Source organism: Pseudomonas soli (assembly GCF_900110655.1).
In the GTDB taxonomy this organism is placed as follows: Bacteria; Pseudomonadota; Gammaproteobacteria; order Pseudomonadales; family Pseudomonadaceae; genus Aquipseudomonas; species Aquipseudomonas soli.
This window is the reverse complement of sequence record NZ_FOEQ01000001.1, coordinates 285152-341597: the sequence shown is the minus strand read 5'-3', so window position 1 is coordinate 341597 and position 56446 is coordinate 285152. Positions and strand designations below refer to the sequence as shown.

At 61.1% G+C, this 56446-nt stretch carries 51 protein-coding genes and 1 tRNA gene (1 of these 52 only partly in view); 25 read left to right on the top strand and 27 right to left on the bottom strand.

Annotated features, from left to right (window positions below; translation table 11 throughout):
- Positions 1-224: the 3' end of an AI-2E family transporter gene (locus tag BMY03_RS01555; protein ID WP_023630921.1), read on the top strand. It extends 847 nt beyond the left edge of the window; only the last 224 of its 1071 coding nucleotides appear in the window; the start codon falls outside the window, past its left edge; its stop codon occupies positions 222-224.
- A 45-nt stretch (positions 225-269) separates the two neighbouring features.
- Here BMY03_RS01555 and BMY03_RS01550 read toward each other — a convergent pair whose 3' ends face one another.
- Positions 270-743: a peroxiredoxin gene (locus BMY03_RS01550; RefSeq protein WP_023630922.1), complete on the bottom strand. Its 474-nt coding sequence runs from the start codon at positions 741-743 to the stop codon at positions 270-272.
- Positions 744-753: 10 nt separating this feature from the next.
- Positions 754-1314, bottom strand: coding sequence for a glycine cleavage system transcriptional repressor (locus BMY03_RS01545; RefSeq protein WP_038705592.1), 561 nt, complete (start codon positions 1312-1314; stop codon positions 754-756).
- A 260-nt stretch (positions 1315-1574) separates the two neighbouring features.
- Here BMY03_RS01545 and dapA point away from each other — a divergent pair, with 260 nt between their 5' ends.
- From dapA to BMY03_RS26275, 8 genes are all read left to right on the top strand, one after another.
- Positions 1575-2462 (top strand): 4-hydroxy-tetrahydrodipicolinate synthase, encoded by an 888-nt coding sequence (gene dapA / locus BMY03_RS01540; protein ID WP_094010077.1) that lies wholly within the window; start codon positions 1575-1577, stop codon positions 2460-2462.
- Positions 2463-2479: 17 nt separating this feature from the next.
- Positions 2480-3595 (top strand): outer membrane protein assembly factor BamC, encoded by a 1116-nt coding sequence (gene bamC, locus BMY03_RS01535; RefSeq protein WP_028692996.1) that lies wholly within the window; start codon positions 2480-2482, stop codon positions 3593-3595.
- Positions 3596-4354, top strand: coding sequence for an MBL fold metallo-hydrolase (locus BMY03_RS01530; protein ID WP_023630556.1), 759 nt, complete (start codon positions 3596-3598; stop codon positions 4352-4354).
- A 29-nt stretch (positions 4355-4383) separates the two neighbouring features.
- A complete protein-coding gene (gene purC, locus BMY03_RS01525; RefSeq protein WP_004375217.1) occupies positions 4384-5094 on the top strand; it encodes a phosphoribosylaminoimidazolesuccinocarboxamide synthase in 711 nt (236 codons plus the stop codon).
- Positions 5095-5185: 91 nt separating this feature from the next.
- A tRNA-Ser gene (locus BMY03_RS01520) sits at positions 5186-5275 on the top strand.
- 110 nt (positions 5276-5385) lie between these two features.
- Complete coding sequence (locus BMY03_RS01515; protein WP_094010076.1) at positions 5386-6363, top strand: site-specific integrase; 978 nt, start codon at positions 5386-5388, stop codon at positions 6361-6363.
- Positions 6364-6420: 57 nt separating this feature from the next.
- Positions 6421-6840, top strand: coding sequence for a hypothetical protein (locus BMY03_RS01510; RefSeq protein ID WP_143067511.1), 420 nt, complete (start codon positions 6421-6423; stop codon positions 6838-6840).
- A 123-nt stretch (positions 6841-6963) separates the two neighbouring features.
- Positions 6964-7902 (top strand): DUF6414 family protein, encoded by a 939-nt coding sequence (locus BMY03_RS26275; protein WP_160291287.1) that lies wholly within the window; start codon positions 6964-6966, stop codon positions 7900-7902.
- A gap of 430 nt (positions 7903-8332) precedes the next feature.
- Here the strand turns inward: BMY03_RS26275 and BMY03_RS01500 are convergent, their stop codons facing one another.
- The 11 genes from BMY03_RS01500 to BMY03_RS01450 all read right to left on the bottom strand — a co-directional run bounded on the left by BMY03_RS01500 (position 8333) and on the right by BMY03_RS01450 (position 25730).
- Positions 8333-9829, bottom strand: a complete 1497-nt coding sequence (locus BMY03_RS01500) for an ImmA/IrrE family metallo-endopeptidase (RefSeq protein WP_094010074.1) — start codon at positions 9827-9829, stop codon at positions 8333-8335.
- The gene (locus tag BMY03_RS26030; protein WP_143067510.1) at positions 9829-10248 is read right to left on the bottom strand and encodes a hypothetical protein; all 420 of its coding nucleotides are present in this window, start codon (positions 10246-10248) and stop codon (positions 9829-9831) included. Before BMY03_RS26030 ends, BMY03_RS01500 begins: the two co-directional genes overlap by 1 nt.
- 1495 nt (positions 10249-11743) lie before the next feature.
- Positions 11744-14293, bottom strand: a complete 2550-nt coding sequence (locus tag BMY03_RS01490) for a fimbria/pilus outer membrane usher protein (RefSeq protein ID WP_094010072.1) — start codon at positions 14291-14293, stop codon at positions 11744-11746.
- An 87-nt stretch (positions 14294-14380) separates the two neighbouring features.
- Positions 14381-15133 carry a fimbrial biogenesis chaperone gene (locus tag BMY03_RS01485; RefSeq protein WP_094010071.1) on the bottom strand — a complete coding sequence of 251 codons (753 nt, stop codon included), beginning with the start codon at positions 15131-15133 and terminating at the stop codon, positions 14381-14383.
- Between the two features lie 72 nt (positions 15134-15205).
- Positions 15206-15805: a fimbrial protein gene (locus BMY03_RS01480; RefSeq protein ID WP_094010070.1), complete on the bottom strand. Its 600-nt coding sequence runs from the start codon at positions 15803-15805 to the stop codon at positions 15206-15208.
- Positions 15806-15920: 115 nt separating this feature from the next.
- Positions 15921-16568, bottom strand: a complete 648-nt coding sequence (locus tag BMY03_RS01475; protein WP_094010069.1) for a response regulator — start codon at positions 16566-16568, stop codon at positions 15921-15923.
- A gap of 68 nt (positions 16569-16636) precedes the next feature.
- Positions 16637-19852 (bottom strand): hybrid sensor histidine kinase/response regulator, encoded by a 3216-nt coding sequence (locus BMY03_RS01470; protein ID WP_094010068.1) that lies wholly within the window; start codon positions 19850-19852, stop codon positions 16637-16639.
- A gap of 88 nt (positions 19853-19940) precedes the next feature.
- Positions 19941-21134, bottom strand: a complete 1194-nt coding sequence (gene pvrR / locus BMY03_RS01465; protein WP_094010067.1) for a response regulator cyclic di-GMP phosphodiesterase PvrR — start codon at positions 21132-21134, stop codon at positions 19941-19943.
- A complete protein-coding gene (locus BMY03_RS01460; RefSeq protein ID WP_094010066.1) occupies positions 21121-23949 on the bottom strand; it encodes an ATP-binding protein in 2829 nt (942 codons plus the stop codon). Before BMY03_RS01460 ends, pvrR begins: the two co-directional genes overlap by 14 nt.
- Positions 23950-24006: 57 nt before the next feature.
- The gene (locus BMY03_RS01455) at positions 24007-24996 is read right to left on the bottom strand and encodes a fimbrial protein (RefSeq protein ID WP_094010065.1); all 990 of its coding nucleotides are present in this window, start codon (positions 24994-24996) and stop codon (positions 24007-24009) included.
- A 23-nt stretch (positions 24997-25019) separates the two neighbouring features.
- A complete protein-coding gene (locus BMY03_RS01450) occupies positions 25020-25730 on the bottom strand; it encodes a fimbrial biogenesis chaperone (RefSeq protein WP_232888272.1) in 711 nt (236 codons plus the stop codon).
- A gap of 206 nt (positions 25731-25936) precedes the next feature.
- On the opposite strand from BMY03_RS01450, the gene BMY03_RS26025 reads away from it, so the two are divergent.
- Positions 25937-26281 carry a hypothetical protein gene (locus tag BMY03_RS26025; RefSeq protein ID WP_143067509.1) on the top strand — a complete coding sequence of 115 codons (345 nt, stop codon included), beginning with the start codon at positions 25937-25939 and terminating at the stop codon, positions 26279-26281.
- Between the two features lie 221 nt (positions 26282-26502).
- On the opposite strand, the gene BMY03_RS01445 is transcribed toward BMY03_RS26025, so the two are convergent.
- Positions 26503-26727: a hypothetical protein gene (locus BMY03_RS01445; RefSeq protein WP_094010063.1), complete on the bottom strand. Its 225-nt coding sequence runs from the start codon at positions 26725-26727 to the stop codon at positions 26503-26505.
- Positions 26728-27657: 930 nt separating this feature from the next.
- Between BMY03_RS01445 and BMY03_RS01440 the strand changes: the two genes are divergently transcribed.
- From BMY03_RS01440 to mqo, 3 genes are all read left to right on the top strand, one after another.
- Entirely contained in the window at positions 27658-28167 is a 510-nt protein-coding gene (locus BMY03_RS01440; protein ID WP_094010062.1) for an acyloxyacyl hydrolase, read from the top strand.
- Between the two features lie 456 nt (positions 28168-28623).
- Complete coding sequence (locus BMY03_RS01435; protein WP_023630554.1) at positions 28624-28815, top strand: DUF4223 family protein; 192 nt, start codon at positions 28624-28626, stop codon at positions 28813-28815.
- A gap of 327 nt (positions 28816-29142) precedes the next feature.
- A complete protein-coding gene (gene mqo / locus BMY03_RS01430) occupies positions 29143-30780 on the top strand; it encodes a malate dehydrogenase (quinone) (protein WP_094010061.1) in 1638 nt (545 codons plus the stop codon).
- A 120-nt stretch (positions 30781-30900) separates the two neighbouring features.
- On the opposite strand, the gene BMY03_RS01425 is transcribed toward mqo, so the two are convergent.
- Positions 30901-31236 carry an ArsR/SmtB family transcription factor gene (locus BMY03_RS01425; RefSeq protein ID WP_046856709.1) on the bottom strand — a complete coding sequence of 112 codons (336 nt, stop codon included), beginning with the start codon at positions 31234-31236 and terminating at the stop codon, positions 30901-30903.
- A gap of 52 nt (positions 31237-31288) precedes the next feature.
- Between BMY03_RS01425 and BMY03_RS01420 the strand changes: the two genes are divergently transcribed.
- A complete protein-coding gene (locus BMY03_RS01420) occupies positions 31289-32380 on the top strand; it encodes an NADH:flavin oxidoreductase/NADH oxidase (RefSeq protein ID WP_094010060.1) in 1092 nt (363 codons plus the stop codon).
- Between the two features lie 31 nt (positions 32381-32411).
- Here BMY03_RS01420 and BMY03_RS01415 read toward each other — a convergent pair whose 3' ends face one another.
- The 5 genes from BMY03_RS01415 to BMY03_RS01395 form a co-directional block, all read right to left on the bottom strand.
- Positions 32412-33656, bottom strand: a complete 1245-nt coding sequence (locus BMY03_RS01415) for an NAD(P)/FAD-dependent oxidoreductase (protein ID WP_094010059.1) — start codon at positions 33654-33656, stop codon at positions 32412-32414.
- A 3-nt stretch (positions 33657-33659) separates the two neighbouring features.
- Entirely contained in the window at positions 33660-35237 is a 1578-nt protein-coding gene (locus tag BMY03_RS01410; protein WP_094010058.1) for an aldehyde dehydrogenase (NADP(+)), read from the bottom strand.
- Positions 35238-35373: 136 nt separating this feature from the next.
- The gene (locus BMY03_RS01405) at positions 35374-36321 is read right to left on the bottom strand and encodes a dihydrodipicolinate synthase family protein (RefSeq protein WP_038705598.1); all 948 of its coding nucleotides are present in this window, start codon (positions 36319-36321) and stop codon (positions 35374-35376) included.
- A 41-nt stretch (positions 36322-36362) separates the two neighbouring features.
- Positions 36363-37289, bottom strand: coding sequence for a 4-hydroxyproline epimerase (locus tag BMY03_RS01400; protein ID WP_038705599.1), 927 nt, complete (start codon positions 37287-37289; stop codon positions 36363-36365).
- A 23-nt stretch (positions 37290-37312) separates the two neighbouring features.
- Positions 37313-38929 (bottom strand): APC family permease, encoded by a 1617-nt coding sequence (locus BMY03_RS01395; protein ID WP_094010057.1) that lies wholly within the window; start codon positions 38927-38929, stop codon positions 37313-37315.
- A gap of 244 nt (positions 38930-39173) precedes the next feature.
- Here BMY03_RS01395 and BMY03_RS01390 point away from each other — a divergent pair, with 244 nt between their 5' ends.
- On the top strand, positions 39174-39953 hold the full coding sequence (locus tag BMY03_RS01390) for an AraC family transcriptional regulator (protein ID WP_094010056.1): 780 nt from the start codon (positions 39174-39176) through the stop codon (positions 39951-39953).
- Here BMY03_RS01390 and BMY03_RS01385 read toward each other — a convergent pair.
- Complete coding sequence (locus tag BMY03_RS01385) at positions 39941-40828, bottom strand: LysR family transcriptional regulator (RefSeq protein WP_038705600.1); 888 nt, start codon at positions 40826-40828, stop codon at positions 39941-39943. The genes BMY03_RS01390 and BMY03_RS01385 overlap by 13 nt on opposite strands.
- A 192-nt stretch (positions 40829-41020) precedes the next feature.
- On the opposite strand from BMY03_RS01385, the gene moaB reads away from it, so the two are divergent.
- Positions 41021-41560, top strand: coding sequence for a molybdenum cofactor biosynthesis protein B (gene moaB / locus BMY03_RS01380; RefSeq protein ID WP_023632839.1), 540 nt, complete (start codon positions 41021-41023; stop codon positions 41558-41560).
- A gap of 95 nt (positions 41561-41655) precedes the next feature.
- Here moaB and BMY03_RS01375 read toward each other — a convergent pair whose 3' ends face one another.
- Positions 41656-42555 carry a bestrophin family protein gene (locus BMY03_RS01375; protein WP_023632838.1) on the bottom strand — a complete coding sequence of 300 codons (900 nt, stop codon included), beginning with the start codon at positions 42553-42555 and terminating at the stop codon, positions 41656-41658.
- 21 nt (positions 42556-42576) lie between these two features.
- A complete protein-coding gene (moaA, locus tag BMY03_RS01370) occupies positions 42577-43581 on the bottom strand; it encodes a GTP 3',8-cyclase MoaA (RefSeq protein WP_094010054.1) in 1005 nt (334 codons plus the stop codon).
- Between the two features lie 254 nt (positions 43582-43835).
- Between moaA and BMY03_RS01365 the strand changes: the two genes are divergently transcribed.
- Positions 43836-46163 (top strand): FdhF/YdeP family oxidoreductase, encoded by a 2328-nt coding sequence (locus tag BMY03_RS01365; protein WP_023630455.1) that lies wholly within the window; start codon positions 43836-43838, stop codon positions 46161-46163.
- Between the two features lie 118 nt (positions 46164-46281).
- On the opposite strand, the gene BMY03_RS01360 is transcribed toward BMY03_RS01365, so the two are convergent.
- The gene (locus BMY03_RS01360) at positions 46282-46740 is read right to left on the bottom strand and encodes an Lrp/AsnC family transcriptional regulator (RefSeq protein ID WP_023630456.1); all 459 of its coding nucleotides are present in this window, start codon (positions 46738-46740) and stop codon (positions 46282-46284) included.
- 152 nt (positions 46741-46892) lie between these two features.
- Between BMY03_RS01360 and BMY03_RS01355 the strand changes: the two genes are divergently transcribed.
- Entirely contained in the window at positions 46893-48068 is a 1176-nt protein-coding gene (locus tag BMY03_RS01355) for a trans-sulfuration enzyme family protein (protein ID WP_094010053.1), read from the top strand.
- A gap of 112 nt (positions 48069-48180) precedes the next feature.
- Here the strand turns inward: BMY03_RS01355 and BMY03_RS01350 are convergent, their stop codons facing one another.
- On the bottom strand, positions 48181-48417 hold the full coding sequence (locus BMY03_RS01350) for an HP1242/YdcH family protein (protein ID WP_023630458.1): 237 nt from the start codon (positions 48415-48417) through the stop codon (positions 48181-48183).
- A gap of 116 nt (positions 48418-48533) precedes the next feature.
- On the opposite strand from BMY03_RS01350, the gene BMY03_RS01345 reads away from it, so the two are divergent.
- The 5 genes from BMY03_RS01345 (at position 48534) to BMY03_RS01325 (ending at position 53234) form a co-directional block, all read left to right on the top strand.
- Entirely contained in the window at positions 48534-48899 is a 366-nt protein-coding gene (locus BMY03_RS01345) for a 5-carboxymethyl-2-hydroxymuconate Delta-isomerase (protein ID WP_023630459.1), read from the top strand.
- 165 nt (positions 48900-49064) lie between these two features.
- Positions 49065-50702: a phosphoethanolamine transferase gene (locus BMY03_RS01340; RefSeq protein ID WP_094010052.1), complete on the top strand. Its 1638-nt coding sequence runs from the start codon at positions 49065-49067 to the stop codon at positions 50700-50702.
- A 100-nt stretch (positions 50703-50802) separates the two neighbouring features.
- Complete coding sequence (gene rnd / locus BMY03_RS01335) at positions 50803-51936, top strand: ribonuclease D (RefSeq protein ID WP_094010051.1); 1134 nt, start codon at positions 50803-50805, stop codon at positions 51934-51936.
- On the top strand, positions 51933-52226 hold the full coding sequence (locus BMY03_RS01330; protein ID WP_023630461.1) for a YcgL domain-containing protein: 294 nt from the start codon (positions 51933-51935) through the stop codon (positions 52224-52226). Before rnd ends, BMY03_RS01330 begins: the two co-directional genes overlap by 4 nt.
- 75 nt (positions 52227-52301) lie before the next feature.
- On the top strand, positions 52302-53234 hold the full coding sequence (locus BMY03_RS01325) for a D-2-hydroxyacid dehydrogenase (RefSeq protein WP_094010050.1): 933 nt from the start codon (positions 52302-52304) through the stop codon (positions 53232-53234).
- Between the two features lie 85 nt (positions 53235-53319).
- Here the strand turns inward: BMY03_RS01325 and BMY03_RS01320 are convergent, their stop codons facing one another.
- The gene (locus BMY03_RS01320; protein ID WP_023631624.1) at positions 53320-53913 is read right to left on the bottom strand and encodes a nitroreductase family protein; all 594 of its coding nucleotides are present in this window, start codon (positions 53911-53913) and stop codon (positions 53320-53322) included.
- Between the two features lie 145 nt (positions 53914-54058).
- Between BMY03_RS01320 and BMY03_RS01315 the strand changes: the two genes are divergently transcribed.
- Together BMY03_RS01315 and BMY03_RS01310 are read left to right on the top strand one after the other, a co-directional pair.
- Positions 54059-54508: a YcgN family cysteine cluster protein gene (locus BMY03_RS01315; RefSeq protein WP_023631623.1), complete on the top strand. Its 450-nt coding sequence runs from the start codon at positions 54059-54061 to the stop codon at positions 54506-54508.
- A gap of 26 nt (positions 54509-54534) precedes the next feature.
- Positions 54535-55743 carry a hypothetical protein gene (locus BMY03_RS01310; RefSeq protein WP_094010049.1) on the top strand — a complete coding sequence of 403 codons (1209 nt, stop codon included), beginning with the start codon at positions 54535-54537 and terminating at the stop codon, positions 55741-55743.
- A gap of 95 nt (positions 55744-55838) precedes the next feature.
- On the opposite strand, the gene BMY03_RS01305 is transcribed toward BMY03_RS01310, so the two are convergent.
- On the bottom strand, positions 55839-56162 hold the full coding sequence (locus BMY03_RS01305; protein ID WP_094010048.1) for a YgaP-like transmembrane domain: 324 nt from the start codon (positions 56160-56162) through the stop codon (positions 55839-55841).
- Positions 56163-56446 lie beyond the last annotated feature (284 nt).

The following is a 56446-nucleotide window of genomic DNA, read 5'->3' as shown; positions in this document are numbered from 1 at the left end:
CGGTGTACGCGATCATCCAGGCGCTCGATGGCAACGTGCTGGTGCCGCTACTGTTTTCCGAGGCGGTGAGCTTGCACCCGGTGGCGATCATCTGCGCGGTGCTGCTGTTCGGCGGGCTGTGGGGGTTCTGGGGGATCTTCTTCGCGATCCCGCTGGCGACGCTGTTCAAGGCGGTGCTGGATGCCTGGCCGCGGCAGGAAACGTCTGTGGCGCCGATGCTTTAGGGCTACTCGTGGGAGCGGGCTTGCCCGCTCCCACGGTATCCGGTATCAGGCCTTGTTCAAGGCCTCGGCCGCAGCCAGTACCGCATCCACATGCCCGGGCACCTTCACCCCACGCCATTCCTGGCGCAGAACACCGTCCTTGTCGATCAGGAAGGTGCTGCGGTCCACGCCCAGGTACTCCTTGCCATACAGCTTCTTCAGCTTGATCACGTCGAACAGCTGGCACAGCGCCTCGTCCTTGTCGCTGATCAGCTCGAAGGGGAAGGCCTGCTTGGCCTTGAAGTTCTCATGCGACTTGATGCCATCGCGCGAAACGCCGAACACCACGGTGTTGGCGGCCTGGAATGCCGCATGCTGGTCGCGGAAACCCTGGCCCTCGGTGGTGCAGCCCGGAGTGCTGTCCTTGGGGTAGAAGTACAGCACCACTTGCTGGCCTTTCAGCTCAGCCAGGCTGACGGTCTGGCCGCTGGTGGCCTGGACCTGGAAATCGGCGACGGGTTGGTCGATTGCTACGGCCATGGGAGCTTCCTTAGACAGGGTTCTGTGGGCGCCACGGTTCGATCAGCGCGTCCAGGTTCAGGGCGTCGGCGAAGTCGAGGAACTGGTCGCGCAGCCAGCTGATCTGGGTGCCGGCTGGCAGGATCACGGTGAACTGGGCGTTGAGCATGCTGCTGCCGGTCTGCGGGGCGAGGTAGGTGTCGCAGGTCATGGCTTCCAGTTCGACGCGGTGGTCGAGGAAGAACTGGCACAGCTCGTTGATGATGTCGGGGCGATAGGCGGCGCTGACGTAGGCCACGTAAGGCAGGGCCTGCGGGCGCACCTCCTGGTCGGCGCTGCGGACCACGTCCAGCGTCAGGCCGTGCTTCTTGCCCAGGCCCGGCAGGGTGGCCTCAAGGCGGGCCAGGGCATCCCAGCTGCCGCCGACCTGCAGCACCAGGGCGCTGGTTTCGCCGTGGCGCGACAGGCGCGAGGTGACCACCGCGCAGCGATTGTCGAAGGCCGCGCGGCTGAGGACGTTGGCCAGCTCCATGGGGTTGGGGCCCAGGGCGCTGATGACGAGGAATTGTTCGCGAACGGTGGGGGTGGACATGCAGCATTCCTAAAGCGATGAGCGGTCGGTACAGGACGGGGGCAAGCCTCCTTTTCCAGCAGGGCCCCGGCCGGTTTAGGCGGCGGTGGACGCAGGCGAGGAGCACTGTCGACGGCCCGACGGGCCGCGCTGTATCGATCAAAGGATCAAGGGTAGCGAAAAGCGGCGCGAAGGGGAATGCTCCGCCCGCCTGCTTCGCTTGTGCAAGGCCGATGGCGCCAGTACCATTACCGCTCTCTTTTTCCGGCAGGAGCAATTACATGATTGCGGGCAGTATGGTGGCGTTGGTCACACCCATGGATGCACAAGGGCGTCTGGACTGGGTAAGCCTCGACAAACTTGTAGACTTCCACCTGGAAAACGGCACCCACGCGATCGTAGCTGTCGGCACCACCGGCGAGTCCGCCACCCTGGATGTCGAAGAACACATCCTGGTCATCAAGCACGTGGTTGAGCGGGTCAAGCACAGCAAGAAGCCGATCCCGGTGATCGCCGGTACCGGTGCCAACTCCACCGCCGAAGCCGTGCACCTGACCCAGAACGCCAAGAATGCTGGCGCCGACGCCTGCCTGCTGGTAGTCCCGTACTACAACAAGCCGACCCAGGAAGGCCTGTTCCAGCATTTCAAGCACATCGCCGAAGCCGTCGACATCCCGCAGATCCTGTACAACGTGCCCGGCCGCACCTCCTGCGACATGCAGGCCGAGACCGTGATCCGGCTGTCGAAAGTCAAGAACATCATCGGCATCAAGGAAGCCACTGGCGACCTGGCCCGTGCCAAACAGATCCTGGACGGCGTCGACAAGGACTTCATCGTCCTGTCTGGCGACGATCCGACCGCCGTCGAGCTGATCCTGATGGGCGGCAAGGGCAACATCTCCGTCACCGCCAACGTCGCCCCGCGCGAAATGGCCGACCTGTGCGAGGCCGCCCTTGCGGGCAATGCCGAGAAGGCCCGCGCAATCAACGAAAAACTCATGCCGCTGCACAAGGACCTGTTCTGCGAAGCCAACCCGATCCCGGTGAAATGGGCGCTGGTTGAAATGGGTCTGATGCAACAAGGTATCCGCCTGCCGCTGACCTGGCTGAGCGAAGGCTGTCACGAAAAAGTCCGTACTGCCTTGCGCCAGTCCGGCGTACTGGTTTAATCGAGGAAGTACACCGCATGAAGCGACTGGCTGGTCTTTCCGCTCTCGCCCTGATCATTTCCAGCACCAGCGGGTGCGGCTGGCTGTGGGGCGAGGATGGCTATTTCCGCGACCGTGGCAGCGACTACCTGCAGGCGCAGCCAACCGCGCCGATGCAGCTGCCGCCGGACGCCAGCAACGTCAAGCGCCTGGATCCGCTGCTGCCGATCCCGCGCAACGTGGCCGACGATCGCGCCACTGGCGAGTTCGAGGTACCCCGTCCACAGCCGCTGTCGGCCACCGCCGACATCAGCGATTTCAGCCTGCAGCGCAGCGGCAACAGCCGTTGGGTGCTGGCCCAGCGCTCGCCCGCCGAAGTCTGGCCGGTGACTCGCCAGTTCTTTGAGGACAACGGTTTCCGCATCGCTGAAGAGCGCCCGCAGACCGGCGAATTCAACACCACCTGGCAGCGTTTCGACGAGCTGTCGGCCTCCCTCGGCCAGCGCCTGGCCAGCACCTCCAGCAGCCCGGACAGCGAAGTCCGCGTGCGGGTACGCATGGAGCCCGGCGTGCAGCGCAACACTTCCGAGGTGTACGTGGTCAGCGTCGAGCGCCCAGCCGGCAGCACTGCCGAGCCTGACTTCCCCTCCGCCTCCAGCAATACCGGCACCGACGCCCTGCTGGTCGACGAAATGCTCGCCAGCATGAACCGCAGCGCCGAGAAGGGCGGGTCGGTCTCGCTGCTGGCCGCGCGCGACTTCGATGCCCCGAGCCAGGTCAGCCTGAGCGAGGACGGCAGCGGCAACCCGGTGCTGTTCCTGGGGTCCGACCTGGACCGCGCCTGGTCCGGCGTCGGTCGCGCCCTGGAACAGGGCGAGTGGCGTGTCGAAGACATCAACCGCAGCCTGGGTCTGTACTACATCAACCTGTCCGAAAAACCCGACGACAAGCAAAAGGAGCCAGGCTTCTTCAGCCGCCTGTTCGGCAGCGAGCCGAGCAAGGAAGAGCGTGAAGCCCGCGCCGAGCGCTATCAGGTACGCCTGAGCAAGGTGGGTGAGAACGTCCAGGTGACCGTCGAGAAGAACATCAACACCGTGGCACCGGCCGATGTCGCCCGCCGCGTGCTGAGCGCGATCCAGGACCACCTGGGCTAAGTGCGCTTCGCGGTTCTGGGAAGCGGTAGCCAGGGAAACGGCACGCTTATCGCCAGTGGTGACACGGTCATCCTGGTCGATTGCGGCTTTTCCCTGCGCGAGACCGAGCGGCGCCTGTCGCTGCTCGGGGTGTCGGCCACGCAGCTGAGCGCGGTGCTGGTGACCCATGAACATGCCGACCACGTGCATGGCGTGGGGTTGCTGTCACGGCGCTACAATGTACCGGTCTACCTCAGCCAGGGCACCTTGCGCGGCATGCGCAAGCCGGTGGAGGTGGCCGGTTTTCTCGGTTGCGGCGATGTCGTGCAGATCGGCGATCTGCAGGTCAGCGCGGCACGGGTCGAGCATGATGCCTACGAGCCGTTGCAGTACGTGATCAGCGACGGTCGCCGCCGCTTCGGTATGCTCACCGACCTGGGCAGTTACGACGCGCAGTTGTTGGAGCGCTATCAGGGGCTCGATGCCCTGCTGATCGAAGCCAACCATTGCCGCGACCTGCTGGCTCGTGGGCATTACCCGCGCTTTCTCAAGCTGCGGGTCGGCGGCAGCCAGGGACATTTGAACAACCACCAGGCCGCGAGCCTGGTGGCCGAGTTGGGCTGGCAAAACCTGCAGCACCTGGTGCTGGCCCACCTCAGCAGCAAGAACAACCTGCCACATCTGGCCCGCCAGTGCTTCGTCGACGCCCTCGGGTGCGACCCGGACTGGCTCCAGGTGGCGAATCAGGATCAAGGGCTCGACTGGCGCCAAATCGCCTAGCCCACCTACTCAAGCAAGCGGAGCCCATCATGGAAAAACGCGACGAACTCTACCGCGGCAAGGCCAAATCGGTTTACAAGACCGACGACGCCGACCGCTTGATCCTGCTGTTCCGTAACGACACCTCGGCGTTCGACGGCAAGCGCATCGAACAACTCGATCGCAAGGGCATGGTGAACAACAAGTTCAATGCCTTCATCATGCAGAAGCTCGAAGAAGCCGGCGTGCCGACCCAGTTCGACAAGCTGCTGGGCGACAACGAATGCCTGGTTAAGAAGCTCGACATGATCCCGGTCGAGTGCGTGGTACGCAACTACGCCGCCGGCAGCCTGGTCAAGCGTCTGGGCGTGGAAGAGGGCATCAAGCTGGAGCCGTCCACCTTCGAGCTGTTCTTGAAGAACGACGAGAAGGGTGATCCCTTCATCAACGAATCCCACGTTGTTGCCTTCGGCTGGGGCACTGCCGAGCAGCTGGCAGAGATGAAGAAACTGTCGCTGAAGGTCAACGAAGTGCTGAGCAAGCTGTTCGACGACGCAGGCCTGCTGCTGGTCGACTTCAAGCTGGAGTTCGGTGTGTTCCACGGCCAGATCGTCCTCGGCGACGAGTTCAGCCCGGACGGCTGCCGCCTGTGGGACAAAGAGACCCGCAAGAAGATGGACAAGGACCGCTTCCGCCAGGGCCTGGGCGACGTGATCGAAGCCTATGAAGAAGTGGCCAAGCGCCTGGGCGTGCCGCTGTAAGCGGCGCGTTCACGCAAGCGCCTGATACCACGCGAATTTTTTTCAAAAAAGATTTGCCAGAAACGAAATCGCTGGTATGATGCGCGCCATTGGAGAGATGCCGGAGTGGTCGAACGGGACGGATTCGAAATCCGTTGTACTGGCAACAGTACCTAGGGTTCAAATCCCTATCTCTCCGCCATATTAAAGGCCCCGAGCGCTGTATAGCCCTCGGGGCTTTTTTCGTTTGGGGGAATTTTGGGGGAATTGGGGGAGGGTGATATTCCCCCAAACGTTCGATATCATTCCGCCATGGCCTACTACGAGAAGCGCGGCGAGGCCTGGCGTGCCCAGATCCGTCGCAAAGGATACCCAACCCTTTCCGCCACCTTCGACACCAAGGCAGAAGCACAACGATGGGCTGCCGAGGTCGAGGGCGATATGTCGCGTGCGCGCTTCGTCGATATGCGCGAGGCCGAGAGCACAACGCTCTCCGAGGCCCTGGACCGGTATATGTCCGAGGTGACCTCGACCAAGAAAGGCGCCAAACAGGAAGAGGTCCGCATCAGGAAGTGGAAGGAGCACAAGCTGGCCAGCAAGGGCCTGGCCGCCATTCGCTCCAGCGATATGGCCGCGTATCGAGATGCTGAGCTCGAGGAGGGGAAGTCGACTGCTACTGTTCGCCTTAACTTGGCGGTGATTAGTCACCTGTATACGGTGGCCACCAAGGAGTGGGGTATTGAAGGTCTGACCAACCCGTGCCGGGCTATCCGGATGCCGAGGGGCAGCAAGGAGAGGGATAGGCGGCCGACACCGGCGGAGCTCCAGGCTCTCTACAAAACTGCAGGTCAGATGAATGCGCAGCTCCCGGTATTCATTGAGCTGGCTGTTGAGACGGCCATGCGCAGATCGGAATTGCTGCTGCTGCGCCGCGACCAGGTGCGCGGCAAGGTGGCCTACCTTGAGGACACGAAGAATGGTGAGCGTCGTGCTGTTCCGCTGTCTTCCCGGGCGATCGCGCTACTTGAGGGGCTGCCCACGCCGATCAGTGGTGGCCGGTACTTCAGCCTAGCTCTCAATACGATCAGCAACTACTTCCCCCGAGCCTGCGAAGCTGCTGGGATTGAAGGTCTGCGCCTTCACGATCTTCGCCATGAGGCTACAAGTCGTTTTTTTGAGCGCGGTTTCACCATGATGGAGGTCGCGAGTATCACTGGCCACAAGACCCTTGCTATGCTCAAGCGTTATACGCACCTTTCACCGCACGATCTGGCCGAAAAATTAGGATAGTTTATTAGTATTTTCGATACGTGAGGGCAGATTCGAAATTAGGGAGGGTTAAGGTAATTGTTTAGCGAAAAGAAAGTGCTATGGCTAATTTATACCGTTCTGTTTGGCATGGTGCCGATATTTATGCGGCTGCTCGCATCCGGGCTTGTTAATGGTGGAAAAATCCCGTGGATCACGGCTTCGGATGTCATATCGCTAGGGATAGTTTTGCATATCTCGCTTCTGGCAGAAATCAGGTATAACGACACTGAAGAGGCAGTGTGGAAAAAGCAGGTCGTTGGCCTTTCTGTATTGGCGGTTGTTTTTTATGCAGTAATGTACGTTTTTTCTTTACTTGCCGAAGTATATAAAGATATTGACTCTTTGTTTGTTTTGTTAACTTCAATAGGTATGGTTGTTGGCTCCTTCGCGATGTGCTGGGCGGTGTATGATCGGTTGACTTATGCTCCTGGCCAAAAGGATGAGGTGGCGGCATGATCAACTTGGTTGTAATTGTGATTGGGGTTTTCTTTATAGTTATCTCGTCCATCTTTGTGTTTTTGACCGCAAGAAATACACGAAATAGGCACTATGAGAATTTTATGAGAAGGAAGGCAGAGCGTGAAAAGCTTCGTGTACCTAGATGAAAATAAGATGTACTCGCTGTCTTCTCAATTAATGGAGGGTGTAACTGACTTCGTGGTTAAAGAGCACTCTTCAAGAGATTCTGAGCAAGAGGCACAGGCTGGTAAGTTTAGCAGTGGCCAGAAATTGGCTAGTATTATAGAAACTACATCCGGTAATGTGGAGAAAAAGTTTCTGCACGATTATGCTTATACCATTTTTGAAGATAGACTGCAGGAGAGTGGCAAGATAATATCTCTCACCTCGGATAGTTTATTCGCCGAGGTATCAAACGTTTCGGATGGACGGAGGTTTATCCGACTCAAAGCGAAGGCGACTTTCCTTGATGCGATAGAGATTTTGAATAATCTGGAAGCCTTGGTTGACATGCAAGAAGCGATCTCGATAGTTGCCGTCAATGATTTTCGTGAAGCTTTGCTCAATGAGATCGAAAACCTGGCAGATAATTCGAGCAAAAAAGTAAGGCTGGCCCAACTAAAGTCGGAGCTTGAAAGGTTTTCTAAATCTCAGATTCCGAAAGATAAGGCGTCCAATGATCGTCTTCAGTATAAGAATATTGCGGCGGTGCTTGAGCATGGTTTCAAGAGACGTTTAGATCTTTCTATGGATATGCGGGATTGCCGAGTAAATGCTGATCTCAAGCGGGACTGCTTGAAGGATTCTGAAGATTTTGTTTTTAAAACTTATTCTCGTATGGCTGAAGTGGAGTTGGTTCTCCTCGGTATGGTTACTCAGTGCCGAGCGTATGACGAGAATGCGAAAGGGGCTGATGATTTCCCGATTTTTGGCGGAGGTCCAATGAGTGAAATGATTCGTCATACGACGATGGCGCTGCAGGGGCTGGAGGCACATTTTCATCGCCCTCCCGTAAATCAAATTATCGTGCATCCTATTGCGCTCTACTTGGAGCTCTAAAAGCGAGAAGCCCTGAGCTACCCGAAGCGATGGTGGATCTTTTCGCTTTTTCTGGTGTTCCCCTTCTCGAAGTTCGGGCAGAAACGTGCGCACATCCTCTTTCTGCTAGTAGTGTCGGCTGTCCGATTTGAATCTCTTGGGCGGCCACGACACTCCGCGGCGGATCCTTTCCCTGATTGACGCCTCGAGCCCAGCAGCTTGATCATGGCTGTGAGGTAGAATTCGACAGTATAATAACTCCAGGCGTTGATACTGGGCCTGCCGTGGCACCGCGTCAGCCTGATGAGCGTGCTGTAAACGCCGGCCCTTTGGCCGGTACCATGGAATATGGTGCTGCGTCATTTGATGCTCGTGAATGACAACAAAAAAGGCCCCAAGCTCATAGAGCTTTAGGCCTTCTCTGTGACACTACGAATCAGAAATTAGTAAATCAAGCCAAGCGCGTCTCACGCGCATAGTGAACATGTAGGCCTTTAATTTTTTTACGAACTTCTGTGCTGAATTCCGCGCTTCTATAGTTATACAGCTGATGGATAATCAAGCTCGTACTAACATCAAAGTGAGATGAAGCATTTTCAATGGCAGTATCAACTGCATCCAGTTGAGAAGAAATATCAGTAAGCATTAAGTGTGTCAACAAGTAGGCATTTATTAGGTCGCGCGGCAATAGCAATTCAGCGGCAAACGCCCTGGCTCTTTTTTCCACCCACTCAGGCGTATTACCGCCTATGGCATCGGCAAAAGGAAGCGAGCCTTTTCGATCCAATAGCAAATGGCAGATTTCGTGAGCAAGTGTAGTACGATTGCCCGAGGTCTTCGAGTTGATGACGCCATTCTTGTTGATCAGAATTGCTGGTCCATGCTTGCGCCCCCAGAATGCCAAAGCCTCCAACTCTTCATCGGTCTCGATATAGTCAAGGCTTACACCCCAAGTCTCAAGCCAGTATTTGGGATCAAAAGTTTCATTTTGTTTGATACCCAATTTTTCCCTGAGCCATAGCGCAGCAGCGTATCCACCAATAAACGGACGCTCACCATGATAAGCAGGAATAGTCGCCAAGCATTCATCAGAAAGCTTATCGAGAATAGGTGTAGACCTAAATGGAACAGCCTTGACGCGCTGGAGAATATATTTTTTATCAGAAACACCCATGCTGCCAGGGCTTAGGCGAGCCGCGGCGAGAATCTCACTATCGTCATGACCTGCCACTTCCCAGAAGTCGTTGTCATTTGCAGCGAACTGTTCAATCGCTTTGAGTTCGGCATTACTAAGCCCGCTACGAATGGAGATTAGCTTTCTAGAAGTGCTCTCCAATGCTTGTTGCCAAGAATTCACTGCTTTGATAGCGCTTGGGTGCGTGGAGTTTGCAAGATGATAAGCGATTTGGTTCCCGACTCGAAGAAGCTCCTCCTTAATCATCTCAAATTTGAAGCGATGCTTACATGGTGTCTCATTGCCATGGTCGTCCTTCACGCAAACCCATGCCAGATGACCTTCTCTCACAATATATACAGATGGAAGGTAAAGACCTTTCAGTCCAGAAGAAAGGTTATGCCGCTTCTCGAAAGCACAAACTTCATCGTCTTCGTCAAATATTTGGTCTTCATCAAGAGAGGCATCGCGCCAGCGCGCCTCAGCAATACGCCGCAGCTCAAGCGGTGTCTCAGGATGTAGGTCTAATGGGTAAAGTTCTTCAAACAATAAGTAAGACCAGTTCTTGGCCAGGTATGCGAGAAGATCTACCCAGGTCCAATTCACGACGCTTTTAATTTCATTGCCACGAGCTGGATCGGCTTCTTCTTCTTGCTGACACCAGATCAGATCACCATTGATATGAAGAAGAAGGTCACCCCGTGCAAGGTTTTCCGCTTGATTGCGAACTTTATCAAAGCTCAGCTCAAAGGAAAAATTGGTAGAGATGTCCATCACTTAATGTACTCCTTCACCCATTTTTTAAATTTCGCAGCGCAGTCAGCTTCTTCAGCCTTCGCCTGCAGCTTCTTTACAAGGCGCTTATTTAGCGTCCCCTTGTAAGGGTATCCGTGGTAGCTGATGCCTGCTCGGGTGGGCACAGCTACATATATAGCTCCATCATAGACGGCATAAACCTCTTCTGGATAAAAGGTCTCGTCATCCCCTTCAGTGAGCGAGTCCTCAACGTAGAGCTGGTCTCGCATTGCACCTTGAAGCAACTCCGTAGCAATAGCATCCGTGATTTGATTGGAGCATTTCCCTACCTGCCCCCAATGCCGTGGCGCGAAGTCTGCATACGGCTGATTCCAGCAGTGCTTCCGACGGTGATCTGCTCGGTCGTACATCCATTCACTTGGATCTTTCACTTCCATTACTACGCAACCCGGAAAAAATTTAGACGTATATACTTAACAGTATACCAGTGGCAGATAGCCATCTCCATAACCTTTACACAGATGGCCTTTTGGTGGCCTAAATGGTCACTGTTTCGTCTCCACTGACATTTAGGCCTACAAGGCCCGTTTAATGGGGATGGCGGTTACTACATCCACATCCTTCCAACGATTCACTCAGTGAAGCTAGGAGGGGATGACCAGCTAAATCGGGCCCATTACCGTAGGCGTAGGCTGCGTCGCGCTGGATTTCCGCTTCGAGAAGGAGGAGGGGGATTCCTCCGGACGATCGCCTTGATGCAACTCGTCAGTGCGTTCACTGGTGCCAGGTAAGGACGTGGGAGCTGGGCGCCTTTGGTAGTGAGCGACCTGGCGGATCGCATTACGGTGCAGTCTCCAGCTGCCCCGTCGCACTTTGAGTGCCGCGAGTGAGCCTCCCGGTTTCCAACAAGATCTGCGAGGCGACCCGCTACTGCTGCAAAGCCTTGCGCCTGTGATGGTGGCAGGGTTCACTGAATGACGAGCCAAAGGACATACATCACGTCCTCAAATGCGATGTGATCCAAAGGGGCGTCTGTTCGGCGTCCTTGCAGCCGCACCTTTCAAAGACCGCTATGGTTCGATATTGGTAATTCGGGGCCGGCTGCTTTCGAATTGACTTGACTTCTCGCTAGGCCAAGGAGTGGGTGCGGAGTGCCATCAGGCAATAATGGCTATGCCCGGCCCCGCTCAATGAGACGATCCCCTGGTATAGGGCTTCCTGCGGGGACTCCATTCCTCATTCATGCCGCGCTCATCAGGGTTGGCGGCTCTTTCCGCTTTCGCCCCGACTTTGGCTTAGGGTGCTTTGCCGCGCTGCACGCCGAGACATAGCCGAGACAGGAAACCCCGCCATCGCCCGCCGAGGCCAGTGCCGACGCGGGCTGTGGCGGTTTCCAGGATCCATCCCAAGGGAGGATGCAAATTCGAAAATCAGGTCACTGGAACAACTTTCCGAACTTACGCTGTAGCTCTTTCGAGGCCTGGCCCCCAACAGCTTTCATGAGCTTCCCATAGGTCTCGACCGTGCCGCACATTCCGCAGGTGATCTTCTAGCTATCGTTCGGCGGAGCAAGCACCAAGAGGCGAAGGAAAACGGCTTACCCCCGGCAGAAATCGACCATATATCACCGGAAATTTAGGGCGAAACGGGCGATTTCTAGCCTCGTCAGCACGTAAATACTGACAACTTTCTCCCGCAAATCGAGCGAGAGGCCCGACCATCCTCGATCAAAGTTTGTCGCGATCAAGCGCGGAAAATCGGCCAAAAAACGGCGAGAAGGGGGGGTAGGGTAAATCTCTACAGCTTTTGCCTTCCTCCACCGATCGCCCAGCCGTTTTTACACACCCGCGAAATTAAAAAAAATCGCATTTTGTGAGTCAGGGTAGAGTTGCGCTCCACTGCTGACCGGCGCGGTGGCCAGGGACTTGGCGATCATGGCTGGCATACCAGGCGCTGGCGTTCATAGTTCACCGCCTTGTCGCGCGCCGGCAACTGGTAGGGCGCCGTGCACTGGTTCTCGCCCCACTTTATGATCAGATTGCCCTGATCCTGCTCCACCAGCACCAACGCTTTGCCGCTCGGGTCGGCAATTGCCAGTTGTTTGCCCTCGGCATCCTCCACCGAAGCACCAAACGGCATTCGTTGGCCGCCACTGTCGAATAACTCGAACTGAACGCGGCGCCCGCTTTTACCGGTATAGCGGGCAATCACCACGGCGCCGCGGCGCGGTACTAGCTGCTGGGTCGCGTTGTCGATCTCGATGTCGCCGCCAAGATCGCGGGTGTCTAGGCTTATCCAGTTGACCCGGTACGGCTGTGCATTGGGGAGCACCGCATAGCCGTTGCGCCCGGTTTCAACACCGCTGTAGCTGCTGACTTTTGCGCCCGTCACCCCGGGGACTTCTACCAAGGCGAATGTCTCGCTTACGGTCTGGCCGAGGTTTATGCCGCCTCGGTGGGCCACCACCGCACCGGCGAGGTTCAGGTTCTGCGAATCGTAACCGCGTCCTTGGCTGTAGCCCAGGCTGATATCGGCCACCGAGGTGCGAGTATTCAGGTTGGCCGAGGCGGAGCTACCGCTGGTGCGGCTGTGGCCTCCCTGGATCGAGTAGAAAGTGTCGCTGTTTTCAGATAGATAGCCATTGATGCCCGCCTGGGTGGTGGAGTTAGCCTTCTGAGTGCTTGTGGTGACGAACGCACGCGGTGCTCGCACTCGATTGCCCAACGGGAACGACACCGAAAGGTTGAACTGGGTGTCGTCGCTTGATGGACCGGAGGGGCCCAGGTCCTTGGTCCGGCTGACGTCGATGTTGTATGTCACATCTCCCCAGTTGTTGCTGTAGCCGGCCGAAAGGCTTTGCGAGCCGCCTCGGTTCCAGTAGCGCTGATCGATAGCGGTCAGGTATAGGCTGCCGAACTCGCGATTGCGCCCCAGGCTCTGGTTGACGGTCAGGTCGGTGCGGGTTTTGGAGTTGCCGCTGCGCTTGCGCACATCTGTGCTGATGTCCTCGATGTGATTGGTAATGCTGCGAAAACCTTCGGTGGAGTAGCGATAGGCGGCCAGGGTGAAGTTGGTGTCGGTACCAGTGAAGGTCTTGGCGTAGAGCGCCCGCAGGCTGTTACCTTGGGTGGTCTCACCCTGGGCTTTGCTCGAGGAATGGGTGATGTCTAGGGAAAACGCGCCCAGCAGGGTGTTCAGGCCGCTGCCTACGGCCAGTGCCTTATAGTCATCGGTGGCTTGCAGGCCGATGACGCCGGTTAAGGTGTTGGACAGACCGTAGGCCAGCGTAGTGCTGAGCATCTGCGGTGTGGCCAAGCCTTCGCTGTTGCTGTTGTAGCGCCCTGCGGACAGGCTGTACTTGACCTGGCCGCTGCGCACCATCAGAGGCAGGCTGGAGAACGCCTGCACGCTGGTCCGCCGACGGCCATCGGCCTCGATGATGGTGATTTCGAGGTCACCGTTGGAGCCGCTGGGGTAGATGTCGCTGATTTCGAACGGCCCGGGTGGCACGCTGGTGGTATACAGCACGTAGTTGTTCTGGCGGATCTCGACCGTGGCGCTGGTCTGTGCCACGCCGCGTACCACTGGTGCATAACCGCGTTCACTATCGGCACGCATGCCTTCGTCCGAGGCCAGTTTCAGGCCTCGGTAACGCACACTGTCGAACAGGTCGGAGTCGGTGAATATTTCGCCGGCGCTGAACTGGCCCTTCAGTGCGGTCACGTCGTGTTGCAGGTAACTGCGGTTGCTTTTGAACGTATCCGGACGGCCGGTGCCGCTGCTGAAGTTCGACTCGTTTCGCAGCCGCCATCCGCCCAGGTTGAGGCCATTGCGCAGGCTCAGGTTGTTGGCGGTGCGGGTCTTGTCGTCGCTGGCGCTGCGGCTGGTGTTGAATTGGTAGTTTACGAACGCTGCGGACACTCCGGCATCCCACAGTTGCGGGTCGACGTAGCCGCGCAGACCGCGCTTCATCGCAACTTGCGGGATGCTCGCGGCCAGGCGCAGGCGGTTTGAGTCGTAGCTCAGGCTGGCTTGGTCGATGAGTGTCGGCAGGTCATGGCAGCCTTGCTCGGTGTCCAGGCGCCCTTGTGCCTTAAGCTTGTCCATGTCGATACCCAGTTGTTCAAGCAGCTCAAGGGTCAGGCAAGGCTCAACGCGCCCCGTCTGCTCATTGCGTTTGAACTCGATGTCACGTCGGCCCACCAGCACCTCGTTGCTGTACAAGTCCACCCGATAGCTGCCCGGCAGTACGCTGTTGGCCGACAACAGTAGTTGCAGATCGACAGCGGATTGTGCGCCCTGCAGGAAGGTGGTGTTGAAACCCTGAATTTGCGTGTCGGCGGCAGCCAGTCCAGGCAGGGCGGTGCATATGACCAGTGACAGGGCGTTGCGCTGCCAGGTCGGGCGAGGTGTGCTGCGATTGAACGCGCGCGCGCCTGCGTCGGCGCCGCGTACGGGGCGAGCTGCGATGGACAGAGACATACGAGGAACCTATTTCATGTCCCGGCACGGAGTGGGCACAGGGAGGCCGCACGCAAACCGGCGGTACGAGGTAGGGCGCGATGATTTTCAGAAGGCGATAGTGGTTTCTGCGGGTTTGGCGTTAGCGGGTTGGGTAGTGTTCAGTTGCACCGAATATTTATGTTGGGCGCCATAGTCGTTAATGTTCTTGAATGTGAGTGTCATCGTAGTCTGCGCGGGCGTAAGTGCGGATGTGAAAGTTTTCTGAACGCCGGGCGCAATCATTGTCGAGTCAGCGGAGAAGAGAATTTTTTTACCTGACTTAACCTCGATATCTGCCATGGATACATGGTAGAGGCTGGGGTTTTTAACTGTCAGTTGTGCTTTATCCCCGTTCGGGGTTATCTGCCAGACCAATTGTTCCGGCGCCAAGAGGGCATTGCCGGGCAAGTTGGCGGGACGGAAAAAAATCTTGATCCGCTGGCGCACGGCTAGTTGCAGGGTGTTGGCCTGGCCACTGGCTTGTGGAATTTCCTGGACGTTCAGCCAGACCACCGATTCGCGGTCGGTAGGCAGGCCTTGGCCTTCATAAAGAATGCGAAGGAGTTGCTCTTGCTTAGGCAACACCCTGGCCAGCGGCGGGGTAATGGCGAACGGCACTTGTGCCAGCTCGCTTTCGCCGCTATCCACCCAGGATTGGACCAGGACTTCCTGGTTGCCATTGCGCACGGTGACGTTTGCTTCTTTATGCGCACCGTCGAACACGACGCGAGTGGCGCTCAGGGAAATGCTTGCAGTTGCCTGGGCGGCGATGAGCATGCCCAGCAATCCGAGGACGGAATACATAGAACGAGGCAACATGGTGGGGCACCTTGCGGTATGAAGAAATGGCGAGGCCTGTTCGGCCTCGCGCATGGAACACCTGCTAGGTGATTACTCGTATTGCAGGATGAAGGGCAGGGTGGCATCACCACGACCGGCGGTGGCAGTGCCGGCGGCGCCGGTGGTCACGTAGGCTGCGGAGAAGCTCAGAGTTGCGTCACCACCCTGTGCGCCGGTACCGTGCACGTCGCTCTGGATTTTCGCGGTGGCGGCCGAGCTCAGGTCGATCAGGTTGCCGGCGGGGTCGAGCAGGGCGATGCCGACGTTGGCGGCCGTACCGGTACCCTTGGTCAGAGCCAGGACCTTTTTACCGGTTACCAGGCCCGAACCGCCGCTGTTGGCGTCGAAGACCATGGATACCTTGGTGCCCACGTTGCAGTTGACGTTGAGGTTGAAGTCCTTGCCAGTGACGCGGCCCGATGCCGGGTTTTCGGCGGTGCCCATGTCCTTGATCGAGACGGTGCCCATATCCACCGCGATTACGCGGTCAGCATTGGCGCCATCGACCGAACAAGCGTCATTGTTGATTACGCCGGTGAAGGAGATCTTGCCGCTACCACCTTTGACCGGGCCTGCAGGTTCTGCGGCAAAGGCGCCGGCGGAGGCGGTGATCAGCGACAGGGTCAATGCGGCCAAGGAAAACTTTTTCATGTTGATGTCCATGCGATTATGAGTAAGTGCTGCATGTAAAATGCACGCTTACGATAGGTCGCATGGCGTTACGGGGACATCAGACGAATCTTAATGATAGCCTGATGCCACTTGTTCAATTAAAAATATTACTGGCTAGGCAATAGGCTAATAGTTCCTGATCGCTGGTAACGTCCAGTTTACGCATGGCGGAGACTTTTTGCGCGCTGATGGTCTTGGTGCTGCGGTTTTGACTACGGGCAATTTCACTCACACTTTGCCCGGCGACGAACAGACGCAATATTTCGAATTCTTTCGGGGACAGGCTCCCCACCCGTTGATCGATCGCGGTAGTACAGGCTATGACCGAGTTTCTCGTGGGCTCCTGTGAGCGATACGTATTATTACGCGCGATTGCGTTAAGAGCTTTTTCTATTTCAGTGTGCAACTGGCTCTTTTGGATGACACCCTCGACCCCGAGTTCATGCAGTCGTGTCAGAATCAGCGGGTTGGAAATCATGGTCAGTACCAGGATGCGTAACGCTGGGTAGTGGCGCTTGAGGTAGTCGATCAGTTTCAGGCCGTCACCGTATGGCGAGTCGGCCGGCATGTTGTAGTCGGAAATGACTACGTCCACCGCCTGGCGTTCGAGCAGTTCGATAAGCCCTTGCGAGCCAACCGCTTCACCGACCACGCAGAAACGCGGGTCACGCTCGACCAGTTCGCGCACGCCGAGCAGCACGATGGGATGATCGTCAGCGATGATGACCTTGAGTTTTTCCATTAAAAACGACCCGTTAGCCGGTGCGAATGGGAGGGGTATTCCATTTGTGTTCGGTGCCAAGGTGGATTCTATTCGAGTGAGGCGAGGATTGCTGTCAACCTGGTCAAGACCTCGTCCACGCGCTCGACCAGAGAGGCATCTATCGGGGCGCTGAGCAGTGCGTTCTCCAAGGCACAGCACTGTTCGGCAAGGGCTCGGGCTTGAACTGCGCCCAGTGCGCCTGAAATGCTGTGCAAGCGTTCGATGAGGCGCTGGCTGTTGCGCTGCTCCAGGGCTTGGAGCAGGAGATTCATGTCCTCCTGCATGGTGCTGATGAATAGCGTGCGCATTGCCGGAGATAGTTGCACGGTGTCGGCAGGCGCGGGGGCGCCAAGGGGGTTGTGCTCGTCACTGACGTTGACACTGACGTTCAACGAGTTCGGTCGGCACACTTGTGCTAGGTGGGTGCGCAGTGCATGCAGGCTCAACGGCTTGACCATCCAAGCATTCATGCCCATTTCGAGACAGCGTTGGCCTTCTTCGCGTAGCGCATTGGCGGTAACACCGATGATCGATATATGTGTGTCGAGTTGACGCAATGTCCTGGCTAGTTCGTAGCCGTTCATCAAGGGCATGTTCACGTCGGTCAACACCACATCAAACAGGCCAGGTTGCCACTGCTGCATGGCTTGCTCGCCGTTGGCAGCAACGACCGCGCTGCAGCCCAGTGCTTCAAGCTGTTCTTTCAGGATCGCTTGGTTGATCGGGTTGTCCTCTGCCACGAGCACATGCAAGTTTAGGGCGTTACGTTGTGGCTGCACTATCACATGGTTTTCTGCCGTATCGCCGCGGCGAACCTGGTCTATGACTCGGGCGATTGCGCGAACGTCGTGCATGTTCACATGCCAGCGGCCGTTCTTGAATTCGGCGGGCACGGGGCCGTCGCTACTGGCGCAGATCCGCTGGCCTTGCCAAGGTTCACTGTTCGTGCAGTCGAGCATGTCTACCACCAAGGCCTGGACGTTGTCCTGCTCCTGTGAGGGGATCGTCAGGGTCGCGGCGATGCCCAGCCGCTGGAGCCAGTCGACGCAATGCTGTGCCAACTCGGGTATTGGCGCACGGACATACACTGGGGTCGGCTCGGACACCAGCGACGGGCAGTCGCCCAGTACACCCTGTGCCAATGGCAAGCTCACCTTCAGTGAAAAGCTACTGCCCAGGCCCGGTTCGCTCACCACCTTGATTTGTCCACCCATCATGTCCGCCAGCCAGCCACAGATAGGCAGGCCTAGGCCAGCTCCACCTTCGCTGGTTGCATCCATGACTTGGTAGAACAACTCAAAGAGGCGGGCTTGTTGGGCTTCGGAGATACCGATACCGCTGTCTGTCACCTGCCATTCTAGGCTGACCTGGGCGGCATCGATCGCCAGTACGCGAGTACGTAGCACTACCCGACCAGTATCAGTGAACTTGATAGCGTTGCTCAGCAGGTTGTTGAGAATCTGCCGGATGCGTATCGGATCGCCCACTACTTGGGCAGGCAGACGGGCATCGGTGCATGCATAAAGCAGCAGGCCTTTACGCTCGGCAAAAGCGCAATAGGTGCGCAGGGTGTCCTCAAGCATGTCCAATGGGCAGAATGCCACGGGCTCCAAGGCCATCTGGCCAGACTCGATTTTGGACACATCAAGCACGTCGCTGATCAACTGAAACAAGGTTGCCGAGGAGCGCTGAATGGTATGCAGGTAACCTTGCTGACGACTATCCAGTTGTGTCAGTCCGAGCAGTTCGAGTGTACCCAGTACGCCGTATAGTGGGGTGCGGATTTCATGGCTCATGGTCGCCAGGAACAAAGTCTTAGCCTGGTTAGCAGCGTCGGCGGCGCGGCGGGCATCTTCTAGCGCCTGGGCGTCTTCGATGTGGTGTGTGACATCGTTGAAGGCCAGCAGCTTGACGTCCTCACCATGATAACGAGTAGAGACAAAGCCGACTTTGAAATGGCGACCTTCGATTTGCACGTGATCTTCTCCGCTGGATATGGTGCCCAGCTGAGGTGCAAGCGTTTTGATCAGATCACTGGTGCTGTTCCATTTTTGGGCGCGCTGGTTTTCCAGCAGCAAGGTATGGTCGGCGTTACGCACTACGCAAAGTCCAGTCGGGGCAGTGTCTATGACCACGCGGCTGAAGGCTTCGCTCTCAGTAATGGTTGCGTGTGCGGCGCGCGCAGGAATGATGACCCGCCACTGGTACCAGCGGATGGCCAGCCGGCCCAGTCCGAATATGACGAGGAAGATTACGGCCAGGCTGACTAGCGACCAGAAGGCATAGCGGAAGAAATGCTGGTAGGTCACGGTGTAAACCGCGCTCCACCCGCCGCCTGCGTGTTCATACAGGCGGAACACCAGGCCATTGGCCTTGAAATTCAAGCCTTCGTGTAGGTCAGCTAGTGACAAGGCGTCGCCAATGAGCGTCCTGCCGGACGGAGTGATCAAGGTAAAACGGTCATACACGGTCCAGGCCATGATGCGTTCGAAGTCGTTGATCTGGGCTAGGTCGACCAGCGATGCGATTAGGAACCTGCCAGCGCCTGCGCGCGTCGGGCTCAAGGGAACACTTGTATACGCCAGTAACCGCGCTGGGGACGCATGGTCGGGATGGGGGACGTAGCTGCGCCAGATTACTGCGTCATTCTGCGACCACGCGCTCTCTTCGGGCATTCGCATGGCCACTTGCTCGACCACCTCCAAGAATGGCTCGTTGCCACTTATTGTTTGACCCCGACCACGGCCGGCTGCAGGCACTGCAATATCGTAGTGCATGCTCGGCGAAAACAGGAACACCTGGGGTGAGCGGTAATGGGCAGCAGACCAGAAGCTACTGTAGAAGGCCGCTAGGTTTGCGCCCTGGCTAAAGATGCGCGGCATTTCGCTGCTATTGACCCGCTCTGAGTCGAGCTTGACGCTGAACGGCAGGGTAAACGGGAACGCCTGCCCCTGGAAAATCCCCTGTCCTTCTTCGGGCAACGGCGTCAACGTTGCATCCAATGGGCGGTGGCGTTCAAGCAACTGACCTTCGACGCTTTGCCGTACCAGGGTCCTCAGGAAGTACTCCTGCTCGCGGAGGTTCTCCATCAACCTTGCGAAGTGAATGTTCACCGTGTCGTTGTGTTCGTCGACCAGGCGCTGGAGTGACCAGATGCCGAAAGCAATCAATAGTAAAGCCAGCCCCAGCAGCGCGGTCATGCCTTTGTTCAGGCGTAATGAGCTGCGGGCTAGGTTGTCCAACAACGCGTTGTACTTTTTCATGGAGAACGGGATCCACAAGACCTGGAGGGCGTCGATATCAAATGGATACTACCTCCGATGCTCGGCCTCCACAGCGGGTCGCTATAGGTTAAAAAGTCAAGGGAGGGCCGTCGCTGCGCAGGAGGCGCTGGAACTGTTCCGCCGATACGGCATGGGAGATTAGGAAGCCTTGTACCTGATTGCAGTCGACCTTGCGCAGCAACTCAAGCTCTTGGGGGGTCTCGACGCCTTCGGCGACCACCGTGAGGCCGAGCTTGCGGCCGAGGGCGACAATGCTGGCTAGCGCCGAGGACAAACTTTCGCTTTCATCGCAGCGTTGCACCAGCGCCCGGTCAATCTTGAGTTCAGTGAAAGGTGTCGACACGAGACTCATGTATGAGCTATAGCCCTTGCCAAAGTCATCCTGAGAGAGACCGAATCCTTTCATTCGCAGGCGGCATGCGCCTGCGTAGAAGTTGCTAAGGTCCTCTGGAACTGAACACTCCATCAGTTCGAAGCACAGCTTACCGGGCATCCCCTGGTGATGCAGGACGAATTCCAGAAGTCGGTCGGCGAGGTCGTGGCTGTTCAGTAGATGGGTCGGTAGATTGATTGAAACTGGGATATCGTAACCTTGCTCGCGCCAACGCGTCTGCGCATCCATGGCCTGTTTGAGCATTACCCACAACAGGCGCTCCTCCAGGCCGAAGGCGTTGAGGGTGGGGAGAAAGGCGCTGGGCAAAAGCACACCTTGCTCCGGGTGCATCCAGCGTACCAGCGCCTCGGCCGCCACAATACGGCCATTGTGTAAGGATTTCTTGGGCTGGAACCACGCCTGAAACGCGTGCTTGTTCAGGGCATCAACTAATGTCTGCCGGTTGAACTCAAGGGTGGCGGGCTTAGCTTGCACGGTAGCTTGCTGTCGCAGCAGTAGTTGATCGATGAGGCTGCGCAAAGCAGCGGGCTCGACTGGTTTGGAGATCAACCCGAGAACGTCTACTCCGAGGTTTTTGGCCACGAGGCTCGCGGCCATGAGCATGCGCCGCGAAGCAGCACTCATGATCGCTAGGCCTGGTTTGTGCGGCAGGCCGGTTAGGTGCTGGATGAACTGCACGCCATCCATGCCCGGCATCAATAGGTCGGTCAACACCAAGTCGAAATTCTGTTGGCGCAGGCGCTCCAGCGCTTCCTGGCCATCACGTGCCGCCTCCAGCTTGAAAGCGCCCAGTTCGTTGAACAGGTGCTGCAGGTACATATGCTGGAACGGGTGGTCTTCGACGATCAGGATGTTAAAGGGCTTCAAAACGGCTACCTCTATACGCGGCCAGGCAGTTAAACAGAGCTTGTAGGTTGAAAGGTTTGATCAAGCAGTGGTCCATGCCGGCAGCCAGACACAGCTCTTCCTCACCGCGCAGTGCGTTGGCGGTGGCACCGATGATGGGCAGACTGCAACCTTGCTTGCGCAGGGATCGGGCAAGGTCATAGCCGTTCATGATCGGCATGTTGACGTCGGTCAGAACCAAGTCGAATGGCTCGCGCTGCCAGCTCTGCAGTGCCTCATCGCCATTGCAGGTCAAGGTCACACTGCAGCCCAGCTCTTGGAGCTGATCGCGTAAGATCAATTGGTTGATGACATTATCTTCGGCAACCAGCACATGTAGCCCGAGTGGTTCCGGCGCGTCCGTGCTCGTCGAGAGGGCGCTGCGGGGGCGATGCAGGCCCTGGGCCTGACTGATAGCGTGATGAAGCGCGCCCAGATCGTTTATGTTCACCTGCCATTGGCCGGCATCATTACGGGCCTCCCAGCCGCCAAATGCACTTGCCACGATACGCGGACCGTCCCAGTCTGCCACCAGCCACTGCTCGAAACTGCCGGGATGCAGCTCCAGCAGCAGTCCGGCAGGGGCATGGCTGCCGGTAGACGCCACGCCGATTTGGGCGCGTGCGCCCCAGCGGCACAACCAACCTGCGAAGGTTTCGGCTAATTCATGGATTGGCGAGACCACCTGTATGCGTTCCGCCAGCAGGTTGAAGGGGGCAAGGGTCGAGGCGGCACCCGCGGATACCACCTCCAGCGGCAAGGTCAGGCTGAAACTACTGCCCAGGCCCAATTCGCTGACAAGGCGCAACTGGCCATTCATCAATTGCGTCAGGCGCTGGCAGATGGCGAGTCCCAGACCTGTACCGGGAACTAGCTGTGTGTGACCGCCACTTTGGTAGAAGGGGTCGAAAATTGATGCGTGATCCTGCTCGGCAATACCTTTGCCAGTGTCTGCGACCTGCCACAGTATGGACGAACGCTCGCCCTCGCGATGAAGCAGCCTCGCCCGCAGCACCACCCGTCCACAATCGGTAAATTTCACAGCATTGCTTAGAAGATTGTTCAGTATCTGGCGGATCCGGTTGACGTCGCCTAGCAAACGTTCGGGTAGGTGCGGATCCAGGCAGCCATACAACTGTAAGCCTTTGTTCCTTGCCGCCGCGCTGTAACTCTGGATCACTTCCATGGCCAGCTCCGGCACGCAGAACTCGCTGTGCTCCAGAGCCAATTGGCCGGCCTCGATCTTCGATACGTCGAGTACATCGCAGATCAGTTGCAGCAGTGTCGCCGACGAGCCTTCGATTGCTTGTAGGTAGTCGCGCTGTTGCCCATCGAGCGCGGTGCGTGACAGCAGTTCCAAAGTGCCGAGCACACCGTACAGGGGCGTGCGGATCTCGTGACTCATGGTGGCAAGGAATTGGGTCTTGGCTTCATTGGCACTGTCGGCCGAGCGTCGGGCATCTTCCAGAGCGGCTTCGATCCGCTTGCGTGCACTGATATCGCTGAAGACGCAGAGAACGACGTCCTCGCCTTTGTAGCGGGTTGGCGCACAGCTGAGGTAGAGATGCCGGCCATCACTGGTTTCGAAGTAATCGCTACCCGCAACATTTGGCACGGCGAACGCCTGATCAATCCACGCTGCGCTGCGTGATTCGCGGGCTTCGCCTAGCCACTGCTGGGCCAAGTGATTTTCCAGCACCACCTGGCCGTCGCTGCGACGCAGCACGCACAGGGCGACCGGCGCGGTCTCAATGACGTCACGGTTGAACAGTTCGCTCTCAACCAATGCCCGTATGCGTTGCACCGTCGGGGTGATGAACCGTTGTTCGAAGCGGCGGATCAGCAACAGCATCAGGCTGATGCTGAGCAGGCAGAATAGCAGGGCGCCCAGCAGCTGTACCCAGAGCTCCGAGAGAATGGAAAGCAGGTCGATCCCATATACCAGCTGCCAATCTGACGACATCAACGGTTTGTTGATGACCAGGTACTCCGGTAACAACCCCTGGCCGATGAAACCGAAAAAGTCACTGCCCTGGTGGGCTCTCAACATCTGGCTCAGCGCCTGGTCGGAGCTGTTGCTGAAGACCAGCATGCCATCGGCGTTGTACATCATGAACTTGCCCGAACTCGCGTCATCCAGGGTCGGGGATACTTCACGGCTATCAATCTCCAGGCCCAGCCAACCGGATTCTGGGTCGCGCTGGTCCAGGCGCTGGAAAATGTAGAGGTGCGTATGCTGCTCATCTTTGTCGGCCAGCCATAGCTCATTGACCGTGGCTGGCAGACGCCTTTGCTCGGTTTGCAAGCGCTCCAGCAGCGCCGTGGACGGGGTATGCGCGTGCGCAATGGTGCTGTACAGCCAGCGCGCCTGGGCCTGAGGGCCAGCGCCGACGTACAGCAGGTTGACCTGCTTGGCGCGAAGGTAGTCGCACATACGTTGACTCAGCCACAGGCTCCATTGTTGGCCCGGCTTGTTGCCCAGTAGCAGGTGCACCTCCTCGCTGGGTGTCTGCGTCATGTGCGTTACGCCTGGTGCCGTTCGGGTAATCGCCGAGAGGCTCAGGCTTTCTAGCAGCGCTTCACGGTTGGTGAAGAAGGTGTGCGCCTCGGCAATCGCACTGCTCATGTAGCCGCGGCGCTGGGATATTTCGGTATTGAAGCTGAGCAGCAGAAAGCTATAGGCACCACCGAGAATGCCCGCCGACAGTACAAGCGCCAACAAGCGAAGCAGGTGGCGAGCGGCTTCCGGGTTGGAGAACAGTGGGTTGATCTGCTGCAGGTAGGTTTTCAGTCGCATGAAGCGACTTTAGATACGGAGGTGGCAGTACGACATCAGACGATCCTTAAACCGTGGCTACTTGAAAAACAGATCGACAAGGGCCGAGGCTTCGAACGCTCCAGGGGTTGCCGGGGCACGCCAGACAAGGTCGGCGCGGAATTCGTTCCGGATCAACCCTGGCGTCGTCAGGTCGCTGAGCTTGAACCAGTCTCCGAATGGGACTGGCTGATTGCTGTCCTGGCGCGTCAGCGCGATACCTACGGAGGTGTTCTGGGTCGGTACTAGTAACTTGTCGATGACACTTGCCGTACCGGCGACGGGTGTGAAGCGGGCGTTGACCGCGTAGGGGGTGTCGCAGTTTCTGATCAGGTCGAGGCTGAAGTTGGCCGAACTGGCAACTTGGCCTACTTGCGCCGAACTGGTCAGGGCGCGGCGGAAGTTGACCACGGACGGTGTGATGGTCAGCTCCGGCGAGCAGGGAACGAAGCGGATGTTGTTCATGCCGGTGATGACATAGTTCAGGTTGCTGTTAGGCTTGGGGTTCAAGCCGCCCCTGCCGTCCAGCTGAAACACCCGGTACTCGGTGGCGGTACTGGCCTGTCCGTTGGCTGGCGTTTTGCCGAATTTTTCGATGAAGACACTGAAATTCAGGGTGAATCTCGCTTTGTCCCACCCCGTGCAGTTGGCCCAGTTGCACCCGTAAAACGAGCTGTAGCCTGTGCTGATAGTCCCCGAGGCTTGGGTGATCACTTGTGATTTGTAGCGAATACCCACTCGTATTCCCTGGCCGACACTCACCTTCGCAGGGTTGATGTAGAAATAGACGATTTCATCTAACCCCATCTCGTAATCATCCGCACAGATCACAGGCAACGCGCGCTCCTCCGACTCCCAGATGATGGTGCCGTCCGGCGCGTCGGCTGGAACAGCCAGCGCGGTGCCCAGTGCTTCTTTAAAAACGGCTGTTTTGGACGGGTCGAGCTTGCATGACAGCGCGTAGCTGGTGGTGGGACATGCAGCGGCAATGAGCAGTAGACCCAACAGGTGTTTCCTGATCGGTGGCATGGGAGAATCCTGTGGCTGTGTCATTACGGCAGCGGCGCGCTGTGGTTTTGCAGCAGACCGCTGTCGGCGATTTCGGTGAATGCGACACGGCTGCCGTCAGGCACGGGTGAGCGCGCGTCGAGGGTGATTGATGCACCCGGTTGGAGCAGCACGTAATCTGTTAAGGGCTGATGGAGGCCAGGGCCTTCGAGTGCAAGGTCCACCAGCGAGAGGTGAAAGGCACTTCGGTTACTAATTTCGATACGCTGTGAATGCCGATGCCATTGCAGATTTCGCACTGCATCGCTGGTCGAGCCCTGCAGCTCTGTAGGGCGATAGAAGAGCTTGAGTCGTTGTCGAATTGCGAATTGCATGCTGTCAGCGTGCTCGGACTTGCGCGGGATTTCGAGGATGTTCAGCCAAAACATCGACTCTCGATCGGTGGGTAGGCCCTGACCTGCATAGAGCACGCGCAACATTTGGTGGCCTTGCGGGGGTAACAAGGTCAGAGGCTGGACAATAGCGAATGGGATATCGTCACCGCCTTGCGGGTCGCTGACCCAGCTCTGCATGACGGTCTCCTCGCCACTGCGATTGACAACGTTGATGCTGGCTTCCCTGTCCTGTCCAAGGTAGATCAAGCGGGTGCCTTCGACCTTGAGCTGCGCCCAGGCACTACTCGCCAGGCATAGGGAGGCGAGTAGCGCCTGGACGGCCTTGAGCGAAAACAAGGGGAAGCGCTGCGGTGTAGGCAAGTAACGGCTCCGGTGAGGCTGACTGGGGTAGTCAGGAGCCATGCTAGAAGCTGATAGTCCTGTCGGCTTTGAGACGTTTCTTAAAAGGTCTCGATGTGCATCCACTTTTCGTTATCCGCTTTGTGAGCGGGCTCACACCTTGGTCGGTGCTTGTCACCACTTATCGGATAGGCTGAGGGCAAGTGGGTTCACTGGGGAGTGAAGCAATGAACATCAAGATCTTTGCGGTATGCGCAATGAGCTGCTTGGGGGCGGTAGCGCAGGTGCACGCAAAAAGCGATATAAGTTCGGGAGTGCTGCAGTTCACTGGCAGCATCGTTGAGCCTTCCTGTCGTGGGACTGCGGGGGATTGGGGGGTTCGGCTGGATGAGTGTCCATCAGGGACTCTTGGCAGCCACATTGATGTCCAGGGCGTGGAAAGCGAAGGGGGGGCTGTACAGGTGATCAGCGCTGGCGCACTTGACCGTACCACTCTGCGTTACACGCTGGTTGATGCCGGCGGTAAACAGGTCTCACAAGGTAATTATGTGGTCATTCTGACGTCGCCTTGACACCCTGCGGTTTTGCCCGGGAGATTGCAGGCAGCGTGTGGTTCGAGCGCTGCGGACTGGTCTTACCAAGCCATTATGCGAATTGCTAACAACTGGGTTTGAGATGAGGGGGCGCTCCCGGCAATGTACCTCGCTTCCAAGCAGTTACCTTTCTTCGTACCTGGCGGGCGTTCCTGTTGATCTGAAAGCGTCAGGAAGTTTTGACACAGCGTTCGTCGACCTCAGCAGGCCGACAAAGCTGCGTAACGCTGCGTGATGTCCTTGGATATCTTTCTCAACGCCCCTGCCTCACTGTGGAGCAGACTGATGATGCCGACAACACTGGTGGCCTCGGCTGTGCTGAGCTTACGTAAAATCATCAGCAGATCGCTGGCACAGCTTTCGCTCACCGATGCTGATTCGATCAGACGCAACTGCAGGGACTGGATGCTATGTATGGAGTTCATGGATCTACCTTTCGGTGCGACGTGGCAGGGAAGGCCAGTCTGTCTGGCTTGAGACCGTTTTATCTTTTGGCAGGCCTCCGTCCAATAAGACAGGTCTGAATTTTGATGGTTTAAGCAGCCCACGTATCAGGAATGTCTCGATCTTGGGGGAATTTTGGGGGAATGGATCCCCCAAATCATGTGGAGTGCTGTTGTGTGACTATTCGTTTAAGGCATTGATTTTATTGGATTTTTCGTAAATCACTAGAATTTATTTAGGGCCGAAAACGGATTCGAAATCCGTTGTGCTGGCAACAGTACCTAGGGTTCAAATCCCTATCTCTCCGCCATATTGAAGGCCCCGAGCGCTGTATAGCCCTCGGGGCTTTTTTCGTCCGGGTGCATTTTGGGGGAGGGTGATATTCCTCCAAGCATTCGAAGTCATCCCGCCGAGGCGTACCACGAAAAGCGCGGCGAGGCCTGGCGCGTCCAGATCCATCGCAGGCAAAACCCAACCGCTTGCCCCCCCGGATCCAAGGCTGAGCCCGGCGATGGGCTGCCGAAGGCGACATGTTGCCTGCGCGCTTCGTCTACATGCGCGATGACGAGAGCACAGCGCTCGTCGGGGCCCTGGACTGCTACATGCCAGAGATGACCTGGACCGACCCTTGTCGAACGACTCGAATGCCGAAGGGTAGCAAGGAGTGCGATAGTCGACCTACGTCAGCTTCGCGCCCTGGAGGCTTGTCATCAGCCGCTGGCGCCGTGGCATCTCGGCATGTTTGGTGGGCGCTGGACACTCAGCAAATCAAGTGACGAGTCGGTCAGGAGCACCCGCGTCTACAAGCATTCCGGCAGACGCGACAAAAAAAATTTAAAAGTATTGAACGTTTTGATGTCACTTTGCTTCTGATCGCTAGCTAAGTAAACAAACCATGGAAGACCGTGATCATGAAAACATTCATCGCTGTGGCGATGCTGTCCCTTTTTGCCGCGACAACTGGCGCTGCGGAGTTATCTGGTGCCATTGGCGCGACGAGCCAAGGCGGCATCACCGCTCGTGCAGGCCTGGGTTTTAACTGGGATAAAAGCTGGTTCGAGTCGAGCACAGGGCGCCTGACTGGCTACTGGGACGCGGGTTACACCTACTGGGAAGCTGGTGATGCTTCCGGCGGAGCACACTCGCTTTCGTTCGCTCCGGTCTTTGTCTATGAATTCGGTAACGGCCATATTAAACCGTTCGTGGAAGCGGGCATTGGTGTCGCGGTATTCTCCGGAACGGCGGCAGGCGATCAAGAGTTCGGCTCGGCGTTCAACTTCGAAGACCGTCTCGGGGCCGGCCTGAAAATTGGTGAAACCCAAAAGGTAGGCCTTCGCGCCATTCATTATTCCAACGCAGGGATCAAGCAGCCCAACGACGGTATTGAATCCTACTCGCTGTTCTACAGCCACCAGATTTAACCGACCCCCCTTCTTTGCCCGCCTTGCGCGGGCTTTTTTTTTAAACCGGCGGTGAAGAGACGATTTCGACATTTGCCAGTCCATGGAAACTGCTTGTCCTCGCTGTAAAAAACAGCTTCATTCACTAGCGCCGCAAACCCTATTTCGGTGAGATCGCTTGCCGGCTTGTCCAATCGCTACGCAAAATACCGTATTCAAGCTCGGCGCTTTCCATTGCCTCTTCTAGTTCAAGCATCAAGTGGTCGCCTTCGATCAGGCCGCTCGGCGCAGACGATGCAAACTACCGATCCTGTAACGATTAAGCAGTGGCTGAACTGGCTTAGTTTTAGTCTGGACACTTGTGAGTGTATGTAACCCCAGGGCCAGCGTTGCACTAATGGCTTTCACTGCGCGGCCCTTTTCCGTATGATCCGCGCGCCATCCGTTTGATGGTGGATCATGGACTAAAGGATTTTTATGAAAAAGCTGATCAAAGCTACTGTCGCTGTTGCTGTCGTTTCGGGCGTTGCCCTGCTGTCCGGCTGCACCGGCCAGGTCTACAACCAGCCTAAGAACTGCTCGTACGACTACCTGTTCCACCCATCGGTTTCCATCTCCAAGATCATCGGCGGCTGCGGTCCGATCGATAAACTGCCTCAGCAGCAGTAATCTTGGGATTACCCTGATCCGGCCGTTCACGGCCTGATCCAAGACCCCCGACCATGGATGTGGCCGGGGGTTTTTGTTTTCCGGGGCGTGGTGGCTTGTCGCGTGGCAACCTGTCGTCTTGACGCCCCGGCCCGCGTTTGTTTGTGCTGGCAATTCGGTTACAATCCGTAAATCGTTTCAGCCTTGTCGGTCAATCCGACCAAAGGCTGGCGCGTCCAATGTCTCTCTGGCTGCTGAACAATGATCACAACAAGCCTGCGCTGAAGAACATGGAATACCTGGGCCAGCCACAGGCCCACCCTCCGTTCTACTGACTGGAATCGATCAATGTTCAAGAAAGCTGGCAAGACCTTGCTGGGTCTGGCTGTCGCGGCGAGCTTCATGCAAGCGCACGCTGCCGACACCAAGAAAGTCGACGTGCTGCTGGTTGGCGGCGGCATCATGAGCTCCACCCTGGCTGTCTGGCTCAACGAGCTGGAGCCAAGCTGGTCGATGGAGATGGTCGAGCGCCTGGACGGCGTCGCCGAAGAAAGCTCCAACGGCTGGAACAACGCCGGTACCGGCCACTCCGCGCTGGCCGAGCTGAACTACACCCCGGAAGACAAAGACGGCAAGGTCAACATCACCAAGGCCATCGAGATCAACGAGTCGTTCCAGATCTCCCGCCAGTTCTGGGCCTGGCAGGTACGCCAGGGCGTGCTGAAGAACCCGCACTCGTTCATCAACACCACTCCGCACATGAGCTTCGTCTGGGGCGATGACAACATCAAGTTCCTGAAGAAGCGCTACGACGCCCTGCAGGCCAGCCCGCTGTTCCGTCCGATGCAGTATTCCGAGGACCACGCGCAGATCGCCAAGTGGGTCCCGCTGATGATGGAAGGCCGTGACCCGAACCAGAAGCTGGCGGTTACCTGGACCCCGATCGGCACTGACGTCAACTTCGGCGAGATCACCCGCCAGTTCGTTGGCAGCCTGCAGACCAAAAAGAACTTCGACCTGAAGCTGTCCACCGAAGTGCAGGACATCACCCGCAACGAAGACGGCTCCTGGCACGTCGAGTACAAGAACCTGAAGGACGGTACCGAATCGGCCACCGACGCCAAGTTCCTGTTCATCGGTGCCGGCGGCGGCGCGCTGAAGCTGCTGCAGAAGTCGGGCATCCCCGAGGCCAAGGAATACGCAGGCTTCCCGGTTGGTGGCTCGTTCCTGGTGACCGAGAACCCGACCGTTGCCATGCAGCACATGGCCAAGGCCTACGGCATCGCCTCGACCGGCGCGCCACCCATGTCGGTACCGCACCTGGACACCCGCGTGCTGGACGGCAAGCGCGTGATCCTGTTCGGGCCATTCGCCACCTTCTCGACCAAGTTCCTGAAGAACGGCTCGTACCTGGACCTGCTGAGCAGCGCCACCACCCACAACGTCTGGCCGATGGCCCGCGTCGGCATCGACCAGTACCCGCTGGTCGAGTACCTCGCCGGCCAGCTGATGCAGTCCGACGACGACCGTTTCGCCGCCCTGCAGACCTACTTCCCGAACGCCAAGAAGGAAGACTGGAAGCTGTGGCAGGCCGGTCAGCGCGTGCAGATCATCAAGCGTGACGAAGAGAAGGGTGGCGTGCTGAAGCTGGGCACCGAGGTCGTGGCTTCCCAGGACCGCACCATCGCCGGCCTGCTGGGCGCCTCGCCAGGTGCCTCGACTGCCGCGCCGATCATGCTCAACGTGCTCGAAACCGTGTTCAAGGAGAAGGTCGCCACCCCTGAATGGCAGGCCAAGATCAAGGAAATCGTGCCGAGCTACGGTACCAAGCTGAACGACTCGGCCGCTGCCACCCAGAAAGAGTGGGATTACACCGCTGAAGTCCTGCAACTTGAGAAGCCGCCGGTGCTCGATCAGAGCGTCAAGACCACCGCTGCCCCAGGCGCGCCGGTCGAGAGCAAGCCTGCGAACGACATGGCGCTGTAAGGCCCATGTTGGCCGGGCTTGCCCGGCAACACCAACCACGAGGATCGCCCCTGGCGGCCTCGTGGTTTTTTTGTGTCTGGATAATCGAGAGAAACAGCCCCGCCGGCGGCAGGCAGGGGTTCAACGTTGTTCGAGAATGCTGCCCAGCAACCCTGGAAAACGGCTTTCGAGCTCATCGCTGCGCAACGAGTTCATGTGCGTGGTACCGACATTGCGGGTGTACACCAGCCCCGAGTCACGCAATACACGGAAGTGATGGGACATGCTCGACTTGGGCCGGCCGCCGTCCAGCTCGCCGCAGCTGGCTTCGGCGACACCCGCCAGGCGGCGCACGATATCCATGCGCACAGGGTCGCTCAGCGCGTAGAGCAAGCGCTCCAGCGTCAGGTCTTCGGGATTGGGGTGGGTATAGGCTCGCATGGTCGACATGATAACGGGGGTTTCACAAATTGCCATAGTTCGAATATGATCGAACAATCGTATCCAACCCCATCCCTGGAGTTACCTCATGGCCGCATTGTTCGAACCCTACGCCCTCAAAGACGTCAACCTGCGCAACCGCATCGCCATTCCGCCGATGTGCCAGTACATGGCCGAAGATGGCCTGATCAATGACTGGCACCAGGTGCATTATGCGGGCCTGGCCCGTGGTGGCGCCGGCCTGGTGGTGGTCGAGGCCACCGCGGTGTCCCCGGAAGGGCGCATCACCCCCGGCTGCGCCGGGATCTGGAATGACACCCAGGCCCAGGCGTTCGTGCCGGTGGTCAAAGCGATCAAGGCCGCCGGTTCCGTGCCGGGCATCCAGATCGCCCACGCCGGGCGCAAGGCAAGCGCCAACCGCCCCTGGGAAGGTGACGACCACATCGCCGTCGACGATGCCCGTGGCTGGGACACCATCGCCCCGTCCGCCATCGCCTTCGGCGCCCACCTGCCGAAAGTGCCGAAGGCCATGACCCTGGACGATATCGCCCGGGTCAAGCAAGACTTCGTCGATGCCGCACGGCGTGCCCGCGATGCCGGTTTCGAATGGATCGAGCTGCATTTTGCTCATGGTTATCTGGGCCAGAGCTTTTTCTCCGAGCATTCCAACCAGCGCACCGATGCCTACGGCGGCAGCTTCGACAATCGCACGCGCTTCCTTTTGGAAACCCTGGCCGCCGTGCGTGAGGTGTGGCCGGAGAACCTGCCGCTGACCGCTCGCTTCGGCGTGCTGGAGTATGACGGCCGTGACGAGCAGACCCTGCAGGAATCCATCGAACTGGCGCGCCGGTTCAAGGCCGGTGGCCTGGACCTGCTGAGCGTCAGCGTTGGCTTTACCATTCCCGAGACCAACATCCCGTGGGGGCCGGCGTTCATGGGCCCGATCGCCGAACGTGTGCGTCGCGAGGCCAAGCTGCCGGTGACCTCGGCCTGGGGCTTCGGCACCCCGGAGCTGGCCGAAGGCGCGCTGCAGGCCAACCAGCTGGACCTGGTTTCGGTAGGGCGTGCGCACCTGGCTGACCCGCACTGGCCGTATGCCGCTGCCAAGGCCCTGGGCGTGGACAAGGCTTCGTGGACCTTGCCAGCGCCTTATGCGCACTGGCTCGAGCGTTATCGCTGAGTGAGGCAGGGGCCGCCACGCGGCCCCCGTTTCAAAACCGGCTCAATCGATAGGCGCTGATTTGCGGGCAGTCTTCGCCATTTACCAACCGCCCCATCCATTCCGCCGTCACCGCCGCCTGGGTCAACCCCAAATGCTGGTGCCCGAATGCCAGCAACACCTTGCCATCGGCCACCCGGTCGATCACCGGCAGCGAATCCGGCAGCGAAGGCCGGAACCCCATCCACGGTGTCGCCCCCTCGGCATCCAGCTCGCGCCGAAACAACCCCTTGCTCAACCTGTGCAGTTGCCAAGCCCGCTGCATGCTCGGCGGCGCCTCGAGCCCGGCGAACTCCACCGTGCCGGCCAGGCGCAGGCCGTCGGCCATGGGCGTCATGATGAACTTGCGCTCCAGCGAGGTGACGGCAAACGGCAGGCGCTGCTGCTCCGCCGGTAGCATCAGGTGGTAGCCGCGCTCGGTATCCAGGGGCACCCGCCGGCCGGTCAGGGTGGCGGTGAGCTTGGCCGAGTGGGCGCCGGCACTGATCAACACCTGGCTGGCCTCGAGGGGGCCCTGGTCGCTGGCAAGGCTGACGCCCTGGCCATGCACCCGACCGCCACTGACCTCGGCGCGAAGAAAGCGTACGCCGCCGGCCTTTGCGGCGCTGAACATTTCGCAGACCACATGATAGGGGTCGAGGAAGTGACCGGTACGCGGGAAGAACAGGCCACCCAGGATCGACGGGCTCAACTGCGGCGCCGCTTCGCTCACTGCCTCTGCCGACCACAGGTCCACGGGTACGCCCTGTGCCTGCATGCGGGCGCGTAACGCCGCGAGGGCCTGGCGCGATTCGTGGCGTTCGAACACCAGCAGCGACCCGTCTTCCTTGAGCAAGGGGCTGCGGTCGATGGATGCGAGCAGCCGTTGCCAGGCGCCAAGGCTGTTTTCATTCAACGCCCGAATGCCGGCCACGCTGCGCTGGAACGGCGCCGGGCGCAGGTTCAGCAGCAGCCGGGTGAACCAGGGCAGGGCGCGCGGCAGGTACTTCCAGTCCAGGCGCAGCGGGCCCATCGGGTCCAGCAACATCGCCGGCAGGCGCTTGAGGATCGACAGGTCGGCGATGGGAAACACCTGCTCGGTGGCCAGGTGCCCGGCGTTGCCATACGAAGCGCCATGGCCCGGTGCCTGGCGATCGATCAGCAGCACCCGGCGGCCCTGGCGTGCCAGCTGCAGGGCGCAGGCGACGCCGACGATGCCGGCGCCGACCACGGCGATGTCCGTGTCAGTGGCGGTCATGGTTCAGGCTTCCCGCTGGCCATCGAGCAGCCGCCGCAGGTGCAGCGGATTGGCCTGCTGCAATGCCCCGGGCAGCAGGGCGTCGGGGAAGTCCTGGTAGCACACCGGGCGCAGGAAGCGCAGGATCGCCGCAGTGCCCACCGAGGTACTGCGGGCGTCCGAGGTGGCCGGGAACGGGCCGCCATGGACCATGGCGTCGCTGACCTCGACCCCGGTCGGCCAGCCATTGACCAGGATCCGCCCGGCCTTGCGTTCGAGGGTTGGCAGCAGGCGGCGGGCGCTGTCCAGATCGGCCTCGTCGAGGTGCAGGGTGGCGGTCAGTTGGCCTTCCAGATGCTCGGCCACCTGGCGGATTTGCTCATCGTTGGCGCATGCCACCACCAGCGAGGCGGCGCCGAACACTTCGGCTTGCAGCGTAGGGTCGGCAAGAAACGCCTGCGCGGTGGTGACGAACAACTGAGCCTGGCACTGGTTCGGCCCCTGCGCCGGCAGGCTGTTCGCCGCGCAGCGGGCGTTTTGGTTCTCGCTCAGTGCTGCCACGCCGTCAGCATAGGCATTGGCGATAGCCGGGGTGAGCATGGTCTGCGCCGCCGCTTGGCCAACATGGGCGCTGGCGACAACCAGGAAGTGCTCGAGGGCCGGGCCCTGCCGGGCGACCACCAGCCCGGGATTGGTGCAGAACTGGCCGGCGCCTTGGGTCAGCGAAGTGACAAAGCCTTGCGCCAGGGTTTCACTGCGCGAGCGCAAGGCGCCATCGAACAGGAACACCGGGTTGATAGCGCTCATTTCGGCATAGACCGGGATCGGCTCCGGGCGCGCCTGGGCCGCCTGGCAAAGGGCGAGGCCACCGCTGCGCGAACCGGTGAAGCCGACCGCCTTGATACGTGGATCAGTGACCAGGCCGATGCCTAGTTCACGGCCCGCGCCGTACAACAGGGAAAACACGCCTTCGGGCAGTTCGCACTGCGCGACTGCCCGGGCCACGGCCAGGCCAACCAGTTCGCTGGTGCCGGGGTGGGCGCCGTGGGCCTTGACCACCACCGGGCAGCCCGCGGCCAGTGCCGAGGCGGTGTCGCCGCCGGCTACCGAGAAGGCCAGCGGGAAGTTACTGGCGCCAAACACCGCCACCGGGCCCAGGGCCACCTGGCGTTGGCGCAGGTCCGGGCGGGGCAGCGGCTGGCGCTCGGGCAGGGCATTGTCCACGCGCACATCCAGCCACTCACCGGCGCGTACCACCCGGGCGAAGGTGCGCAGCTGGGCACAGGTGCGGCCACGTTCACCCAGCAGGCGGGCCTTGGGCAGGCCGGTCTCGGCGTGGGCGCGGTCGATCAACGCATCGCCCAGGGCTTCGATCTGTTCGGCGATGGTTTCGAGAAAACCGGCGCGTTGTTCGAGAGGTGTTTCGCGGTAGGTATCGAATGCCGCCCAGGCCAGGGTGCAGGCCTGAGCCATCTGTTCGCTGCTGGCGCCGGCATAGGCGGGTTCCAGGGCCTGGTTGCTGCTCGGATCGATGGCGCGGATTGTTTCGCGGTTGCCGGGCACGGCACGCTGGCCGATCAGCAGGTTGCCTGTCAGGGTCATGGGGCGTCCTTTGGAATCAAGTATGGGAGCGGAGGGCGTGGGAGCTGGCTTGCCCCGCGAACACCGACCAATCCGGTGCCAGGTACTGCGTCGCCTGCTTCGCGGAGCAAGCCCGCTCCCACCAGTGTCCTCGTTATCAGGCGATGTTCTGCTCGGCCGACCAGCTGGCGTACCAGCTGCGGAACAGCGCGTACTGCTGCTCGGCATAGTTGCGCTGGGCGTCGCTGAGGGCGTCGGTTTCGTTGAAGTGCAGGCGGTACTCGGTGTCGCCGTTGAGCACCATCAGGTGCTTGTAGTACAGCACCAGGTCGCAGCCTTCATCGAACGACGACAGTACCGCCAGCGCTGCTTCCAGCTCCCGGGCCTGGCGTCGGGCCTTGGCATCGCCCTTGGCGGCGCGCTTGCTCAGGCTGACCAGCTGCAGCACTTCGCGGGGCAGCGCGTTGCCGATGCCGGTGATGGCGCCGGTGGCGTTGCAGTTGACGAAGCCATGCACCACTTGCGTGTCGACGCCCACCATCAGGGTCACAGCCTCGTCCTGGGAGGTGATGTGCTCGGCGGCGTAGCGCAGGTCGGCGCCACCGCCGAACTCCTTGAAACCGATCAGGTTCGGGTACTCGCGGCGCAGCTCAAAGAACAAGTCGGCGCGGGTGGCGAAGCCGTAGTAGGGGCTGTTGTAGATCACCGCCGGCAGCTTCGGCGCGGCAGCGAGGATCGCCGAGAAGTGGTGCTTCTGGGCGATCAGCGAGGCACCACGGGACAGCACGCGAGGGATGACCATCAGGCCGGCGGCACCAACCTTGGCGGCGTGGGCGGCATGGGATACGGCTTCGCGGGTGTTCACCGCGCCGGTGCCGACGATGGTCGGGATGCCGGCGGCCACCAGGCGCGCCACGCCTTCCTGGCGCTCGGCCTCGGTCAGCAGCGGCCAGTCGCCCATCGAGCCGCAGTACACCACCGCGCTCATGCCGGCGTCGATCAGTTCGCGGCCCTTGCGCACCAGGGCGTCGAAGTCCGGCTTGCGCTCGGCGGTGCAGGGGGTCATCAGGGCGGGCATGGTGCCGGTGAAGATGTTGTCGGTCATTGTTGTCACTCCTGGCGGTATTCAGTGGGAAATGAATGGGGTCAGATGCCCCAGGCGAACGGATCCTGTTCGTCGATCAGCAGGGTGCTGTCGGCGGTCATGTGGGCGCGGCCGGTGATGAACGGGCGAATGCGTTCGCCGTCGCGTTCGTAGCGGCCCTGGAAGCGGCTGCCGGTGATGCTGGCCTGGACCCAGGTCTGGCCTTCGGCGAGCTTGCCGTCGGCGGCCAGGCACGCCAGCTTGGCGCTGGTGCCGGTACCACAGGGCGAGCGGTCGTAGGCCTTGCCGGGGCACATGACGAAGTTGCGGCTGTCGGCGTTGGCGTCGTCGGCGAACAGTTCGACATGGTCGATCGGGGCATCGTGTTCGCCGGTGATGCCCTGGGCCTCGAGGGCCTTGAGCAGGGCCCAGGTGTAGTCGGTGAGGGCTTCACGGTTGTCCAGCTCGATACGCTGGCCGTGGTCGGAGACCAGGAAGAACCAGTTGCCGCCCCAGGCGATGTCGCCATGCACCTGGCCATGCCCAGGCACTTGCACCGCGACCTGCCGGCGGTAGCGGTAGGACGGCACGTTGCCGACAGTGACGGAGCCGTCGTCATGCAAGGTGGCACTGACCTGGCCGACCGGTGTATCGATCTTGTGCACGCCAGGTTCGATCAGGCCGAGGTGGCGCAGCGAAGCGACCAGGCCGATGGTGCCGTGACCGCACATGTTCAGGTAGCCGGCGTTGTTGAAGAAGATCACCCCGCAGGTCGCATCCGCGGACACCGGGGGGCAGTACAGCGCGCCCACCAGCACGTCGTTGCCGCGCGGCTCCAGCAGGCAGGCGCGGCGCCAGTGGTCGTGCAGCTCGCGCAGTTCGTCGCGCTGCTCGGCCATGCTGTGGCCGTGCAGTGGCGGGAAGCCCTTCATCACCAGGCGGGTCGGTTCGCCGCCGGTGTGGGAGTCGATGACATGAACCTGTTTCATCAGCGTGTCCATTGTGTAGTGGGTCAGGAGGCGACAGCGGCGGGCTGTCGGCCGGCATGGGTTTCGCTGCTGGCTTCGCTTTCATCGTCGCCATCGAGGCGCACCAGCCGCGCCGGCACGCCGGTGGCGGCGCCCCAGTAGTAGATGCCCAGGGCACTGGCAGCCACGACCACGGTATCCAGCGGGTGGCCGATCACGCCCAGGCCACCGAAGCTGCCCAGCCAGGAGAGGAAAATGGTCACGGCGTAGAAGCCGATCAGCCAGGCCGACGAGCGCACCTGCTGGCCCAGCGACAGGTGTTCGGTAGGCACGAAACGGCGGCACAGCAGGTACAGCACGAACATCACGATCTGCAGCGCCAGCAGCCAGGACACGGTGTTCCAGCCCGACCAGTAGACGATCAGCGCGGCGATGATGAACGACAGCGGGCCGAGCACGCCCATGCCCTTGACCCGGAACGGCCGGGCCATGTCCGGGGCGCTGCGACGCAGGGCGGCCACGGACACCGGGGCTACGGCGTAGCTCAGCACCAGCGCGGCGGAGACCACGTTGATCAGCGCCTCCCACGACGGGAACGGCAGGGTCCAGAACACCGCCAGGGCGAAGGTCAGCCACAGCGCCGGGCGCGGGATGCCGGATTGCTCGTCGATGCGGGTGAAGTACTTGAAGAAGGTGCCGGTCTGCGCCCAGCCGTAGATCACTCGCGGGGTGGCGTTCATGTAGATGTTGCCGCAGCCGCTGGGCGAGATCACCGCGTCGGCCACCACCAGGTAGGCCAGCCAGCCGACGCCCAGGGCCAGGGCGATGTCACGGTAGGGCAGGGCCAGTTCCTTGGTCACCCCGGCCCAGCCGTTGGCGATCATCTCGGTCGGCACGCTGCCGAGGAACGCCAGTTGCAGCAGGGCATAGATCGCGGTGGACAGCAGCACCGAGAGAATCAGCGCGATGGGGATGGTGCGCTGCGGGTTCTTCACCTCGCTGGCCACCGAGATGATCGGGGTCAGGCCCAGGTAGGCGAAGATGATGCCGCCGGCCGACACCGCCATCTCCACCCCGGACAGGCCGAACGGGGCGAAGCCCTGGACCTCGAAGTTCTCCGGCTTGAAGAAGGTGAACAGTACGCCGATCACCAGCAGCGGCACGATGAACTTGAACACGCTGACCAGGTTGTTGGCCTTGGCGAAGGTCTTCACGCTGCGGTAGTTGAGAAGGAAGAACAGCCCGAGCAGCGCGAACTGCACCAGCCAGCCAAGCACCGTCGGGTCGCTGGAGCCGGCCTTGGTCAAGGCCGGGAACCAGGCCGCGGCGTACTGGCGCGAGGCGACCACCTCGATGGCGATCAGGCTGGAGAAGGCGATCAGGGTGATGAAACCCATCAGGTAGCCGAGCAGTGGGCCGTGGGAGTACACCGGGTAGCGCACCACGCCGCCGGCCCGTGGCAGGGCGGCGCCGAGCTCGCAGTAGACGATGCCCAGCAGCAGCACGGCGAAACCGCCGAGGAACCAGGAGAGGATGCCGGCCGGCCCGGCGATGGCCGAGACGTGGCTGGCGGCGAACAGCCAGCCCGAGCCGAAGATGGCACCTAGGCCGATGAAGGTGAGGTCCAGCAGTGACAGCTGTTTTTTGAATTTGCCTGACATGGGGGCGCCTTCTTGTAGGTTTTGGATAGGCAGGTCTGATGTCACGATGCGGCGGCATGCGCCGCGTTCTTGTAGGTCGTGGGGCGGCTTGCGTGGGGCATAGAGTGGACCGATCGGGGGCTCGGTTCTTGATGGTTTTCTGCAAGGTGGGTGACGAAATCGGCATAGTCGGGAGCAAGTGCTGGCGCTCGGAGGGGGCTGCTGACTAGGCTTGCAGGGCGCCAGAACCACTAGAGATAACCGCATGTCCGAGCAACCGTTGACTGCCCTGTACCAGCACCTCGACCAGCACCGCCCCGAATCCCTCGAAGCCTTGCTGACCGGCGTGGTCTGGCTGCTGCCGATGCTGGACGTCATCGCCAATGCGGCGATCTTCATCAAGGACGACCACGCCCGCTATGTGCTGGCAAACCGCACGCTGGTCCAGCGCTGCGGTTTGAAACGCCTGCAACCGCTGCTGGGCAAGACCAGCGCCGAGGTGTTCCCGGCGCGCCTGGGCCCTGGCTACACCGAGCAGGATCGCCGGGTGCTGGAGCAGGGCCAGGTGCTGGAGGACCAGCTCGAGCTGCACCTGTACGGCAGCCGCGAACCGGGCTGGTGCCTGACCCACAAACGCCCGCTGTATGACGCGGCGGGGGCGATCATCGGCCTGGTGGGTATTTCGGTCGACCTGCAGTCAGCCGCCGACACCCACCCCGCCTACCAGCGCCTGGCCGCTGTGGACGCGCATATCCGCGCGCATTTCCACCAGCCGATCAGCATGGGCGAGCTGACGCGCATCGCCGGCATCTCGGTTGCGCAACTGGAGCGCTACTGCAAGCGGGTGTTCCACCTCACCCCCCGGCAGATGATCCACAAGGCCCGCCTGGAACATGCGCACCACCTGCTGCACAGCGACCTGCCGATCATCGAGGTGGCGCTGCGCTGTGGCTACACCGACCACAGCGCGTTCAGCCGGCAGTTCAGGCAACTGACCGGGTTTACCCCGCGCCAGTACCGTCAAGCGACGGCTCAGGAAGCTTGAAACAGGGCGCGGGCTTCGTCGAAACACTGCTCGGCGATGGCCGAGCGTGGCTCGCTGCGGCGCAGCAGCAGGCCGACCGGGCTGTGGATGCTCGCCTCTTGCACGGGAATGATGCGCATGTGCTGGCTGAGCTCTTCCAGGCCGCAGTCCAGTGGCATGATCGCGCAGCACACGCCGGTGTTGATCGCCTGGATCAGCTGGAAGGTCGAGTCGCTCTCGAGCACGGCGTTGGGCGTAAGGCCGCGGCTGCGGAAGCTCAGGTCGAGGGATTGGCGGTAGTGCATGCCTTTGCTCAGCAGGCCCAGCGGCAGGTCGCCGAGGTCTTCCCAGTGCAGGCTGTCGGCCTCGAACTGGAAGTGCCGGGTGTCGTGCAGCAGGCCCATGGTGGTGATGCTCAGTTCGATCACTTCGAAGAAGCTGGTGTTGACCTGGTCGAGGTAGCAGATGCCCAGGTCGAGCTGGTTGCGGCTCAGGCCGTCGATCACCTGCTCGGAGCTCAGCGACGACAGCTGGAAATGCAGCTCGGGGTACTTTGCGCGCAACGGCATTAGCAGTTGCATGGGGTTGAAGCTGGCCAGCGGCACGGTACCCAGGCGCAGGCTGCCGACCACCTGGCCCCGGCAGCTGGCAGCCTCGGCCTGCAGGCCGTCGTGGGCGGCAAGCAGGGTGCGGGCCCAGGCCAGAATACGTTCGCCGGCTTCGGTGAAGCCTTCGAAGCGCTGGCCGCGCTTGACCAGCACCAGGTCGAGTTCGTCTTCGAGGTTGCGCAGGCGCATGGACAGGGTCGGCTGGGTGATGTGGCACAGCGCCGCGGCCTGGCCGAAGTGGCGGGTCTGGTCGAGGGCGATGAGGAACTTGAGCTGTTTGATGTCCATGGTGCGGCCTGAGTTGCGGGGTGGGTAGACCTTAACCAAGAGTGAAGCACCTGGCTAATCATTGCTGACAAATTCGTCGGCCCGTGGCGGGCAGGCGATAGAAACCGTCGATCACCCGGTACGCTCTATCGATTGGACGCTACCGGGGCTTCTCTCTAACGTGGCCGCCAAGCCAATCCTGGAGCAAAGGCCATGAGCGTGAAACCGGACGCGGTGTTCGTACCGCTGAACATCGCGGTGCTGACCGTCAGCGACACCCGCACCTTCGAGAACGATACCTCCGGCGAGCTGCTGGCCAGCCGCGCCGTCGGCGTGGGCCACCGCCTGGTGGCGCGCGAGCTGCTCAAGGACGACCTGTACAAGATCCGCGCCCAGGTCGCCACCTGGATCGCAGACGAACAGGTGCAAGTGGTGCTGATTACCGGCGGTACCGGTTTCACTGGCCGCGATAGCACGCCGGAAGCGGTGGACTGCCTGCTGGACAAGCGCATCGACGGGTTCGGTGAGTTGTTCCGCGCCTTGTCGATTCTCGATATCGGTACCTCGACCGTGCAGAGCCGGGCCCTGGCCGGCATGGCCAACGGTACCCTGGTGTGTTGCCTGCCGGGCTCGACCGGCGCCTGCCGCACGGCATGGGAGGGGATCCTGGCCGAGCAGCTGGATGCGCGGCACCGGCCGTGCAACTTCGTCCCGCACCTGAAGCCGATCGGGGCCTGCGAAAGCCGCGGTTGACCTCAGGGCTCCATCGCGGGGCAAGCCCGCTCCCACGCCGATCTTATTTCAGCACACACGCTGGCGTGGGAGCGGGCTTGCCCCGCGATGAGACTTCAACTCAACACATGATCCACCGGCACCAACGCCGGTGGCAGTGGCTCATGCCCCAGCGCCGACAGCACATCACGCTCTATGGTGCGCACCAGCGCATCGGTCGGCAGGTCGTTCTCATCCCGCCCGAAGGGGTCCTCCAGCTCGTTGCCGATCGCATCCAGGCCGAAGAAGGTGTAGCTGACGATGGTGGTGAACAGCGGTGCCAGCCAGCCCAGCGGTTCGGCCAGGGCGAACGGCAGCAGCAGGCAGAAGATGTAGATGGTGCGGTGCAGCAGCAGGGTGTAGGGGAACGGCAGTGGCGTACCCTTGATCCGCTCGCAGGTGGCCTGCACGTCCGACAGGCCGGCCAGGCGCTGCTCCAGCAAGGTGTAGCGGAACTCGCTGATCGCTCCACGCTCCGCCAGCCGTGAACAATGTTCGCCCACCTCGCGCAGGATGCCGTCGCAGACATTGTGCGTCACTATCTGCGCCCTCTCGCCCAGCCAGGGGCGGGCGGCGCCGAGCTCGTCTTCGTTGCGCAGCCGGGCATTGAGGGCATGGGCGAAGGCACAGAGGCTGCGCAGCAGTTCCTCGCGCAGCGCCGCGTCCTTGATCGCCACGCTTTCGCGCACGAACGAGCGCACCTCGATGATCATCCGCCCCCAGGCCTTGCGGCCTTCCCACCAGCGGTCGTAGCAGGCGTTGTTGCGAAAGCTCATGAAGATCGACAGCGACAGCCCCAACAGGGTGAAGGGCGTGGCGCTGACCGGGTAGAACAGCGCCGGGTAGTGCCGCTCGACCAGCACGATCAGCGCCGCGAGCAAGGTCACCGCCAGGCAGCGCAGGGCGATGCGCTGGACGATCGAGCCTTTGAGGGTGAACAGCACGCGCAGCATGTCGGGGCGTGAGTGGACGATCAAGGCAGTTCCAGAGGCGGCCGATCAGCCGCCGGTCATGTTCATGAAGCGCAGGATCTGCACCTCGCCGCCCACTTCGAAGTGGTGACGGTAGGGTTTGAGCTGCATGGCGTCGCGGATGGCTTTTTCCAGGCGGGCGCTGTCGCCGGGGTGCTGGCGCATGACCTGTTTAAGGTCTACCGAGTGTTCGTTGCCCAGGCACAGCAACAGGCGGCCTTCGACGGTCAGGCGCACGCGGTTGCAGGTGGCGCAGAAGTTGTGGCTGTGGGGCGAGATGAAACCGACCCGTGTGTTGGGCGCCTCGGCCAGGCGCCAGTAGCGCGCCGGGCCCTGGGACGACTCGGCCGACTCGACCAGGGTGAAGTGCTCGGCCAGGCGTGCGCGTACGTCGTCGCTGGAGCAGAACGATTCGCCGCGCTCGTGCTCGCTGATTACGCCCAGGGGCATCTCTTCGATGAAGGAGATGTCCAGTTCGCGGTCGATGGCGAAACGCACCAGGTCGACGATCTCGTGGTCGTTGCGGCCCTTGAGCACCACCGCGTTGAGCTTGGTGCGGCGAAAGCCCGCGGCGCGGGCGGCGTCGATGCCGGCGATCACCTGCGCAAGGTCGCCGGTGCGGGTCAGGGCGCGGAAACGCTCGGAGTCGAGGCTGTCGAGGCTGATGTTCAGGCGCGACACGCCGGCATCGAACAGCGGCTGGGCCAGGCGGCCGAGCTGCGAGCCGTTGCTGGTCAGGCACAGTTCGCGCAGGCCGGGCAGGGCGGCGATGCGCCCGCAGAGCTCGACGATGCCTTGGCGTACCAGCGGCTCGCCGCCGGTCAGGCGGATCTTGCGCGTGCCCATGGCGACGAAACGCTCGGCGACCTGGTACAGCTCTTCGAGGCTGAGAATCTGCTGGCGCGGCAGGAACTGCATGTCTTCAGCCATGCAATAGACGCAGCGAAAGTCGCAGCGGTCGGTAACCGACATCCGCAGGTAATCGACTTTGCGGTTGAAACCGTCGATCAGGGCCTGGGCGTTCTTTTCCACGTTCGCGCTCGACATTGAAGTGGCTGGGGGCGGCCAAACGCCGCGGATAAGGTCCAAGCTATAACCTGCGCCCATTGGCGTCAAATTGCTTTGCCCGACCATTCGATCAGTCTCCTCTATCACAGCTGCAGGCCGCGCTGGCCAAGGTCTGGGCCCGGTGATCGAAACGGTTTATCACGCCGTCATTTATTTCGATTGGACGCAGCAGGGGGCGCTTCTTAGGCTGGAAAAAACACCGTGCGGAGAAGCGCAGCATGAGCCAGGACGAACACATCAGGGACTACAAGGGGCCGGCCGCCGGCTGGGGCGCGCTCAAGAGCGTGACCAAGAGCTGGCTGGGCAGCGAGAACGCCTTCAAGAACCTGCGGGCCATGCTCAAGACCAACCAGAACGGTGGTTTCGACTGCCCGGGTTGCGCCTGGGGCGAATCGCCGGAAAGCGATATGGTCAAGTTCTGCGAGAACGGCGCCAAGGCGGTCAACTGGGAAGCCACCGGTCGCTCGGTGGATCCGGCGTTCTTCGCCCGCTATAGCGTCAGCGCCTTGCTCGAACAGACCGACTACTGGCTCGAGTACCAAGGCCGCATCACCCACCCGATGCGCTACGACGCGGCCACCGACCATTACGTCGAGATCAGCTGGGACGAGGCGTTCGCCCTGGTCGCCCGGCATCTGAACGGCCTCGCTTCGCCCGACCAGGCCGAGTTCTACACCTCGGGCCGGGCCAGCAACGAGGCGGCGTTCCTCTACCAGTTGTTCGTGCGTGCCTACGGCACCAACAATTTCCCCGACTGCTCGAACATGTGTCACGAGGCCAGCGGCGTGGGCATGGCCGAAACCCTTGGCGTGGGTAAGGGCACGGTGGTGTTCCATGACCTGGAGCTGGCCGATGCGATCTTCGTGATTGGCCAGAACCCCGGCACCAACCACCCGCGCATGCTCGAACCGCTGCGCGAGGCGGTCAAGCGTGGTGCCCAGGTGGTCTGCTTCAACCCGCTCAAAGAGCGCGGGCTCGAGCGCTTCCAGCATCCGCAGCACCCGTTCGAGATGCTCAGCAATGGCTCCGAACCAACCAATACCGCCTACTTCCGCCCGGCGCTGGGTGGCGACATGGCGGCCATGCGCGGCATCGCCAAGTTCCTCCTGCAGTGGGAACGCGAAGCGCAGCTGAACGACGAGCCGCCGGTGTTCGATCACGCTTTCATCGCTGAGCACACCAGTGGCGTCGAGGCCTACCTGGCTGTGGTGGACGCCACACCCTGGGAACATATCGTCGAGCAGTCGGGCCTGAACAAGGCTGAGATCGAGCTGGCCGCGCGCATGTACCGCAAGGCCGAGCGGGTCATCATGTGCTGGGCCATGGGCGTCACCCAGCACCGCCACTCGGTGCCGACCGTGCAGGAAATCGTCAACCTGCAGCTGCTGCGCGGCAACGTCGGCAAGCCCGGCGCTGGCCTGTCGCCAGTGCGTGGCCACAGCAACGTGCAGGGCGACCGCACCATGGGCATCGACGAGAAGCCCAGCGCTGCCTGGCTCGACACCCTCGAGAAGCGCTTCCACTTCAAAGTGCCACGCGCCCACGGTCACAACGCCGTGCTGGCGATCCAGGCTATGGAAGAAGGCCGGGCCAAGGTGTTCATCGGCTTGGGCGGCAACTTCGCCCAGGCGACGCCCGACACCCCGCGGACCCACGCCGCACTGCGCAACTGCGAGCTGACCGTGCAGGTCTCCACCAAGCTCAATCGCTCGCACCTGGTTACCGGGCGCGATGCGCTGATCTTGCCGTGTCTGGGCCGCACCGAGATCGACATCCAGGCCGAGGGGCCGCAGGGCGTCACCGTGGAGGACACTTTCAGCATGGTGCATATTTCCCATGGGCAGCTGAAGCCACGATCAGCGCAGTTGCGTTCGGAGCCGGCGATCGTTGCTGGCATGGCCAAGGCCACCCTTGGCAACCGGCCCATCGATTGGGACTACGCGATTGCCGACTATGGCCGCATCCGCAGCATGATCGCCGACGTGATTCCCGGCTTTGCCGATTTCAACGCCCGCCTACAGCATCCCGGTGGGTTCCACCTGGGCAACCAGGCCGCCGAACGCAACTTCCGCACCGCCACCGGCAAGGCGCGTTTCATACCGAGTCAGTTGCCGGAGCATCTGGTCAACGCGACCGTGCTGGCCCGTGGTGACAAGCCAGATCTGATCCTGCAGACCCTGCGCTCCCACGATCAGTACAACACCACCCTATACGGGCTGGATGACCGCTACCGTGGGGTGTTCGGCCTGCGCGAGGTGGTGTTTGTCAACGAGGCCGACATACGCCGCCTGGGCTTCGAGCCGGGTGAGCACGTGGACCTGGTGTCGCTATGGGAGGATGGCCGTGAGCGGCGGGTGTCGGGCTTCCGCCTGGTGGCATATGACGTACCTGAAGGTCAGGCGGCGGCGTATTACCCGGAGACCAATCCGTTGGTGCCGCTGGAAAGCTACGGTGAGGGGACCTACACACCAACCTCGAAGTTCGTGGCGATCAAGTTGGAGAAGGCGAGGGCGGGGAATCGGATCGAGGCTACCCTGGCTGACTGACAGGGTCGGCCTCATCGCTGGCAAGCCAGCTCCCACAAGGATATCGTTTGGCTTAAGGTGGACGCGGTCGGGGGGGAGCCGGCTTGCCGGGGGGAGACCGGTCCTGCCAGCGACCATTTCAGCGCCCCACCGGATACGCCGTGGTGTACTTCATCTGCTCCATGGCAAAACTCGAGGTGATGTTCGACAGCCCGTCGGTGCTGGTGATCAGCTTCTTGTAGAAGCGGTCGTAGGCAGCGATGTCGCCCACCACCACCCGCAGCATGTAGTCCCAGTCGCCGGACATGCGATACACCTCCATCACTTCCTCGAACGCCGTCACCGTGGCGGCGAACTGCGCCAGCCAGGCGCTGTCGTGGCGCTGGGTCTTGAGCTGGACGAACACCGTAAGGCCCAGGCCCAGGCGCTCGGGATCGAGCAGGGCGACGCGGCTGCGGATGTAGCCTTCCTCTTCCAGGCGCTTGACCCGTTTCCAGCACGGTGTGGTGGACAGGTTGACCGCTTCGGCCAGGTCCTTGAGGGACAGCGAGGCGTCGCGTTGGAGCAGGGTGAGGATGTGCTGGTCGAAACTGTCCATGACGTCATGTCGCCGGTTGCGGGAAAAGTTTTCCGAGAGTAGCCGCTTGCCGGGAACGATGGAACCGTTTTGGCCGCTGGGTCGACGGCAATGTTCCACTGGCGCCTGGGGGTGGTGGATATGAGATAGTGGCGGTTTTCAACCCTCAGGCAATGGACCCGACCATGTCCGACAAACCGCGCAATTTCGCCACCCGCACCATCCATGCCGGTGAGCAATCCAGTGTTGCCGACAATGCCATCTTCCCGGCCATCGTCACCTCCAGCTCGTTCATCAAACGCGGCCTGGACGACAACCCCGAATATGCCTACAGCCGGGTCAGCAATCCTACCCGGCACGCCTACGAGACCTGCGTGACCGCACTGGAGGAGGGTGTCGGCGCGGTCGCCTGCGCCTCGGGCGTCAGCGCCACCGCCACGGTGCTCGAGTTGCTGTCCAAGGATGCCCACGTGGTGGTGATGAATGGCGTCTACGGCGGCACCTTCCGCCTGCTGGAAGACTACCGTGGACGCACCTCGGGCCTGACCACCACCTACGTCGACCTCAACGACATCGAGGCGGTGGCTGCGGCGATCCGCCCCGAGACCCAGCTGATCTGGATCGAGTCGCCGACCAACCCGCTGCTGCATCTGGTTGACATCAAGGCGGTCTGCGAACTGGCCCGTGAGCGGGGGGTGATGACCTGCATTGACAACACCTTCTGTTCGCCGTGGAACCAGCAACCGATCACCCTGGGTGTGGACCTGGTGATGCACTCGGCCAGCAAGTACATCGGTGGCCACTCGGACCTCACCGGTGGCGTTGTGGTGGCGGCCAACCGCGAGTTGCTGGGGCGCCTGCGCAAGATCAGCATGGCGGTCGGCGCGATCCAGGGGCCGTTCGACTGCTACCTGGCATTGCGCGGGCTGAAGACCCTCGATGTGCGCATGGAGCGCCAGAGCGCCAACGCCCTGCGTGTGGCGCAGTTCCTCGAACAGCATCCGCAGGTCGAGCAGGTCTACTACCCTGGCCTGGAAAGCCACCCGCAGCATGAACTGTGCAAACGCCAGATGCGCACGGGCGGCGCGGTGGTGGCGTTGCGCATCAAGGGCGACCGGGCCGCGGTCAACCGCCTGGTCGAGGCGCTGTCGATCTTCGTCCTGGCCGACTCGCTGGGCGGTGTGGAGAGCATGATCAACCACTCCTGGAGCATGTCGCACAACTCCCTGAGCCCGGAGCAGAAGGGCGTTATGGGGATCAGTGAGAACCTGCTGCGGCTGTCGATCGGGATCGAGGATTACCGCGATCTGATCGAGGATCTGGAGGGTGCGCTGATGGCTTGCGCGTAAGGGCTGTCGACGTCATCGCGGAACAAGCCCGTTCCCGCGATGGCCGCGTATGCCTTGGCGTCTGCGCGGTACCTGGGAGCGGGCGTGCCCCGCGATAGCGTCGGTTGGGGAATCAGGATTTTGGTGGGTGGACGATGCGTTCGATCTTGTCCTTGATCAGCACCCGCTCCTTGCGCAGGCGGTTTACGGTGTCGTCGCCGGTGGCATTGCCTTCGGCGGCGAGCACTTCCTTGTCCTTGGCGTTGTATTCCTTGTGCAGCTTGTGCAGGTCCTGGTTCTTGTCGATCAGGGCCTGGAACTGGTCGGCCGTCACGTGCAGGTCTGCGAGCAAATCATGCGGAACTGGCATTTCTTCACCTCTCTCAGGGTTGGTAAACGAGCCTGAACCAAGAGGATAGTCGCCTTTGCCGTAGTGCGGGACTGGGTTAGGCTGTCGCCTCCCCCTGCGTGAACGGAACCTGCGCCATGCCTCACCTGAACCTGGAATACAGCGACAATCTGCGCGACCTCAATGTCGATGTGCTGCTGCTGCGGCTGAACCACGCCCTGGTCGGCAGTGGCCAGTTCGCCGAAGAGCTGGACATCAAGAGCCGCGCCCAGGCCTTTGCCCAATACCGGGTCGGTACCGCCCCGGCCGAACGGGCCTTCGCCCACGTGCGCCTGGCGATCCTCAGTGGGCGTACGCAGCAGGTGAAACAGCAGTTGTCGAACAGCCTGCTCGAGGTGCTGCGCGAGGCGATCCCGGCCCAGCCTGGGCTGGACATTCAGTTGTGCGTCGAAGTCCTGGACATCGACCGCGAGCCGTACGCCAAACTTCGCCTGCCTGGCTGAATGGCAGCTGAATGACATTCATTTAATTAATGAAAGACGCTGGCCCACCAATTGTTGGCGTCTTTTTCACAAAAAATTGATGCTAGGCTTTCTAGAGTTCGGCCAACTTTCCAACCTGCCCGTCCGGGCGGGTTGGCCGCTGATCAACTCTTGTTGCGAACGCTCATGCTCAAACTCAGATCCCTGCGCACCGAATGGGTCACGTTGCTGGCCAGCCTGTACCTGTTGATCGGCTTCAATACCATGCTGTGGGAACACCTTGAGTCCATCGTGCCGCCGGGTATGGTGGGGCTCTGGTTGAGCCTGGCGTTTGCCGTGCTGATGCTGTTCGCCTTCAATCTCATACTCACATTGCTCGCGTTTCGTTATGTATTGAAACCGGTATTGATTGTGCTGTTCATCAGTGGCGCAAGTGTCGCTTACTTTATGAATCAATACGGTGTGCTTATTGATGCCGGCATGTTTCGCAACGTGGCCGAAACCAATGTCGCGGAAGTGCGCGACCTGCTTTCACTGAAGTTTGCCGTTTATTTATTTTTGCTGGGGGTGCTGCCATCGCTGTTGGTGTGGAACGCCAGGATCGCCTATCGCCCCTGGCACCGCGAGCTGTTGGGCAAGCTGGTGGTCAGTGGTGCCTGTGTCGCGGCCTTGGGCTCAGTGGCGCTGGTCAATTACCAGGGCCTGGCCTCGTTGTTTCGTAATCACCATGAACTGCGCTTGATGCTTACACCGAGCAACATCGTTGGGGCTTCCATCGGCTATGCCAGCGAGCAAGTGGGCACGGCTACCCGACCTTTCCAGCGCTATGGCGAGGACGCCCGCCGTGATGCGGCCTGGCAGCGGCACCAGCGCAAGTCGTTGACAGTGCTGGTGGTCGGTGAGAGTGCCCGGGCGGAAAACTTCGGCCTGCTCGGCTATGCCCGCGACACTACCCCGCAATTGAGCAAGGAGCAGGGCTTGCTGAGCTTTACCGACGTCCACTCCTGCGGCACCGAGACCGCCGTGTCGGTGCCCTGCATGTTTTCCGGCATGCCGCGCAAGGACTACGACGCCCGCGTGGCGAAGAACCGCGAAGGCCTGCTCGACATCCTCCAGCGCGCGGGGTTGGCAGTGCAATGGCGCGACAACCAGTCCGGCTGCAAGGGCACCTGTGACCGGGTGCAATTTATTGACGTGAGCAACCTGCAGGACCCGAGCCTGTGCGCCAGCGGCGAATGCCATGACGAGATCCTCCTGCAGGGCCTGGCCGAGTTGCTCGACAACCTCGACCAAGACACCGTGCTGGTGCTGCACCAGATGGGCAGCCATGGCCCGGAATACTTCAAGCGCTACCCGGCTGGCAGCGAACCCTTCACCCCGGTGTGCCGCAGCAACGCTCTGAACCAGTGCAGCCAGCAGGAGATCGTCAACGGCTATGACAACACCCTGGCCTACACCGACAAGGTGCTGGCGACCTTGATCGATACCTTGCGCAGCAAGCAGGACAAGGTCGACACCGCGATGATCTATCTTTCAGATCATGGCGAGTCGTTGGGGGAGTACAACCTGTTCCTGCACGGCACGCCCTACATGATCGCACCAGAGCAGCAGAAGCATGTGCCGCTGCTGGCCTGGTTCTCCGACAGCTACCGCGAGGACTTCGGCGTGGACACCGAATGCCTGGGCAAGCTGCGTGATGCGCCGTTGTCGCAGGACAACCTGTTCCACTCGATGCTCGGCCTGTTGCAGGTGCGCACCGAGGTCTACCAGCGCTCGCTGGACCTGTTTGCCGGCTGCCGCCCCTGGCTGGCGGCCGATCGCTGAGCGTACCGACGATCAGCACCAAGGATGGCGTGGCTTGCGAGGTTTCACCCATTGCGCCCGCGCCGTATATACTGCGCGCCAATGTTAGTGGGAGAGCCTCGTGGCCATCGAAATTCACTGGATCCGTGACGACCAGACCCTGGCCCAGCACTGCCGAAGCTGGCGTGAGCTGCCCTTTGTGGCCCTCGACACCGAATTCATGCGGGTCGACACCTTCTACCCGAAAGCCGGGTTGATCCAGATCGGTGACGGCAAACGTGCCTTCCTCATCGACCCTTTGCTGATTCGCGACTGGCAGCCGCTGGCCGAGCTGCTCGAAGACAATAGCGTGGTCAAGGTGCTGCACGCCTGCAGCGAAGACCTGGAGGTCTTGCTGCGCCTGACCGGCAAGCTGCCACAACCCTTGTTCGACACCCAACTGGCCGCCGGCTACCTAAACATCGGTTTCTCCATGGGCTATTCGCGTCTGGTGCAGGACGTGCTGGGGCTCGAGCTGCCCAAGGGCGAGACTCGCTCCGACTGGCTGCAGCGCCCGCTGTCGGACACCCAGGTGAGCTACGCTGCCGAAGACGCCGTTCACCTGGCCGAGCTGTTCACCGCCCTGCGCCCGCAGCTGTCGGATGACAAGTACGCCTGGGTGCTCGAGGACGGTGCCGAGCTGGTTGCCGCGCTGCGCCGTGAAGTCGAGCCCGAGACCCTCTACCGCGACGTCAAGCTGGCTTGGAAGCTCGGCCGCCAGCAGCTGGCCGTGCTGCGCGAGCTGTGCGCCTGGCGCGAGCGTGAGGCCCGCAGCCGCGATGTGCCACGCAATCGCATCCTCAAGGAACATTCGTTGTGGCCCATGGCCAAGAGCCAGCCGGACAGCCCGTCGGCGCTGGCGAAAATCGACGAAATGCACCCGCGTACCATCCGCCAGGACGGCGAGGCGTTGATCCAGCTGATCAAGCGCGCCGCCAGCCTGCCGCAGGAGCAATGGCCCGCGCCACTGCCCGAGCCGCTGCCGATCGAAGCCGCCGGCATTCTCAAGCGCCTGCGCGCCATCGGACAGGCTGAAGGTGAGCGCCTGGGCATCGCCCCGGAACTGATGCTGCGCAAGAAAGCCCTCGAAGCGCTGCTCAAGAGCGGCTACCCCGACGGTCCCTATCAACTGCCCGATGCACTGCGCGGCTGGCGTCGCGAGCGCATGGGCCAGGCCCTGCTGGACGATCTGGCCGGTGCCGGAGATTCACGATGAAACGTATCTGCTCGATCTACAAGAGCCCCCGCAAGAACGAAATGTACCTGTATGTGCTCAAGGCCGATGGCCTGGAGCGTGTGCCCGAGGGGCTGCTGCCTTTCTTCGGCACGCCCGTGCACGCCTTCGACCTGGTGCTCAGCCCCGAGCGCAAGCTGGCCCGCGAGGACATCGCCAAGGTGCTGGAAAACCTCGACAACCAGGGCTACCACCTGCAGATGCCGCCTCCGGACGACGACTACATCGAGCACCTGCCCGAAGAACTGCTGCGCCGCAACGACCCGGCCTGATCCGGGCGCGGTCTCTTCTCTGTCTGCGGCCCGCCTGGCGGGCCGCTTCCGTTGTTTGCCAAGGTTGTGTGTCACATGCGCGTTCTGATCGCTGAACAGGATCATGCCAACTATGCCCGCCTGCTGGGCGAGGCGGCGCCGGACCTGGAGGTCCTGACCAGTGGCGATTCCGCCGAACTGGCCCGCCTGGCCCCCGACTGCCCGGTGTGGCTGGGCCAGCCCGACCTGCTGGCCAGCCTGTTGCGCCAGGGCCACAAACCCCGGTGGATGCAATCGACCTGGGCCGGCATCACCCCGTTGCTGGCCGACGGCCTGCCGCGCGACTACCGCCTGACCCGGGCGGTGGGGATCTTTGGTCAGGTGATGGCCGAGTACATGCTCACCTACATGCTTGGCCATGAGCGCGATGTGCTGTCGCGCCTGGTCAGCCAGGTCGAGCGGCGTTGGGATGATCGGCCCGGGCGGACCCTGGAAGGACGGCGGGTGCTGATCGTCGGCACCGGCGATATCGGCCAGCAAGTCGCCGAGTTCCTCGTGCCCTTTGGCGTCACCTTGTCCGGGGTAGCCAGCAGTGCCCGTGAGCAGGCGCCGTTCGTCGAGGTTGCCGGGCTCGACCAGTTGCCCCGCCTGGTCGGCGAGGCCGACTACGTGCTCAACCTGTTGCCCGACACGCCGGCCACCCATGACCTGTACGATGCGGCACTGTTCAAGTGCTTCCGCTCCAGTGCCTTGTTCATCAATGCCGGGCGCGGCGTGGCGGTAGTCGATGCCGACCTGGTCGAGGCGCTCAAGCAAGGGCACCTGGCCGGCGCGGTGATCGATGTCTGCCGCCAGGAGCCGTTGCCCCAGCGCCACCCGTTCTGGACTGCCTGGGGGCTGCTGCTGACCGGGCACAGCTCAGCGCCGACTTCGCCGACGGCGATGGTGCGGTTGTTCGTCGGGAATGCGCGGGCGTATGCGGCGGGGCAGGGGTTACGTGGGGAAGTGGATTTCGCGCGGGGCTACTGACAGACGTTTGCTCTACGGCCCGCTCTCACGGGGTGTACCGTGACCCGTGGGAGCGGGCTTGTCCCGCGATGAATCAGATGCAACCTTACAAGCTGAAATCGCCTTCGGCCGCCAGCTCGCTCAACGGTCGGCGCGGGCTCGGCATTTCACGGGCCTGCAAACCTTCGGCCAGGGTCGCCTTGTCGCCCAGCTTGCCGATTGCCACCATTGCGTGCAGTGCGTAGCCCTCGGGGATCTTCAGCTCGCGCCGGGCCAGGTCCTGATCGAAGCCGGCCATGCCGTGGGTGTGCCAGCCGCTGATGCTGGCCTGCAACGCCAGATGGCCCCAGGCCGAGCCGGTGTCGAAGGTGTGCCACAGGGCCGGCTTCTCTTCATCGGAGCCGGGTGCGGCGAAGGTGGTCTTGGAGATGATCAGCACCAGCGCCGAGGCATGCTGCGCCCAGCTGCGGTTGAACTCGTTGAGGATGTCCAGGTAGCGCGCCCAGCTGGGTGTGTCGCGGCGGGCATAGAGGAAACGCCACGGCTGCGAGTTGTAGGCCGACGGCGCCCAGCGCGCGGCTTCGAGGAAGCTCAGCAAGGTTTCCTGGCTGATCGGCTCGTTGGTGAAGGCGCGGGGCGACCAGCGATTGATGAACTGCTCGTTGATGGCATAGTCGGCGATGCGTGGGGTGGCGCTCATGGTTGCTCCTGCAAGGACTGGGACAAAGACCGCACGCTACTGCGTCCGGCGAGCACTGACAAGCGGTCTGGCGTTGCCGCCGGACTGCCTCTAGACTGGCGCCGCCGCGCGCCGCGGATTGATGTTGACTGCAGGAACACGTGTGATGATCGCCGATACCGCGCCCTTCTGGCGGCGCAAGACCCTCGACCAGCTCGATGCGCAAGAGTGGGAGTCGCTGTGCGACGGCTGCGGCCTGTGCTGCCTGCAGAAACTCGAGGACGAAGAGGACAACAGCGTCTACTACACGAGCATCGCCTGCAAGCTGCTTGACCTGCAGACCTGCCAGTGCAGCGACTATCCCAATCGCTTCCGCTTCGTGCCAGATTGCATCCAGCTGACCCCAGGCAAGGCCGACCAGTTCAAGTGGCTGCCGCCCACCTGCGCTTATCGGCTGGTCAGCGAAGGCCAGGACTTGCCGTCGTGGCACCACCTGGTCTGCGGCGATCGCGGGCAAGTGCATGAGCAACGCATTTCCCGGTCCGGGCGGATGCTCAGCGAGAACGATGTGGATGAAGACGACTGGGAAGACCACCTGATTTTTCGCGCGGGTTGAGCCGCGCGGCTACAAGGAGTTTCGCTATGCGTCGCCCGCTGTTTATGGTGCTTGGCCTGCTGCTCAGCACTCAGGCGCTGGCCAGGAAAGTCGATCTGGACTATCAGGTTCGCCTTTTGCCGCAAAGCGGCCAGGCCGAGGTGCGCCTGACCCTGGCCGACGGCAGCGTGGTGCGCAGCCTCGACTTCGACCTGGGCAAAGCCGGCGTCTACAGCGACTTCCTTGCTGATGGCCAGTGGCAGGTGCAGAACGGGCGCGGCGTCTGGCACCCGGCGTCAGGCAAGACCAGCCTCAGCTACCGCGTGCTGCTCGACCAGCAACCGAAGGGCGGTGTCCATGAAACCCGCATGACCGCGCATTGGGCGCTGTTCCGTGGCGATCAGCTGGTGCCGCCGGCGCGCCTCGACCAGCAGGACGGCACCGAGCTGGTGTCGCGCCTGGCCTTCGACCTGCCGGCCGGCTGGAAGAGTGTCGAAACCGCCTGGCCGCGCATCGGCCGGCAGAAATTCCGCATCGATGACGTATCGCGCCTGTTCGATCGCCCCACTGGCTGGATGCTCGCCGGCAACCTGGGCAGCCGCCGTGCGCGCCTTGGCGACACCGAGGTGACCGTCGCCGCGCCGCAGGGGCAGGGCATGCGCCGCATGGACACCTTGACCCTGTTGACCTTCGTCTGGCCGCAGTTGCAGTCGGTGTTTCCACGCAACCCGCCCAAGTTGCTGCTGGTCGGTGCCCGCGACGAGATGTGGCGTGGCGTGCTGCCAGGCAACAATTCCCTGTACTTGCACAGTGGCCGGCCGCTGATCAGCGAGAACGGCAATAGCCCGCTGTTGCGCGAACTGGTGCAATTGTTCGCCCAGATCAACGACCGCGATGGCAGCGACTGGCTCGGCGAGAGCCTGGCCGACTATTACGCCAGCGAGCTGCTGCGGCGTGCTGGAGGCATGAGCGACGACCGTTACGAGGCGTTGCAGGCGCGCTTGCATAAACTTGGCGACAGAGTGAATCACCTCAAGGGTGCCAAGGCCAGCTCGGCGCAGGTGGCTCGCGGCGTGCTGCTGTTGCAGGCGCTGGATCGCGAGATTCGCCTGCACAACCACGACAAGCGCTCGCTGGACGATGTCGCCCGGGCTCTGATGCGCCTGTCGAGCGTCAGCACCGAGGAGTTCGTGCAGATCAGCGAGAACGTCCTGGGGCGGCAGTCCGAAGTATTGCAAAGCAAGGTATTGCGCTAGACCCAAGATCTATCGCGGGGGCAAGCCCGTTCCCACGACCCCGGACAATCATTTTGAACGCGGGCTCGTGGGAGCGGGCTTGCCCCGCGAAGCTTTCAACCGCCGGTCACCGTTGCGGTACGGGTTGCTGCCTCGGCACTGGCCTTCAGCGCCTTGAGCTCGGCAGTCCCCCGTTCTATGTCGCGATGCAGGCGCAAATATTCGGCGCGATGCCGCAACCACCACGCCTTGGTCGAGCAATGCCCGCTTACACCACGGGCCAGCGCCAGGCCGCCGACGGCAACCTGCAACATCCCCAGCAGGCCACCGTGGCGTAGCCCCTTACTGATCATCAACGCGCCCCCAGCCAGGGAGCTGACGCGCTCCAGGCCGTGGACATTGTGTTCCGGTGTGTCCGTTGTCCAATGGATATCGTGCATTGCCGGGTCTCCTCAGGTTGGTGATATCCAGCAGACTTTGCTCAGCGTGCAAGCGTTCAGTGTAATTTGCCGCGTGGCTGCCCCGGAAAACTTCGAGACTGTCCTGAGCAGGGGGGGTATAGCGATTGGTTGCAGGTGTCATTGGCGAGGGTGTTGGTTTTAATGAAACTTTTGCTCAGCGTATTTAATCAGCCGTGACATGAAAGCGCCGCCGTGGCTGAACGACTATGGAGAATCTCTAAGTCACGCTGTTGCTGTTGCTGTTGCTGTTGCTGTTGCTGTTG

Excerpts from the sequence above, each read along its gene's own strand:
- BMY03_RS26030 (WP_143067510.1), bottom strand. The coding sequence starts at position 10,248 with ATGGAAGTGAAAGATCCAAGTGAATGGATGTACGACCGAGCAGATCAC.
- purC (WP_004375217.1), top strand. The coding sequence starts at position 4,384 with ATGGAAAAACGCGACGAACTCTACCGCGGCAAGGCCAAATCGGTTTAC.
- BMY03_RS01515 (WP_094010076.1), top strand. The coding sequence starts at position 5,386 with ATGGCCTACTACGAGAAGCGCGGCGAGGCCTGGCGTGCCCAGATCCGT.
- BMY03_RS01435 (WP_023630554.1), top strand. The coding sequence starts at position 28,624 with ATGAAAAAGCTGATCAAAGCTACTGTCGCTGTTGCTGTCGTTTCGGGC.
- mqo (WP_094010061.1), top strand. The coding sequence starts at position 29,143 with ATGTTCAAGAAAGCTGGCAAGACCTTGCTGGGTCTGGCTGTCGCGGCG.
- BMY03_RS01400 (WP_038705599.1), bottom strand. The coding sequence starts at position 37,289 with ATGAAACAGGTTCATGTCATCGACTCCCACACCGGCGGCGAACCGACC.
- dapA (WP_094010077.1), top strand. The coding sequence starts at position 1,575 with ATGATTGCGGGCAGTATGGTGGCGTTGGTCACACCCATGGATGCACAA.
- BMY03_RS01460 (WP_094010066.1), bottom strand. The coding sequence starts at position 23,949 with ATGCGACTGAAAACCTACCTGCAGCAGATCAACCCACTGTTCTCCAAC.
- BMY03_RS01440 (WP_094010062.1), top strand. The coding sequence starts at position 27,658 with ATGAAAACATTCATCGCTGTGGCGATGCTGTCCCTTTTTGCCGCGACA.
- BMY03_RS01415 (WP_094010059.1), bottom strand. The coding sequence starts at position 33,656 with ATGACCGCCACTGACACGGACATCGCCGTGGTCGGCGCCGGCATCGTC.
- BMY03_RS01330 (WP_023630461.1), top strand. The coding sequence starts at position 51,933 with ATGAAACGTATCTGCTCGATCTACAAGAGCCCCCGCAAGAACGAAATG.
- BMY03_RS01315 (WP_023631623.1), top strand. The coding sequence starts at position 54,059 with ATGATCGCCGATACCGCGCCCTTCTGGCGGCGCAAGACCCTCGACCAG.
- bamC (WP_028692996.1), top strand. The coding sequence starts at position 2,480 with ATGAAGCGACTGGCTGGTCTTTCCGCTCTCGCCCTGATCATTTCCAGC.
- BMY03_RS26025 (WP_143067509.1), top strand. The coding sequence starts at position 25,937 with ATGAACATCAAGATCTTTGCGGTATGCGCAATGAGCTGCTTGGGGGCG.
- BMY03_RS01345 (WP_023630459.1), top strand. The coding sequence starts at position 48,534 with ATGCCTCACCTGAACCTGGAATACAGCGACAATCTGCGCGACCTCAAT.
- BMY03_RS01405 (WP_038705598.1), bottom strand. The coding sequence starts at position 36,321 with ATGACCGACAACATCTTCACCGGCACCATGCCCGCCCTGATGACCCCC.
- BMY03_RS01475 (WP_094010069.1), bottom strand. The coding sequence starts at position 16,568 with ATGGAAAAACTCAAGGTCATCATCGCTGACGATCATCCCATCGTGCTG.
- BMY03_RS01455 (WP_094010065.1), bottom strand. The coding sequence starts at position 24,996 with ATGCCACCGATCAGGAAACACCTGTTGGGTCTACTGCTCATTGCCGCT.
- BMY03_RS01490 (WP_094010072.1), bottom strand. The coding sequence starts at position 14,293 with ATGTCTCTGTCCATCGCAGCTCGCCCCGTACGCGGCGCCGACGCAGGC.
- BMY03_RS01365 (WP_023630455.1), top strand. The coding sequence starts at position 43,836 with ATGAGCCAGGACGAACACATCAGGGACTACAAGGGGCCGGCCGCCGGC.
- BMY03_RS01385 (WP_038705600.1), bottom strand. The coding sequence starts at position 40,828 with ATGGACATCAAACAGCTCAAGTTCCTCATCGCCCTCGACCAGACCCGC.
- BMY03_RS01550 (WP_023630922.1), bottom strand. The coding sequence starts at position 743 with ATGGCCGTAGCAATCGACCAACCCGTCGCCGATTTCCAGGTCCAGGCC.
- BMY03_RS01500 (WP_094010074.1), bottom strand. The coding sequence starts at position 9,829 with ATGGACATCTCTACCAATTTTTCCTTTGAGCTGAGCTTTGATAAAGTT.
- BMY03_RS01360 (WP_023630456.1), bottom strand. The coding sequence starts at position 46,740 with ATGGACAGTTTCGACCAGCACATCCTCACCCTGCTCCAACGCGACGCC.
- BMY03_RS01355 (WP_094010053.1), top strand. The coding sequence starts at position 46,893 with ATGGACCCGACCATGTCCGACAAACCGCGCAATTTCGCCACCCGCACC.
- BMY03_RS01390 (WP_094010056.1), top strand. The coding sequence starts at position 39,174 with ATGTCCGAGCAACCGTTGACTGCCCTGTACCAGCACCTCGACCAGCAC.
- BMY03_RS01485 (WP_094010071.1), bottom strand. The coding sequence starts at position 15,133 with ATGTTGCCTCGTTCTATGTATTCCGTCCTCGGATTGCTGGGCATGCTC.
- BMY03_RS01305 (WP_094010048.1), bottom strand. The coding sequence starts at position 56,162 with ATGCACGATATCCATTGGACAACGGACACACCGGAACACAATGTCCAC.
- moaB (WP_023632839.1), top strand. The coding sequence starts at position 41,021 with ATGAGCGTGAAACCGGACGCGGTGTTCGTACCGCTGAACATCGCGGTG.
- BMY03_RS01320 (WP_023631624.1), bottom strand. The coding sequence starts at position 53,913 with ATGAGCGCCACCCCACGCATCGCCGACTATGCCATCAACGAGCAGTTC.
- BMY03_RS01545 (WP_038705592.1), bottom strand. The coding sequence starts at position 1,314 with ATGTCCACCCCCACCGTTCGCGAACAATTCCTCGTCATCAGCGCCCTG.
- BMY03_RS01325 (WP_094010050.1), top strand. The coding sequence starts at position 52,302 with ATGCGCGTTCTGATCGCTGAACAGGATCATGCCAACTATGCCCGCCTG.
- BMY03_RS01310 (WP_094010049.1), top strand. The coding sequence starts at position 54,535 with ATGCGTCGCCCGCTGTTTATGGTGCTTGGCCTGCTGCTCAGCACTCAG.
- BMY03_RS01425 (WP_046856709.1), bottom strand. The coding sequence starts at position 31,236 with ATGGCAATTTGTGAAACCCCCGTTATCATGTCGACCATGCGAGCCTAT.
- BMY03_RS01410 (WP_094010058.1), bottom strand. The coding sequence starts at position 35,237 with ATGACCCTGACAGGCAACCTGCTGATCGGCCAGCGTGCCGTGCCCGGC.
- BMY03_RS01445 (WP_094010063.1), bottom strand. The coding sequence starts at position 26,727 with ATGAACTCCATACATAGCATCCAGTCCCTGCAGTTGCGTCTGATCGAA.
- BMY03_RS01395 (WP_094010057.1), bottom strand. The coding sequence starts at position 38,929 with ATGTCAGGCAAATTCAAAAAACAGCTGTCACTGCTGGACCTCACCTTC.
- BMY03_RS01350 (WP_023630458.1), bottom strand. The coding sequence starts at position 48,417 with ATGCCAGTTCCGCATGATTTGCTCGCAGACCTGCACGTGACGGCCGAC.
- BMY03_RS01480 (WP_094010070.1), bottom strand. The coding sequence starts at position 15,805 with ATGAAAAAGTTTTCCTTGGCCGCATTGACCCTGTCGCTGATCACCGCC.
- BMY03_RS01340 (WP_094010052.1), top strand. The coding sequence starts at position 49,065 with ATGCTCAAACTCAGATCCCTGCGCACCGAATGGGTCACGTTGCTGGCC.
- BMY03_RS01420 (WP_094010060.1), top strand. The coding sequence starts at position 31,289 with ATGGCCGCATTGTTCGAACCCTACGCCCTCAAAGACGTCAACCTGCGC.
- BMY03_RS01470 (WP_094010068.1), bottom strand. The coding sequence starts at position 19,852 with ATGAAAAAGTACAACGCGTTGTTGGACAACCTAGCCCGCAGCTCATTA.